Annotated in this window: 45 protein-coding genes (1 of these 45 running past the window's edge); 19 read left to right on the top strand and 26 right to left on the bottom strand. The window is 66.2% G+C overall.

The window, feature by feature from the left end:
* Positions 1-1,518: the 5' portion of a methyl-accepting chemotaxis protein gene (locus ACQR03_RS32340; protein ID WP_316172904.1), read on the bottom strand. Its footprint begins 519 nt before the window's first position; 1,518 of the gene's 2,037 nt are visible here — the first part of the coding sequence; it begins with the start codon at positions 1,516-1,518; the stop codon falls past the left edge of the window.
* 296 nt (positions 1,519-1,814) lie between these two features.
* On the opposite strand from ACQR03_RS32340, the gene ACQR03_RS32335 reads away from it, so the two are divergent.
* From ACQR03_RS32335 to ACQR03_RS32320, 4 genes are all read left to right on the top strand, one after another.
* Complete coding sequence (locus ACQR03_RS32335) at positions 1,815-2,300, top strand: (2Fe-2S)-binding protein (protein WP_315717018.1); 486 nt, start codon at positions 1,815-1,817, stop codon at positions 2,298-2,300.
* Between the two features lie 99 nt (positions 2,301-2,399).
* Positions 2,400-4,745, top strand: a complete 2,346-nt coding sequence (locus ACQR03_RS32330) for a xanthine dehydrogenase family protein molybdopterin-binding subunit (RefSeq protein WP_316165694.1) — start codon at positions 2,400-2,402, stop codon at positions 4,743-4,745.
* A gap of 18 nt (positions 4,746-4,763) precedes the next feature.
* On the top strand, positions 4,764-5,564 hold the full coding sequence (locus ACQR03_RS32325; RefSeq protein WP_315750781.1) for an FAD binding domain-containing protein: 801 nt from the start codon (positions 4,764-4,766) through the stop codon (positions 5,562-5,564).
* A gap of 285 nt (positions 5,565-5,849) precedes the next feature.
* Positions 5,850-6,962 (top strand): CaiB/BaiF CoA transferase family protein, encoded by a 1,113-nt coding sequence (locus ACQR03_RS32320; protein WP_316172906.1) that lies wholly within the window; start codon positions 5,850-5,852, stop codon positions 6,960-6,962.
* 367 nt (positions 6,963-7,329) lie between these two features.
* Here ACQR03_RS32320 and hppD read toward each other — a convergent pair whose 3' ends face one another.
* Entirely contained in the window at positions 7,330-8,448 is a 1,119-nt protein-coding gene (gene hppD / locus ACQR03_RS32315) for a 4-hydroxyphenylpyruvate dioxygenase (RefSeq protein WP_316172908.1), read from the bottom strand.
* Positions 8,449-8,570: 122 nt separating this feature from the next.
* On the opposite strand from hppD, the gene ACQR03_RS32310 reads away from it, so the two are divergent.
* Both ACQR03_RS32310 and ACQR03_RS32305 read left to right on the top strand, forming a co-directional pair.
* Complete coding sequence (locus tag ACQR03_RS32310) at positions 8,571-9,050, top strand: Lrp/AsnC family transcriptional regulator (RefSeq protein ID WP_316172909.1); 480 nt, start codon at positions 8,571-8,573, stop codon at positions 9,048-9,050.
* Positions 9,051-9,141: 91 nt separating this feature from the next.
* The gene (locus ACQR03_RS32305) at positions 9,142-9,453 is read left to right on the top strand and encodes a DUF1272 domain-containing protein (protein WP_315750772.1); all 312 of its coding nucleotides are present in this window, start codon (positions 9,142-9,144) and stop codon (positions 9,451-9,453) included.
* A gap of 82 nt (positions 9,454-9,535) precedes the next feature.
* Here ACQR03_RS32305 and fahA read toward each other — a convergent pair whose 3' ends face one another.
* From fahA to ACQR03_RS32280, 5 genes are all read right to left on the bottom strand, one after another.
* Positions 9,536-10,810, bottom strand: coding sequence for a fumarylacetoacetase (gene fahA, locus ACQR03_RS32300; protein WP_315750770.1), 1,275 nt, complete (start codon positions 10,808-10,810; stop codon positions 9,536-9,538).
* A 198-nt stretch (positions 10,811-11,008) separates the two neighbouring features.
* Positions 11,009-12,355, bottom strand: coding sequence for a homogentisate 1,2-dioxygenase (gene hmgA, locus ACQR03_RS32295; RefSeq protein ID WP_315750768.1), 1,347 nt, complete (start codon positions 12,353-12,355; stop codon positions 11,009-11,011).
* Positions 12,355-13,311 (bottom strand): MBL fold metallo-hydrolase, encoded by a 957-nt coding sequence (locus ACQR03_RS32290; RefSeq protein ID WP_315750766.1) that lies wholly within the window; start codon positions 13,309-13,311, stop codon positions 12,355-12,357. Before ACQR03_RS32290 ends, hmgA begins: the two co-directional genes overlap by 1 nt.
* A gap of 27 nt (positions 13,312-13,338) precedes the next feature.
* The gene (locus ACQR03_RS32285; RefSeq protein WP_315750764.1) at positions 13,339-13,566 is read right to left on the bottom strand and encodes a DUF2783 domain-containing protein; all 228 of its coding nucleotides are present in this window, start codon (positions 13,564-13,566) and stop codon (positions 13,339-13,341) included.
* A gap of 13 nt (positions 13,567-13,579) precedes the next feature.
* Positions 13,580-15,214 carry an FAD-dependent oxidoreductase gene (locus tag ACQR03_RS32280; protein WP_315750762.1) on the bottom strand — a complete coding sequence of 545 codons (1,635 nt, stop codon included), beginning with the start codon at positions 15,212-15,214 and terminating at the stop codon, positions 13,580-13,582.
* A 165-nt stretch (positions 15,215-15,379) separates the two neighbouring features.
* Between ACQR03_RS32280 and ACQR03_RS32275 the strand changes: the two genes are divergently transcribed.
* The gene (locus tag ACQR03_RS32275) at positions 15,380-15,937 is read left to right on the top strand and encodes a MarR family winged helix-turn-helix transcriptional regulator (protein WP_315750760.1); all 558 of its coding nucleotides are present in this window, start codon (positions 15,380-15,382) and stop codon (positions 15,935-15,937) included.
* A gap of 135 nt (positions 15,938-16,072) precedes the next feature.
* Here the strand turns inward: ACQR03_RS32275 and ACQR03_RS32270 are convergent, their stop codons facing one another.
* A complete protein-coding gene (locus ACQR03_RS32270) occupies positions 16,073-18,526 on the bottom strand; it encodes an adenylate/guanylate cyclase domain-containing protein (RefSeq protein ID WP_315750758.1) in 2,454 nt (817 codons plus the stop codon).
* A gap of 259 nt (positions 18,527-18,785) precedes the next feature.
* Positions 18,786-20,867: an AsmA family protein gene (locus ACQR03_RS32265; RefSeq protein ID WP_315828368.1), complete on the bottom strand. Its 2,082-nt coding sequence runs from the start codon at positions 20,865-20,867 to the stop codon at positions 18,786-18,788.
* 212 nt (positions 20,868-21,079) lie between these two features.
* Here ACQR03_RS32265 and ACQR03_RS32260 point away from each other — a divergent pair, with 212 nt between their 5' ends.
* Positions 21,080-21,754, top strand: coding sequence for a Crp/Fnr family transcriptional regulator (locus ACQR03_RS32260; protein ID WP_315717001.1), 675 nt, complete (start codon positions 21,080-21,082; stop codon positions 21,752-21,754).
* A gap of 267 nt (positions 21,755-22,021) precedes the next feature.
* Complete coding sequence (locus ACQR03_RS32255; protein WP_315828369.1) at positions 22,022-23,656, top strand: glycosyltransferase family 39 protein; 1,635 nt, start codon at positions 22,022-22,024, stop codon at positions 23,654-23,656.
* A 24-nt stretch (positions 23,657-23,680) separates the two neighbouring features.
* On the opposite strand, the gene ACQR03_RS32250 is transcribed toward ACQR03_RS32255, so the two are convergent.
* The 4 genes from ACQR03_RS32250 to ACQR03_RS32235 all read right to left on the bottom strand — a co-directional run bounded on the left by ACQR03_RS32250 (position 23,681) and on the right by ACQR03_RS32235 (position 30,272).
* The gene (locus ACQR03_RS32250) at positions 23,681-26,830 is read right to left on the bottom strand and encodes an efflux RND transporter permease subunit (RefSeq protein ID WP_315828370.1); all 3,150 of its coding nucleotides are present in this window, start codon (positions 26,828-26,830) and stop codon (positions 23,681-23,683) included.
* Complete coding sequence (locus tag ACQR03_RS32245; protein ID WP_315828371.1) at positions 26,830-27,756, bottom strand: efflux RND transporter periplasmic adaptor subunit; 927 nt, start codon at positions 27,754-27,756, stop codon at positions 26,830-26,832. The genes ACQR03_RS32250 and ACQR03_RS32245 overlap by 1 nt, the downstream gene beginning before the upstream one ends.
* Before the next feature lie 160 nt (positions 27,757-27,916).
* A complete protein-coding gene (locus tag ACQR03_RS32240) occupies positions 27,917-28,594 on the bottom strand; it encodes an OmpA family protein (RefSeq protein ID WP_315750748.1) in 678 nt (225 codons plus the stop codon).
* A gap of 130 nt (positions 28,595-28,724) precedes the next feature.
* A complete protein-coding gene (locus tag ACQR03_RS32235) occupies positions 28,725-30,272 on the bottom strand; it encodes a caspase family protein (protein ID WP_315750848.1) in 1,548 nt (515 codons plus the stop codon).
* A 351-nt stretch (positions 30,273-30,623) separates the two neighbouring features.
* On the opposite strand from ACQR03_RS32235, the gene ACQR03_RS32230 reads away from it, so the two are divergent.
* Positions 30,624-31,430: an N-acyl homoserine lactonase family protein gene (locus tag ACQR03_RS32230; RefSeq protein ID WP_315750746.1), complete on the top strand. Its 807-nt coding sequence runs from the start codon at positions 30,624-30,626 to the stop codon at positions 31,428-31,430.
* Positions 31,431-32,190: 760 nt separating this feature from the next.
* Here the strand turns inward: ACQR03_RS32230 and ACQR03_RS32225 are convergent.
* Positions 32,191-33,168 carry a L,D-transpeptidase family protein gene (locus tag ACQR03_RS32225; RefSeq protein WP_434842301.1) on the bottom strand — a complete coding sequence of 326 codons (978 nt, stop codon included), beginning with the start codon at positions 33,166-33,168 and terminating at the stop codon, positions 32,191-32,193.
* 200 nt (positions 33,169-33,368) lie between these two features.
* On the opposite strand from ACQR03_RS32225, the gene ACQR03_RS32220 reads away from it, so the two are divergent.
* Positions 33,369-34,247: an efflux RND transporter periplasmic adaptor subunit gene (locus ACQR03_RS32220; protein ID WP_315716991.1), complete on the top strand. Its 879-nt coding sequence runs from the start codon at positions 33,369-33,371 to the stop codon at positions 34,245-34,247.
* A gap of 249 nt (positions 34,248-34,496) precedes the next feature.
* On the opposite strand, the gene ACQR03_RS32215 is transcribed toward ACQR03_RS32220, so the two are convergent.
* Positions 34,497-35,357: a caspase family protein gene (locus tag ACQR03_RS32215; RefSeq protein WP_315750742.1), complete on the bottom strand. Its 861-nt coding sequence runs from the start codon at positions 35,355-35,357 to the stop codon at positions 34,497-34,499.
* Between the two features lie 430 nt (positions 35,358-35,787).
* Here ACQR03_RS32215 and ACQR03_RS32210 point away from each other — a divergent pair, with 430 nt between their 5' ends.
* From ACQR03_RS32210 to ACQR03_RS32190, 5 genes are all read left to right on the top strand, one after another.
* Positions 35,788-37,512: a hypothetical protein gene (locus ACQR03_RS32210; protein WP_316169903.1), complete on the top strand. Its 1,725-nt coding sequence runs from the start codon at positions 35,788-35,790 to the stop codon at positions 37,510-37,512.
* Between the two features lie 197 nt (positions 37,513-37,709).
* Complete coding sequence (locus tag ACQR03_RS32205; RefSeq protein ID WP_315716988.1) at positions 37,710-38,435, top strand: thermonuclease family protein; 726 nt, start codon at positions 37,710-37,712, stop codon at positions 38,433-38,435.
* Positions 38,436-38,590: 155 nt separating this feature from the next.
* The gene (locus ACQR03_RS32200) at positions 38,591-39,778 is read left to right on the top strand and encodes a pyridoxal-phosphate-dependent aminotransferase family protein (protein ID WP_315716987.1); all 1,188 of its coding nucleotides are present in this window, start codon (positions 38,591-38,593) and stop codon (positions 39,776-39,778) included.
* An 8-nt stretch (positions 39,779-39,786) separates the two neighbouring features.
* Positions 39,787-41,886, top strand: coding sequence for a S9 family peptidase (locus ACQR03_RS32195; RefSeq protein WP_434842300.1), 2,100 nt, complete (start codon positions 39,787-39,789; stop codon positions 41,884-41,886).
* Between the two features lie 287 nt (positions 41,887-42,173).
* Positions 42,174-43,115, top strand: a complete 942-nt coding sequence (locus ACQR03_RS32190; RefSeq protein ID WP_315751903.1) for a transposase — start codon at positions 42,174-42,176, stop codon at positions 43,113-43,115.
* A gap of 97 nt (positions 43,116-43,212) precedes the next feature.
* Here the strand turns inward: ACQR03_RS32190 and ACQR03_RS32185 are convergent, their stop codons facing one another.
* The 5 genes from ACQR03_RS32185 to ACQR03_RS32165 form a co-directional block, all read right to left on the bottom strand.
* A complete protein-coding gene (locus ACQR03_RS32185) occupies positions 43,213-43,932 on the bottom strand; it encodes a ribonuclease activity regulator RraA (protein WP_316201946.1) in 720 nt (239 codons plus the stop codon).
* Between the two features lie 121 nt (positions 43,933-44,053).
* Complete coding sequence (gene araD, locus ACQR03_RS32180; protein WP_316201945.1) at positions 44,054-45,790, bottom strand: L-arabinonate dehydratase; 1,737 nt, start codon at positions 45,788-45,790, stop codon at positions 44,054-44,056.
* Entirely contained in the window at positions 45,787-46,647 is an 861-nt protein-coding gene (locus ACQR03_RS32175; RefSeq protein WP_315750732.1) for an ABC transporter permease, read from the bottom strand. Before ACQR03_RS32175 ends, araD begins: the two co-directional genes overlap by 4 nt.
* Positions 46,648-46,658: 11 nt before the next feature.
* Positions 46,659-47,423, bottom strand: a complete 765-nt coding sequence (locus ACQR03_RS32170) for an ABC transporter ATP-binding protein (protein WP_315750730.1) — start codon at positions 47,421-47,423, stop codon at positions 46,659-46,661.
* A complete protein-coding gene (locus ACQR03_RS32165) occupies positions 47,423-48,454 on the bottom strand; it encodes an ABC transporter substrate-binding protein (RefSeq protein WP_434842299.1) in 1,032 nt (343 codons plus the stop codon). Before ACQR03_RS32165 ends, ACQR03_RS32170 begins: the two co-directional genes overlap by 1 nt.
* Positions 48,455-48,578: 124 nt before the next feature.
* Between ACQR03_RS32165 and ACQR03_RS32160 the strand changes: the two genes are divergently transcribed.
* The 3 genes from ACQR03_RS32160 (at position 48,579) to ACQR03_RS32150 (ending at position 53,698) form a co-directional block, all read left to right on the top strand.
* Complete coding sequence (locus tag ACQR03_RS32160; protein ID WP_315750726.1) at positions 48,579-49,289, top strand: GntR family transcriptional regulator; 711 nt, start codon at positions 48,579-48,581, stop codon at positions 49,287-49,289.
* Between the two features lie 382 nt (positions 49,290-49,671).
* The gene (locus ACQR03_RS32155; RefSeq protein WP_315750724.1) at positions 49,672-50,106 is read left to right on the top strand and encodes a response regulator; all 435 of its coding nucleotides are present in this window, start codon (positions 49,672-49,674) and stop codon (positions 50,104-50,106) included.
* Positions 50,087-53,698, top strand: a complete 3,612-nt coding sequence (locus tag ACQR03_RS32150) for a PAS domain S-box protein (protein WP_316201943.1) — start codon at positions 50,087-50,089, stop codon at positions 53,696-53,698. Before ACQR03_RS32155 ends, ACQR03_RS32150 begins: the two co-directional genes overlap by 20 nt.
* 114 nt (positions 53,699-53,812) lie before the next feature.
* Here ACQR03_RS32150 and ACQR03_RS32145 read toward each other — a convergent pair whose 3' ends face one another.
* The 6 genes from ACQR03_RS32145 to ACQR03_RS32120 all read right to left on the bottom strand — a co-directional run.
* On the bottom strand, positions 53,813-54,448 hold the full coding sequence (locus tag ACQR03_RS32145) for a response regulator transcription factor (RefSeq protein ID WP_315750719.1): 636 nt from the start codon (positions 54,446-54,448) through the stop codon (positions 53,813-53,815).
* 461 nt (positions 54,449-54,909) lie between these two features.
* Positions 54,910-55,419 carry a response regulator gene (locus ACQR03_RS32140; protein ID WP_315750717.1) on the bottom strand — a complete coding sequence of 170 codons (510 nt, stop codon included), beginning with the start codon at positions 55,417-55,419 and terminating at the stop codon, positions 54,910-54,912.
* A 197-nt stretch (positions 55,420-55,616) separates the two neighbouring features.
* On the bottom strand, positions 55,617-55,940 hold the full coding sequence (locus ACQR03_RS32135) for a PilZ domain-containing protein (RefSeq protein ID WP_315716973.1): 324 nt from the start codon (positions 55,938-55,940) through the stop codon (positions 55,617-55,619).
* A 34-nt stretch (positions 55,941-55,974) separates the two neighbouring features.
* Complete coding sequence (locus ACQR03_RS32130) at positions 55,975-56,844, bottom strand: CheR family methyltransferase (protein ID WP_315750716.1); 870 nt, start codon at positions 56,842-56,844, stop codon at positions 55,975-55,977.
* A gap of 29 nt (positions 56,845-56,873) precedes the next feature.
* Entirely contained in the window at positions 56,874-57,263 is a 390-nt protein-coding gene (locus ACQR03_RS32125; protein ID WP_315716971.1) for a response regulator, read from the bottom strand.
* 30 nt (positions 57,264-57,293) lie between these two features.
* On the bottom strand, positions 57,294-57,671 hold a 378-nt coding region (locus ACQR03_RS32120), incomplete at its 5' end, for a chemotaxis protein CheW (RefSeq protein ID WP_434848914.1).

Below are 57,671 nucleotides of genomic sequence, written 5' to 3'. Positions count from 1 at the left end.
CGCGCGCGACAGCTTGCCGATGCGCCCGTCGGTCTCCTCGGCCTGGGCCACGGCTGACTCCGCGATGCGGCTGGACTCGCGGACCTGGCGGCCGATCTCGTTGACCGAGGCCGACAGCTCGTCGGTCGCGCTCGCCACCGAGTGGATGCGGCCCGTGGCCTGGTCGGAGGTGCCGCTCACGCGGCTCGCCAGCGACTGCGTGGTCTCGGCGGTGCGCGTCAGGGTCGAAGCCGCCTGCTCGAGGTGCTCGGCCGAGCTCGAGACGTTGGACACGATCGAGCCGACGGCGGTCTCGAACTCGTCGGCGAAGCGGATGAGCTCGGCCCGGCGCGCGGCGCCCGCAGCCTTGTTCTGGGCGTCCTGCGTCGCGGCGTCGCGCTCGGCCTTGGCCACCGCCTGGACCTTGAACTCCTCGACGGCGGCCGCCATCTCGCCGATCTCATCGGCGCGCCCGAGGCCGGGCAGCCGGACGTCGAAATTGCCCGAGGCGAGCTCGCGCATCGCCTTGCACATCGTGATCATCGGCCTGGAAATGCCGTTGCCGAGCATCAGCGCCAGCACGGCGCCGAGCGTCAGCCCGCCGATCGCCAGCATCGCGATCAGCCGCTCGATGTCCGCGATGGTGGTGTTGGCGGCGGCCTCGATGCGCTGCTGGTCGGAGGCGACCTCGGATTTCAGCCCGTTCGACAGCGCGATGATCTCGGTCCCGACGACGCCCATCTCCTGTTCGAGCTTGCCGAGCGCTTTCATGTTCTCCGACAGCTTGATGAAGGCGGCGCGGTACTGCTTGATCAGGTCGCCGAGCTCGGCGACGCGCTGGGTGATCTTCTCGTCATTGGCATAGATCGTCACCAGCGAGGTTTCCAGGAAGCGCGTGCGCGCGATGGCGCCGTCGGCCGTCTTGGCATCGGGCTTGGCGATGTAGGTCCCGACCAGCGCGGACACGGTCAGGTACTGGCCGGTGAGGTCCTTGGCCGTCGTCTGCACGGACGGCAGGCCGGCGAGCGCGGCGGTGTCCGCCAGATCATCGAACTTGAAGCGGATCTTGTTGCCGATGATGCCGATCTGGTCGGTCGCCAGCTTCGCGTTCTCGCGGGTCAGGGCAACGATGCTCGAGAATGTCTTGGCGAAGGCCTGAAACTGCGCCTGCAGCTTGCCGACCTGGGCCCGCCGCTCGGCACCGGTCGCAGCCATCGATTTGTCGATCGCGGCCTGGAGCGCCTGCTGGGCAGCGGTGGCCGCCGCCTCGTCGTCGGCTTTGCCGGTCAGGGCATAGTATCGGGCGAGAGCCTGGTACGAGACCAGCTCGCGATCGATGGTGCGGGTGGTGTCGGCTTCCGCAACGCTGCTGCGATAGGCCGCCACCGCTGCGGCGACCCGCTCGAACCCCAGATAGGAGAAGCCGATGCTGACGGCGGAGATGGCCAGCACCACGGCAAAGCCCAGGAAGATCTTGCCGCGAAATCGCAGGGTCAGAAAATTGGCACGCCGCGACTGCGGCGCAAGCTGCGCAGACATTCCCACCCCCGACACGCCATTCTTTATATTGGCCAGAAACCAACTGCCCGGCAGCAACGCACCAGAGCGTGATCAAAACTACGTCACAATGGCTAAGGGGCGGTAAATGGGCGGCATCGGCCTGCGGCCTGCGCTCACCCGCGCCGGTGCCGCCTCGCATGGCGTGCCACATGCGACCGAATCGCCGGGGCCGCGCGCAAGACGTCGCAATGACATCAGAGACGAAAATTCGAGTTGCAAAGTCCTGAGGGCGCTGTTTCTAATCAGAATAAGAAAAATTCATCGGGAGGTTACTCGTGTCGACAGTCAAACTGACGGTGAACGGCAAGGCGGTCTCGGTCGAGGCCGAGGATCGCACCCTGCTCGTTCACCTCCTGCGGGATCATCTGAACCTCACCGGCACCCATGTCGGCTGTGACACCAGCCAATGCGGCGCCTGCGTCGTCCATATCGACGGCCGTGCCGTGAAATCCTGCACCGTGCTGGCCGGCCAGGCCGCGGGCGCCAACGTCACCACCATCGAAGGCATCGCCAAGGGTGACGAGCTGCACCCGATGCAGGCGGCCTTCCGCGACAATCACGGCCTGCAATGCGGTTATTGCACGCCGGGGATGATCATGTCGGCCATCGACATTGTGCACCGCCACGGAGGCGAGCTCGACGAGAGCACGGTGCGCGAGGAGCTGGAAGGCAACATCTGCCGCTGCACCGGCTATCACAACATCGTCAAGGCCGTGCTCGACGCTGCCGGACGGATGAAGGTCGCGCAAGCTGCCGAATGAGGCCGGCGAGAGCCGCCGTTTACCGCAATACCGAGACCACGACCGCTGCGCGCGATGGCCGCGGCGGGACAATAGAACTCCGGTAGGGGAGAGATTCGCATGGGTATGGAAGGCATTGGCGCCAGCGTCGTCCGCAAGGAGGACAAGCGTTTCATCACCGGCAAGGGCCGTTACGTCGACGACGTCAAGCTGTTGGGCATGACCTTTGCCCATTTCATCCGCAGCCCGCACGCGCACGCCAAGGTCAAGAGCATCGACTCCTCGGCCGCCGAGGCAATGCCCGGCGTGGTCGCGGTGCTCACGGGCAGGCAGATCGTCGACGACAAGGTCGGCAACCTGATCTGCGGCTGGGCCATCACCTCGAAGGACGGCTCGCCGATGAGGATGGGCGCATGGCCGGCGATGGCGCCGGAGACCGTGCGATTCGTCGGCCAGGCCGTGGCGGTCGTGATCGCCGAGAGCAAGAACCTCGCCCGCGACGCCGCCGAGGCCGTCGTGGTCGAATATGAGGAGCTGCCGGCGGTCGCCGACATGCCCTCCGCGCTGAAGCCCGGCGCGCCGCAGCTTCACCCGGAGGCCCCCGGCAACGTCGTCTATGACTGGCATATTGGCGACGAGGGGGCGGTCAACGCCGCCTTCGCCAAGGCCGCCAACGTCGTCACCCTGGAATTGACCAACAACCGGCTGGCGCCGAACGCGATGGAGCCGCGCGCGGCGATCGCCGAGTACGATGCGGCCGAGGAGCATTTCACGCTCTATACGACGTCGCAGAACCCGCACGTCGCTCGCCTGGTGCTGTCGGCGTTCTACAACATCGCACCAGAACACAAGCTGCGCGTCATCGCGCCCGACGTCGGCGGCGGCTTCGGCTCCAAGATCTTCATCTATCCCGAGGAGATGGTGGCGCTGTGGGCCTCCAAGAAGGTCGGCCGTCCGGTGAAGTGGACCGGCGATCGCACCGAGGCGTTCCTGACCGACGCGCACGGCCGCGACCACATCTCCAAGGCCGAGATGGCGCTCGATGCCGACAACAAGATCCTGGGGCTGCGGGTCAAGACCCACGCCAATTTCGGCGCCTACATGTCGCTGTTCTCGTCCTCGGTGCCGACCTATCTGTACGCGACCCTGCTGTCGGGCCAGTACAACATCCCGGCGATCTATGCCGAGGTGATGGGCGTCTACACCAACACCACGCCGGTCGACGCCTATCGTGGCGCCGGACGCCCTGAGGCGAGCTACCTGCTGGAGCGGCTGATGGAGACCGCAGCGCGTCAGCTCAAGGTCGATCCGGCCGAGCTGCGGCGCAAGAACTTCATCACCCAGTTCCCGCACCAGACCCCCGTGATCATGGCCTACGACACCGGCGACTTCAACGCCTCGCTCGACGCGGCGCTGAAGGCGATCGACTACGCCGGCTTCCCGGCGCGCAAGGCGGCCGCCAAGGCGCAGGGCAAGCTGCGCGGCCTCGGCTTCTCCTGCTACATCGAGGCCTGCGGCATCGCGCCGTCGAAGGCAGTCGGCAGCCTTGGCGCCGGCGTCGGTCTGTGGGAATCGGCCGAGATCCGCGTCAACCCGGTCGGCACCATCGAGGTGCTCACCGGATCACACAGCCACGGCCAGGGCCACGAGACCACCTTCTGCCAGCTGATCGCCGAGCGCCTGGGCGTGCCGATCAGCCAAGTCTCGATCGTTCATGGCGACACCGACAAGGTGCAGTTCGGCATGGGCACCTACGGCTCGCGCTCGGCCGCAGTCGGCCTCACCGCGATCCTCAAGGCGATGGAGAAGGTCGAGGCCAAGGCCAAGAAGATCGCAGCGCATGCGCTGGAGGCCTCGGAAGGCGACATCGTCATCGAGAACGGCGAGTTCAAGGTGACCGGCACCGACAAGTCGATCGCGCTGCCGATGGTCGCGCTCGCTGCCTACACCGCGCACAACCTGCCGGACGGCATGGAGCCCGGATTGAAGGAGACTGCGTTCTACGATCCGACCAACTTCACCTTCCCGGCCGGCACCTATATCTGCGAGCTCGAGGTCGACGAGGCCACCGGCAAGACGTCGTTCGTCAACTTCGTCGCGGCGGACGATTTCGGCCGGCTGATCAACCCGATGATCGTCGAGGGCCAGGTCCATGGCGGTCTGGTCCAGGGCATCGGCCAGGCGCTGCTCGAGCACGCGATCTATGACAGCAACGGCCAGCCGGTGACGGCATCGTTCATGGACTACGCGATGCCGCGTGCCGACGACGTGCCGTCCTTCAAGCTGAGCCACACCACGACCCTGTGCCCGGGTAATCCGCTCGGCGTGAAGGGCTGCGGCGAGGCCGGCGCGATCGGCGCATCCGCCGCCGTGATCAACGCGATCACGGATGCGATCGGCAACAACAAGCTGGAAATGCCGGCGACGCCGGACCGCGTCTGGCACGCGATCCACGGCAACGCCTGATCGAACGGAGGAGCAACCATGTATCAGACGACTTATCATCGTGCCTCCTCGGTCGACGAGGCGGCGGCGCTGTTCGCCAAGGGCAGCGAAGCCAAGTTCCTTGCCGGCGGTCACACCTTGATCCCGGTGATGAAGCAGCGCCTTGCTGCTCCGTCCGATGTCATCGACATCGGCAAGATCAAGGACCTGATCGGGGTGCAGTTGTCGGGCGACACGCTCGTCATCAAGGCCGCGACGACCTACTACGACATCATGACCAATGCCGATGTGAAGAAGGCGATCCCCGCGATCGCCCATCTCACCTCGGTGCTCGGCGATCCCGCGGTGCGCGCCCGCGGCACGATTGGCGGCTCGATCGCGAACAACGATCCGGCGGCGGATTTCCCGGCGGCGCTGATCTCGCTCGGCGCCACCGTGAAGACGAACAAGCGGTCGATCTCGGCGGATGATTTCTTCAAGGGCCTGTTCACGACGGCGCTGGAGGACGGCGAGATCATCACCGAGGTGTCGTTCCCGGTGCCGGAAAAGGCCGGCTACGCCAAGATGCGCCACCCGGCGTCGCGTTTCGCGCTCACTGGCGTGTTCGTCACAAAGACGAAGGGCGGCGACGTCCGCGTTGCGGCCACCGGCGCTTCGCAGAGCGGCGTGATGCGGGTGCCGGCGATCGAGGCGGCGCTGAAGTCGAACTGGTCGGCCTCGGCGATCGACGGGGTCACGGTGTCGGCGTCAGGCCTCTTGAGCGACATCCACGGCTCCGCCGATTACCGTGCCAATCTGGTGAAGGTGATGGCGCAGCGCGCGGTGCAAGCCGCGGGCTAAGTCCGCGGCGCGGATCATTCCGCGCAACGGCAGATCAAATTCCACACGGCGCGCAGCGATGCGCGCCGTTTTGCTTTGCGACATACGGCGCGCTTGCGTTGGCCTGATGCACGCGGGACAATCAAAGGATCAGGAAACGCATCGCGCGCGTGATGATGTTTGATTGATGCGGACAGCAGCCAAGCACACCCACCCTCCCCTAGAGGCGGAGGGTGAAGGTCACGGCGACCATCTTTGTCCGATCGACCTCATCACGCGCCGAAGCACCGCAGGGACAAGACAAACGTGCTCGACAAGACCGCACCACAGACCGAGACCCGCGCCACCGGACCGCTCGCGGGCTTCCGCATCGTCGAGTTCGCCGGCATTGGACCGGGTCCGTTCGCCTGTATGCTGCTGGCCGACATGGGCGCGGAGGTGGTGACGCTCGATCGCGTCGGTGCGCGCAAGACCATGAAGTCGGTCGCCGGCCGCGGCCGCAAGGTGATCGAGCTCGATCTCAAGGACAAGGGGGTCATCCCCCAGGTGCTCGATCTGCTCGCCGGTGCCGACGCGCTGATCGAGGGTTTCCGGCCCGGCGTGATGGAGCGGCTCGGCCTCGGCCCCGAGGTCGTGCTCGCGCGTAATCCGAGGCTCGTCTACGGCCGCATGACCGGCTGGGGCCAGGACGGACCGCTGGCGCATGCGGCCGGTCACGACATCAACTACATCTCGATTACCGGCGCGCTGGCCGCGATCGGACCCAGGGAGCGGCCGGTGCCGCCGCTCAACCTGGTCGGGGATTTCGGCGGCGGCGCGCTCTATCTGGTCGTCGGTGTGCTTGCCGCACTGCTCGAAGCCTCGAAGTCCGGTAAGGGGCAGGTGGTGGATACCGCGATGTGCGACGGCGCGGCCTCGCTGCTCGCGATGTTCTTCGACCTCACCGCGATGGGCCGCTGGACCGAGGGGCGCGAGCGCAACTTCCTCGACGGCGGCGCGCACTTCTACGGCGTCTACGAATGCGCCTGTGGCAACTTCATCTCCATCGGCTCGATCGAGCCACAGTTCTACGCGCTGCTGCGGCAGCATGCCGACCTCTCCGATCCCGCCTTCGACGCGCAGATGGACCCGCGCGCCTGGCCGGCGCTGAAGGAGAAGCTGGTCGCGGTGTTCAAGAGCAAGACGCGCGAGGAATGGTGCGCGATCATGGAGGGCACCGACATCTGCTTCGCGCCGGTGCTGACGATGTCGGAGGCGCCGAAGCATGCGCACATGGCCGCGCGTGGCGTGTTCGTCGAGCGGCACGGCGTGACGCAGCCCGCGCCGGCGCCAAGGTTCTCGCGGACGCCGTCGAATATCCGCGAGCCGGAGGTGACGGAGATCGGCGCTGTGGTAAGCGCTTGGCAGGCAGGGCGGTAAAGCTCGATCGCTGCAGCAGCGCCGATCGAGCGCTGCTCGACTGTTCCGATGTCAACGAGTTGGCTACGCCGTCGCCTCAATCTCAGTGTCGTCCCCGCGAACGCGGGGACCCATAACCACCGGCCGTCCTGAGACGACGATTATCTGTCGCCGTGCCTCATCGACGCACCCTGCGGTATGGGTCCCGAGTCGGTGCCCAACGCCGCTTACGCGCCGTCGGGCTTGCCCGGAACGACAGTTGAGAGTTTGGCGGCAAACTGCCTCCAATCACGCCGTCATTGCCAGCGAAGCCAAGCATTCCAGGGACAGACGGAAGTCTGGATTGCTCGTCGCTCCGCTTCCCGCAATGACGGCCTGCTTCCTTCGCCTACTCCGCCGCCTCCACCTTCAGCACGCCGCGGCGGATCTGGTCTTCCTCGATCGACTCGAACAGCGCCTTGAAGTTGCCTTCGCCAAAGCCGTCGTCGCCCTTGCGCTGGATGAACTCGAAGAAGATCGGCCCGACCGCATTGGCCGAGAAGATCTGCAGCAACACCTTGGTGTGACCACCGGCGACGACTCCTTCGCCATCGATCAGGATGCCGTTTCTCTGCAGCCGGGCGAGGTCCTCGCCATGTTTGGGCAGGCGAGACTCGATGCGCTCGAAATAGGTGTCGGGCGGCGACGGCATGAACGGCAGGCCTGATGCGCGCAGGCCCTCGACGGTGGCGTAGATGTCGCGGGCGCCGCAAGCAATGTGCTGGATGCCTTCACCGCGATAGATCTTGAGATACTCCTCGATCTGCCCGGAATCGCCGGCATCCTCGTTGATCGGAATCCGAATCTTGCCGTCGGGGCTGGTCAGCGCGCGCGAGAACAGGCCAGAGGCGCGGCCCTCGATGTCGAAGAAGCGGATCTGGCGGAAGTTGAACAGTTTTTCGTAGAAGCCGGCCCAGACGTCCATGCGGCCGCGATGTACATTGTGGGTCAGATGATCGATGTAGTACAGGCCGGAGCCTGCGGGGCGCGGGTCGCGCGCGCCGGTCCACTCGAATTCGAGATCATAGGCCGAGCCCTTGGCGCCGTAGCGATCGACCAGATACAGCAGGCTGCCGCCGATGCCCTTGAGCGCGGGCACGTCGAGCGTCTTCTGAGCCGGCGGCAGATCGGCCGGCTCAGCACCGAGCGCGATCGCCCGCGCATAGGCCTTCTTCGCATCGACGACGCGGAACGCCATCGACGGCGCACACGGCCCGTGCGCGGCGACGAAGTCGTGGCCGTGGCTGCCGGGCTCCTCGTTGACGAGATAGTTGATGTCGCCCTGGCGATACAGCGTGATCGCCTTGGTCTTGTGGCGCGCGACCGCGGCGAAGCCCATCAGCTTGAACAGCGCGTGCAGCTCGCTTGCTTCGGGGTGCGCATATTCGACGAACTCGAAGCCGTCCGTGCCCATCGGGTTGTCGGCGGAGATGGTGGCAGGAGGCGCATCGTGCGGAAATGGACCCATCGGGGGAAGCTCCTTCAGCTTGATGGACCGATCATCTCCCGAATTCCGCGCACAGGGCATGCAAACCATTGTCATTTTCGCCTGGATATGCACGATCCATGCACGACCAGAGGAAATGGCGCATGATTTCGGTCGACAGCTTCGATCTCCGTATCCTGGCCGCGCTGCAGGACGACGGCCGGCTCACAAACCAGGAGCTGGCCGACATCGCCGGCCTGTCGGCCTCGCAGTGCTCGCGGCGCCGGATGCGGCTGGAGCAGGACGGCGTGATCGCGGGGTATCGCGCGCAGCTCGCCAGCCAGGCGCTCGGCTTCGAGCTGATTGCCTTCATCCAGATCACCCTGGCGACGCATTCGCCCGACAACGCGCAGAAGTTTCGCACGCTGGTCAACCGCGTCGACGACATCCAGGAGGCCTACGCGCTGACCGGCGATTCCGACTATCTGCTCAAGGTGGTGCTGCGCGATCTCAAGAGCTTGTCCGACATCGTCAACAACGTGCTGATGCCGCACCAGAGCGTGGCGCATGTCCGCTCCTCGATCGTGCTCGACCGCCTCAAGGAGAGCGCGAAGCTGCCGCTGGCTTCGCTATCGACCGACTGAGCGTCTGCGGCGCAAATCGAGGGAAATGCGTCCTTCAACATCGCCAGCGCTTTTGCGACAGTGACCGTGTCCCCTGATCTGCGAGACGACCATGGCCCTGCAGCTTCGGCCCAATTGCGAATATTGCGACAAGGACCTGCCGCCCTCGGCAACAGATGCGCGCATCTGCTCCTACGAATGCACGTTCTGCGCCGACTGCGTCGAGACCAAGCTGTTCAATGTCTGCCCGAACTGCGGCGGCGGCTTTGCGCCCAGGCCGATCCGGCCCAGCCGCGAGTGGCGGTCGGGAGCTTGCGTGACGAAGCAACGGCCGTCCGACACGCGCGTGCATCTGAAATATGCGGCGGAGGACGTTGCGGCATTCGTGGCTGGTGTGAAGGACGTTATGCCAGAGGACCGCTAGATCTTCGTCATAGCGAGCGCAGCGAAGCAATCCAGGGCTGCGGACACGACTCTGGATTGCTTCGCTACGCTCGCAGTGACGCCTACTCCGCCGCCACGATCGTGCCTTCGACCTCGCCGAAGCCGACGCGATAGCCCTGCCCCTGGCACCAGCCGTGCATGATGAGGGAGTCACCGTCCTCCAAGAACGAGCGCTTCACGCCACCGGCGAGCTCGACCGGCTCGGTGCCGTTCCAACTGATCTCCAGCAGGCTGCCGCGCTGGTGCTTTTCCGGACCGGAGATGGTGCCGCTCCCCAGGAGATCGCCGACACTCATGGCACAGCCGGACGAGGCATGGTGCATCAGCTGCTGCACGCTCGACCAGTACATGTACTTGAAATTGGTCTGCGCGATGGTCTGCGCGGCGTTGCTGCCGGAGGCGCGCAAGGCCACGTCGAGGGAGAGATCGTAGTTCTGCGCCTCCTTCTGCTGCAGGTAGGGCAGCGGCGTTGGATCCTGCGTTGGCCCCGACACGCGGAACGGCTCCAGCGCCTCCCGCGTCACCACCCACGGGCTGATCGACGTCGCAAACGCCTTGGCCTGGAACGGGCCGAGGGGCACATATTCCCATTGCTGGATGTCGCGCGCGCTCCAGTCGTTGAGCAGCACGAAGCCGAAGATCATCGCCCCCGCCTGCGCCTCGGTCAGCATCTCGCCGAGCGGCGAGGACTGGCCGATGACGACGCCCATCTCCAGCTCGAAATCGAGCCGCTTGCATGGACCGAAGCTCGGCACGTCGGCGCCCGGCGGCTTCAGCTGTCCGCGCGGCCGACGCACTCGGGTGCCCGACACGACCACGGTCGACGCGCGGCCGTTATAGCCGATCGGCATGTGCAGCCAGTTCGGCTGCAGCGCATTGTCCTTGCCGCGGAACATGACGCCGACATTGGTGGCGTGCTCCTTCGACGAATAGAAATCCGTGTAGCCGGCGACATGGAACGGCAGATGCAGCGTAACGTCGGAGCGCGGCAGCAGCGCCCGGCTACGCAACGGCTTGTCGTCGCGCAGCCGCGGATTGTCCTGGCGCAAGAGGGCGCTGATCGCAGCCCGCGTCTTCGACCACACGGCGGGGCCGAGCGCCATGAAGGCATTCAGCGAGGATTGCGCGAACACCTCATAGGCCGGCGCCAGATCGAGCAGGCCTTCGTCCTCGAGCACCGCGAGGTCGAGGACGACGTCGCCGATCGCCACGCCGACGCGCGGCTTCGGCGAGTCGGCGGCGGAGAACACGCCGTAGGGCAGGTTCTGGATCGGGAAGTCGGAAGACGGATCGACCGGGATGAAGGAGCGGAGCGAGGGATCGTTGGGGTGGGGCACAGTTGTCTTCCTGAGTTCGGACCATGTCTCCGCTCGTCATTCCGGGGCGCGCGCAGCGCGAGCCCGGAATCCATAGCAACGGGCAGATGTGTGGGGCACAGTGGTTGTGGCCGAGCTTTGCATCCCCACGGCCGATCGTGGTTATGGATTCCGGGCTCGCCGCTGCGCGGCGCCCCGGAATGACGGCGGAGGTCGTGGCTACGGCCGGTTCGGATCGAAGCGCTTTTCGAGCCCGTTCCAGCAATCGGCATAGTCCGGCTGCAAGGTGCCGGACTCCGCCGCATGCTTCGTGATGCGCTGGGGAAAGCGAGTTTCGAACATGAAGGCCATGGTGCCTGTGAGCTTGACCGGCTTCAACTCGCCATTGCTGGCGTGATCGAACGCCTCGCGATCCGGCCCGTGCGGCAGCATGCAGTTGTGCAGGCTCATGCCACCCGGCACAAAGCCCTGCGGCTTGGCGTCGTAGACGCCGTAGATCAGCCCCATGAACTCCGACATGATGTTCATGTGATACCACGGCGGACGGAAGGTGTTGTCGGCCACCATCCAGCGCTCGGGGAAGATCACGAAGTCGATGTTGGCGGTGCCGGCCGTCTCCGACGGCGAGGTCAGCACGGTGAAGATGGACGGATCGGGATGGTCGAAGCCGATGGCGCCGACCGGCGAGAAGGTGCGCAGGTCGTATTTGTAGGGCGCGTAGTTGCCGTGCCAGGCGACGACGTCGATCGGAGAATGTTCGAGCTCGGTCTTGAACAGCGCGCCGCCCCACTTGACGTAGAGCTCGGTCGGGGTGTCCTTGTCCTCGTAGGAGGCGACCGGCGTCAGGAAGTCGCGGGCATTGGCGAGGCAGTTGGCGCCGATCGGTCCGCGCTCCGGCAGCGTGAAGGCGCCGCCATAGTTCTCGCAGAGATAGCCGCGCGCCGGCCCCGCCGGGATCTCGACCCGGAACTTGACGCCGCGCGGGATCACGACGATCTCGCCGGGCTCCGCATCGATGCGGCCGAACTCGGTGACGAGCTTGAGGCGCCCCTGCTGCAGGACGAACATCAGCTCGCCGTCGGCATTGTAGAAATGCTGGTCGACCATCGACTTGGTGATGACGTAGACATGCGCGGCCATGCCGGCCTGCGTCGCGGCGTCGCCGGCCGTCGTCATGGTCTGCACGCCCTGCAGGAACGTCACATCGCCCGATGGCAACGGTGTCGGATCCCAGCGCAGTTGCTGCACCGTGATCTCCTGCTCGTGGCAGGGCGCGGTGCGCCACAGCCCGGCATCGACCTTGGCGAAGCGGCCGGAATGCTTCACCGACGGACGGATGCGATACAGCCAGGAGCGCTCGTTGGACCCGCGCGGCGCGGTGAACGGCGAACCCGAGAGTTGCTCGGCATAGAGCCCGTAGGCGCAGCGCTGCGGCGAGTTGCGCCCGATCGGCAGCGCGCCGGGCAGCGCCTCGGTCTCGAACGAATTGCCGAAGCCGGACATGTAGCCCGGCGTCACCTGCCCGGTGGCGCGGTTGAGCTGGTCAGGCGATGTGTTGACGTTCATCATCCTTCTCCTTGCAGGCGGGCCCACATCTCGCGGTCGCGCTCGGCGGTCCAGATCACGGGATCGTCGATGCCGCTGGCCTCGTCATAGGCGCGCGACACGTTGAACGGCAGGCAGTGCTCGTAGATGGCGAAGCTCGAGAATTTCGGATCCATCACCTCGCGCGTCGCCGCCATCGACTCCTTCAGGCTGCGTCCCTTCGCGACCGACATCTCGGCCGCGCCATACAGCGACGTGACGAAGTCGCGCGTCATGGCGATCGCCTCGCGCACGGTGGCCTCGCCCTTCAGCGCATCGCCGCGACCGGGCGCGATCGCCTTGGGATTGAAGTCGCGGATCTCGTTCAAGGTCGACGGCCATTCGCGCAAATAGGCATCGCCGCAATAACAGGCCGAGTGATATTCGATGAGATCGCCGGAGAACATCACCTCGGCGTCCGGCACCCAGGCGACGATGTCGCCGGAGGTGTGGCCCGCGCCGAGTTGGATCAGCTGCACCTCGCGCTTGCCGAGATGGATCGTCATCTCGCCCTCGAAGGTCAGGGTCGGCCAGGTCAGGCCGGGAATGCTCTCGGCGTCCTGGAACAGGCGCGGGAAACGGCCGTATTCGGAGTCCCAATCCTGCTGGCCGCGCTCGACGATCAGCCGGTGCGTCTCCTGCGAGGCGACGATGCCCTGCGCATGATAGGCCGAGGCGCCGAGCACGCGCACGGCGTGGTAGTGCGACAGCACGACATATTTGATCGGCTTGTCGGTGACGGTCTTGACCCGCTCGATCACCTTGTTGGCCATCGCCGGCGTCGCCTGCGCGTCGAACACGATGCAGCCGTCGTCGCCGACGATCACCGCAGAGTTCGGATCGCCCTCCGCCGTGAAAGCATAGAGATCCGGGCCGATCTCCGAGAAGGTGACCTTCTTCTCGGCGAGATCCGTGGTCGATGCGAAACCCTTCGCCATCACTTCATTCCTTGTGTGCGCAGCAGCCTATTGCTGCTGCTGTTGTTGCTGTTGGCCGGCATCCGCCATGCTGCGTTTCGCCAGCGCGATCGCCTCGCCCAGCACACCGATGTCACCGATGTGATTGGCGAGGATCAGGACCAATGCCGCATCGAGATCGGCGCTTTCGAGGTCCGAGAGGCCCCGATGCGCTTCGACAATGGCGCGGAAGGCATCGTCGGGCTTGGCGAAATTGGAGGCGGTCGAGAGCGTCATCGTTGCGGCTTCCTCAGTTCAGGCCGGAGGCGCGGGCGACCGCCGCCGCGATCGCGGCGCGGCGCGGGTGGCGGAAGCGCGCCGCGACATAGCCATCCGGACGCAGCAGATAGGAGGTGCCGGGTTCGGCACCGTAACGCCTGCCCGCGAAGCCCTCGCTATCGGCAAGTCCATTCGGACCGCCGATGCTGACGACACCGACATCGTCGGGTACATCGATCGCCTCACCATTGGCAAAAGACAGCAGGGTGAAGCGCCGGCCCTGAGCATTGAATGCATCGGTAAGGTGAAGGTGCCGTCCGTCTGCCGTCTCGAGGGGCGCATCCGGCATCGATGTTCCCGGACGAGGGCCACTGTGCCAGGCCTCGTCGTCTTCGGTCGACAACGGCGTCTGGTAGACCGAGGGAACCGACAGCCGGCCGCCATTGACCATGCGCTTGCCGAATTCGGTGTCCCTGGCGAGCGCGAGCACCACCTTGCGCAGCCGCGCTTCCTGGTGCGAATTCGGCGCCATGAAATCCGTCGCCCGCGTGGATTCGCGAATGTTTTCGTCGGCGGCCGCGCTTCGCTCCAGATGGTAGGTTTCGAGCAGCGTCGCGGGCGAGGTTCCGCGCAGCACGCGATCGAGCTTCCAGGCCAGATTCTCGGCATCCTCGAGCCCCGAATTGGCACCGCGCGCGCCGAACGGCGAGACCTGATGGGCGGAATCGCCAGCGAAGACGACGCGACCATGAATGAAGCGCTCCATGCGCCGGCACTGGAATTTGTAGAGCGAGATCCATTCGAATTCGAACTGATCATGGCCGAGCATGCGCGCGATCCGGGGCCGCACATTCTCCGGCTGCTTCTCGACGTTGGGATCGGCATAGCGGCTGAGCTGCAGGTCGATGCGCCAGACATTGTCCGGCTGCCGGTGCAACAGCGCCGAGCGCCCGGCATGGAACGGCGGATCGAACCAGAACCAGCGCTCGGTGGGGAATTCGGCCGTCATCCTGACGTCGGCGATCAGGAACTGATCCTCGAACACCTTGCCGGAAAAACCCGCGCCGACCATCTGGCGCAGCGACGAGCGCGCGCCGTCGCAGGCGATCACATATTGCGCCGACAGCCGATAGGGGCCGTCCGGCGTCTCGATCGTCAGCACGACATGATCGTTGCGCTGTTCGAGCGCGGTGACCTTGTTGCGCCAGCGCAGCGAGATCGCCGGCAGCGCGTTGACGCGATCGACCAGATAGGCCTCGGCGTAGAACTGCTGCAGGTTGATGAAGGCCGGCCGCTTGTGCCCGGGCTCCGGCAGCAGGTTGAACTGATAGAGCTCGGACGGACCGTGAAAGATGCGGCCGACGTTCCACACCACGCCCTTGTCGACCATCCGGTCGCCAACGCCGAGGCGATCCCAATATTCCAGCGAGCGCTTGGAGAAGCAGATCGCGCGCGAGCCCTCGCCGATCCGGTCGGCATCATCGAGCACCACGACCGCATGGCCGCGCTGCGCAAGATCGATGGCAAACGACAGCCCGACGGGACCCGCACCCACGACGACGACCGGATGCGCGGCCGGCGTGGCCTGATCCTGGTCTTCGTGCCGATGATAGCCGAACTGAACCTTCGCCTGGCTCGCGCCCTGCCCCGGATTGGCCTGCACCATGGCTTGCTCGCCTTGTGGTTTTCTTGGACTTTCGAAGCGACGACTTTCGAAGCGACCGACATTTCCTCGGGCGAGGCATCTGGCCGTCTTGCCAGATAGTCTCACCTGCAACTATTCTAAAGCCGACGGCTTCGGCCGCGTCAACTCAAAAATCGGAGCGCGATCTTGGCGAAGCCATCTACCGCGGCGTCCAGGCGGCAGGCGAAGCCGGTCGAGGATGACCGAAATGCCGCAGTGCCGCAGGACGACGAGCGGCTCGACCTGTTCAAGTTCGCGCCATTCCGGCTCAACCGTCTGGCCGCCGAGGTCAGCGCGGCGCTCGCCGTCGAATATCGGGAGCGCTACGGGCTCGACATTCCGGAATGGCGCGTGCTGGCGACGCTCGGCTTCCGCCGCGAGGCCTGCAGCGCGCAATATGTCGCAGCGTGCACCCGCACGCACAAATCGACCATCAGCCGGGCCGTGACGTCGTTGCTGGAGCGGCGGCTGATCGAGCGCGTCGAGAACGCCGAGGATCGCCGCGAGTTCCGTCTGCGCCTGACACGTAAGGGCAAGACGCTGTACGAGGAGCTGATCCCGCGTTTGCAGCAGCGCGAGCGCGAAATCATGGCATGCCTGTCCGCCGACGAGCGCAAGACGTTCGACCGCCTGATCGGCAAGATCGAGGCAAGCCTCGATCTGATCCAGACCAGCGAGGAGGCCGATGCGAAGCAGGCCTATTGAGCCGAGCTTCGTCGGGTGGGTAAAGCGCCGAAGGCGACCGGTGCCCACCATCCTTCGTCAAATGACAGCGATGGGCACGGGGGCGCGCGAGACTGCCGTCGACGACGAGCAAGGCGCCACGCGCCTTTGCCGGCCCTACTTGTTAGTCGCCGACGATCGCCGCCGCTCCTCGACTTCGACCACGTCGGCGCCCTCCCCCCGCCAGCGCAAGATCTCCATCGCCAGCACCGGGTGATTGAAGCCCTTGAGATGCAGGTCATCGATCGGCCTGGCATCGACCGACTGTTCGACGACGCCGAACACCCGGCGCGACACGATCACTTGGCCTGCCTTGGCCTCGTCGCACAGCCGCGAGGCGAGATTGGTGACGCTGCCGATCGCGGCGTATTCGAGCCGGTGCTCGAAGCCGACCTGGCCGAGCGTCGCATATCCCAGTGCGATGCCGACGCCGAACCCCAGGCTGTGGCCGCGATTTTTCCAGCGCTCCGTCAATTGGCCGATCTCGTCGCGCATTTCGAGCGCCATCTTCACCGCGCGCGTCGTGTGGTCCTCGAACGGGATTGGCGCATTGAACAGGATCATCACGCCGTCGCCGGCATAGCGATCGAGCGTGCCCTCATATTTGAAGATGAGCTTGCCCAGCGCGGCGTGATATTCACGGAGCACGTTCATCGCCTCTTCGGGCTCGGTCGTCTCGGTAAACGCTGTGAAGCCGCGCAGATCGCAGAACACCACCGTGACCTCGCGGCGGTGGCTTTCCAGCAGCGCATCATGGCCGTCCGACGACGCGATGATCTGCGCCACCTGCGGCGCCAGGAAGCGCTCCAGCCGCCTGATCCGCTCGATCTCCGCCAGTTGCTTCTCGACGCGCTCCTCGAGCGACTTGTTCCATTCGCGCAGCTGCTCGGTCTGCTCGGTGAGCTTTTCGGCCTGCTGCTGCACCGTCGCGTGGGTCAGCGCCAGCTCGCGGCCCTTCTGATCGACCTCGGTGAACAGTCGTGCGTTGCGCATCGCCAGCACGGCCTGGTTGGCGAACGTTCGCATCAGTCCGATCAGGTTCGGCGGGAACGTACCGGCCGACCGGCGGAGCACCACGAGCGCGCCGAGCACGCCCTGCTGATCGACCAGCGGCGTGAACAGCACGGCGTGAAAGCCGGCGGCGACCGCGACGTCGCGCAGCGGGTGATCGGGCGCGTTTTCCAGCTCGGCGATCGCGATCGGCTCGCCGCTGCGCACGGAGTCGGAGAGCAGGCTCGTCCGCTCGTCCAGCACATTGTGCGGGCCGTCCCGGTCGACGCCCTTGGCCTCCACCAGCCTGAAGCGGCGTTCGGCGGCCTCATAGGAATAGATCAGCACGGCGTCGGTCTTGGTGATCTCCAGCGCCCGGGCCGCCACCGTCGGCAGCACCGCATTGAGATCGAGCGAGGAGGCCACCGCGCGGCCAACCTCCTCGAGCACCTTCAGCTCATTGATCGACTGGGCCAGATCCCGCGTGCGTTCCTCGACCTTGGCTTCCAGCACGGCATAGGACTGCGCGAGCTGGCCGGCCATGCTGTTGAACTGATCGGCGAGCTCCTCCAGTTCGTCATGCGTCCTCACCTCGATGCGCTGGGCGAAATCGCCGGCGCCGAGCTTGCGCGCGCCGGCGCGCAACGCGGTGATCGGGATGAGCATGCGTCGCGCCAGCACCGAGCCCGCGAGGATCGCAACCGCAAGGCCGAGCGCGATCAACAGCGCACCGCGCAACAGCTGATCGCGGATCGGCGCCAGCGCGTGAGCCGTGGACTGCTCGAAGAACACGGCCCAGCCGAGCTTGGGCAGCGTCGCGGCCGCCGAGAGCACCGCGTGCCCCTCGCCGTCGGTGCCGGAGGCCAGCGGCTCGCCATCCGGCGTGAGCACCGCCGCGACCTGCGGCAGCTTGGAGAGGTCCTGACCGACCGCCGGTCCCCTCGCCGAGCTCGCCAACACCTGGCCCCGCGGATCGACCACGTAGGCGGTGCCGACCTTGCCGATCTGCGCCTCGGTCATGAAGTCTTCGAGAAAGTCGAGGTCGATGTCGGCCACGGTCACACCGGCATTGAAGCCGGAATGCGCGACCGAGATCGACATCATCGGCTGCGCGCCCTTGAAGGTCACGGCGGAGAAATTGCTTCCGTGCGTGACGGTGTCGGTGAAGCGCAGATCGCGTGACAAGTCGTTGCCCGAGGCAAACGAGATCGAGGTGCGCGACACGCGGAGCTGTTCCCGGCCCTGGCCGTCGAGCTGATACAGCTGCCGCACAGCCGGCGCCTGACTCAGCAGTTGTACATAGTCGGCGCGGCGGAGCTCCAGCGTATTGGCGCTCGCCCGCGTCACCCAGCTGATCTGTCGCTGCAGATCCGAGAGCGCCTGATCGATCCGCCGGGCGCTGGCGTTGGCCTTTTCGGCCATGGCGGCGGTCAGGCTCGCCTTGGTGGACTGATAGCTGATCCAGGTTTCGGTCGCGCCATTCACGGCCAGGACGAACACGACGAGCCCGACCAGCGACACGACGTATTTGGCGAACAGGCCCTGCCGCAACGACCAGCCTCTGTTCTCGACCTCGTTCATCCGGACCCCTCACGCGCATCATCGCCGAGGTCAGCCCCGGACAAGCGCGTCCGCTGCCGTCCTCGCGGCAGCAACACTTTGGAGGCGGGACCGCTCGGGTGCGAGACGGTCCGTCGCCGGCACCCGTTTAGCACAGAATGGCATGCACAGCGGCGACCATGCCGGCGCCCCGCGCCAACTCGTTATTGCTCGGCTGGCCCTGAATCGCATGCACCGCTCGAGGAGATTCTCCGCAGGCTCGGTCGATCGCGGCTATATATTACCTATTGAAGATGCGCTTCAGAACGTCGTTCATCGGCTGGCTGTCCTGCACACCCTCCTGCAAGGGCTCGGCGGGAGCTGCCTCCGCCGCGCCCCGGCCGTCGTCGCCCGGAGGCCGAGAAACAGCACCGTCCTGAGGCGCAACCAGCGTACGGCCGCGGCTCTTGGCTGGCGGCTGCGCGGCCTGCAGTCCTTGCTGAATCAGATTGCCGATCGCCGATCCGAGATCGCCGCCGAGCAGGTCGGATTGGCCGGCCGCCGGGGCCTGCGCATTCGGGGCTGCCGTTGACGGCGCGCCGTTCGGACCAGCAGCACCGGTGGGCGCAGAATTTCCGATGAGGCCGCCGATGTCGTTGATCAAATTGTTCAGCCCGATCCCGTCCTTGCCGAACAGGCCCTGGCCCATCTGCTTGAGCCTGGCGTAGGCAGCATCCGGATTGTCGAGGATGCCGGCCATGTCGGGGTAAAAGCGCGGCTGACTCCAGGGGCCGTCGATGACGACGGGAATCCCGAGGCCTATCGGCTCCGAGGTGCGGCCCTGCCCCTCGGTCGTCATCACGAGCTTCGGCTCGACCCGCATCGCCAGCGCCCGATTCCCCAGATCGATCGTCCCCGTACCGGCGACCTTGACCAGCGGTCCGACCAGGTTGAGGTCACTGGTGGCGGCCTGTCCCCGCTCGACCTGAAACGAGGCCGAGAGCTGCGTGAGATCGGTCGTCAGTTCCTTCGAATCCTGCCATCCCGACAGCGGATTCGACGTCAGTGAGCGGATCATCTGCGCAACGTTGATGCCGCGGATCGCGCCGTCCTGGAACAGCAGGAACGCCGAGCCGCTCAGGTTGCTCATGAGAGCCTGCTGGCTGGCGCCGCTGGAGCGCAAGGCCAGCTTGCCCTGCATCCGCGCATCGAGCTTGTCGAATCCGGCGACGCTCGAGAGCAGCGGCAGCGCCCGGATGCCGACGAGATCACAGTGCATCGCATAGGCCGGATTGCCCGTGGAGGCGTCGATCACGACCTCGCCACTGGCCTGCCCCTCATAGGCGCCGAGATTGGCGACGGTCGCCTTCAGCAGGCCGCCGGCCAGCGAGGCTTCGAGATCGAGCGGCCCGAGGCGAGTCCCGGAGAGAACGACATCCGTCGCCGACAGCTTCACGCGCGCGTCGACGTAGTTCAGACCCCGCAAGTCGATTGCCGCCGTGCTCCATCCCGACGCGCCGGCAGAGCCCTGCGCGGCAGGCGCTCCCAAGTCGAGCCGGCGAACGTCGAGATCGACCTTCACCAGCGGCTTGCTCGCGAGATCGACCGAGGCCCAGCCGTTGAAATCGCCGTCGCCAAGCGTGCCGCTGAGGCCGTTGATCATCACCACCGGGCCATTCAGCCGAACGTCGGCGCGGCCGGAAAGACTCCCGCGGAATGCAGAAGCCATGTCGATTTTGAAATCGACCGGCAGCGTCTGGCGCTCAATAGGCAGCGCGGGCGCGGCCGCTGTGAGGTCGAAGGTCACCGGACGGTCGCCGGCCCGGGCCGTACCCGTGATCTTGACCTTGCCATCGGACAGAGACGCCGTCGCGCCGATGCCCTCGAGCCGATTCTCGACGCGGTCGCGCGGGTTGGAGAGGACGACGGCGCCGTCCCTGACGGTGACCCGTTCGATCCGGACCGCAGGCGCCGCTTCCGACTTCGCCGAGGCACGGCTGCGCGGCGCATTGTCCCGCAGCCGTTCGCGCAGCAGCGGCAGATAAAGTGTGGGCTTGTCGATGATGATCTCGCCGATGTCGGGCCGGCCGGACCACAGGCTCGACAGCGCCATGTCGGCCTGCAGCTTGCCGATCGTCAGCCGATTGTTGCCGTCCCGCTCCTTTGGATCCTGCAGGGTGATGTCCGTCAGGGTCGCATGCAGCGACGGCCACAGGCTGACGCTCGCCGAGCCGGCGATGCTCAGGCGATAGCCGGTGTCACGCTCGACGCGGTCCTGGATCGCGACCGTGAGGAAGCTCGCCGGAAGTCCAAAAGCCAGCGCTAGAGCGAGCACGACGATGACGGCGCCAATCAAACCGCCTGCGATCTTCAATGCCTTCATGTCGATGTCCCAAGCGCGAGGCGCGAGCGGTCTCCACGGGTTAGCGTGCGGCAATGCCGACCCGGTTCAATCCGAAATTTTCTCGGAACGAAGACCGCTCCCAGAGCGACCAAAATAGTCGGAAGCCCGTGCGTCATTATGTGACTTATGACACACTTCCGCCCGGGGGGTTTCTGTAACTGAGGCTTTGAACCGTTGCCGAAGGTATAGTGATGAGCAAGCAGGCCGAATTTGCGGTCATTCTGAAGATGAACCCGATGTTCGCCGACCTCGGCGCGGACGAGCTGCAGCGAATCTCGAGCCTCTGCCACACCCAGCATCTGTCGTCGGGCGAGGTGCTGTTCCAGAAGGGCGACCCCGGCAATGCCCTGTTTGGGGTGCGGCGCGGCCAGATTCGCATCGAGACCGGTGCCACCGACGGCAGCCGGCTGACGCTCAACTTCATGGGGCCCGGCGATCTGTTCGGCGAGGTCGCCGTGCTCGACGGGCAGGAGCGCACGGCCGACGCCACCGCCGGTGAAGCGACCGAACTGTTCGTGCTTCGCCGCGAGGATTTCCTCAGCTTCCTGGAACGCGAGCCCAAGGTGGCGATCAGGATCATTCAGCTGCTGTGCCAGCGCATCCGCTGGCAGAGCGAGCGAATGGAGGAATCGGTGCTGCAGCCGCTGCCGGTCCGGCTGGCACGCCGGCTGTGCGCCCTGGCGGAGGATTTCGGCTCCGAGGTTCATATCTCGCAGGAACAGCTTGGCGTCTTCGTTGGCGCGGCGCGTGAAAGCGTGAACCGCCAGTTGCAGGCCTGGCGCAAGGACAAGATCCTGGATCTGCAACGCGGCCGCATCCTTCTGCATGACCTGACCAAGCTGAACACGATCGCACGCAACGACTAATTGGCCGAGCGCGCAGCGTCGCTCACCGCAAATTTGTCGATTGCGGGTCCGGTCCATGGCGGGAACCGCCCGCCGTGCATCGTTTGGTATCAGCATCGGCCAAACATGATCGCAATTGGGCCACCACGCCTCACAATTTGCGACATGAACTCTTTTTAACAATTCTAACAGGGTTCAATCCGGCAGCGGAGAGTTCCATTTGCTCGCGCGCGGCGGCGCGCGGGGTGGAGCTTTGCGCGCCAGGCAAGCGTGGTTGGAAGTGACGTCATGAGTCTTGCGTTGCCGGCAATCGCCATCGAGGCCAGTGGTTCTGTTGGCCGTTGGCGCAGAGCTCTCGCGGTCTGGATCGACGCCGTGGAGGACGGCTGGGCCGTTCCGGCCTTGATCGTCGGGTTCGTCGCGGTCTGGATGGTGTATTTCTCGATCGCCTATCTCGGGGGCGATCTCCACCAGGACGTGATCGAGACCTGGTCGCTTGGACGCAGCTTCGACTGGGGTTCGACCAAGCATCCGCCGCTGATGGGCTGGGCGGCGTGGGCCTGGACCACCGTGTTTCCGCTGACCAACTGGTCGTTCAACCTGCTGGCGCTGACCAACGCAGCCGTCGGCCTCTTCGCCGTCGACCTCATCACCCGGCGTTTCGCGCGCGGTGACAAGCGGCTGGTCGTGCTGCTGTTGCTCATGCTGCTGCCGGTCTATCAACTGCATGCGCAGCGCTTCAACGCCAACGCCGTGCTGCTGTCGAGCTGGCCGCTGGCGACCTGGTGTTTCCTGCGCTCGTTCGAGACGCGTCACGTCGGCTGGGCCATCGCGGTCGGCCTGACCGGGGCGCTCGCGATGCTCGGCAAGTACTACTCGGTCTTCCTGATCGCGAGCTTTGCGGTCGCAGCGTTGTGCCACGGCGAGCGTCGGGCCTATTTCACCTCGCCCGCGCCGTGGATCGCGGCGCTGTCCGGCCTGGTCGCGCTGGCGCCTCATATCTATTGGCTGGCCACGACCGGCGCCCAGCCGTTCTCGCATGCAATCGAGCATCACGTCGGCAAGACCGCCGTGGCCGCCCTGGTCGAGGGCAGCGGCTTCCTGTTGGCGATGGCCGGCATCGCCGGTATCCCCGGCCTCATATGGCTCGCCATGACGCGGCCTCGCCCCACCCGCGTGCTGAACGATGCGCTCAGCCTCGACTCCGGACTCCGGCTGCTGGCGATGATCAGCATCGGGACCGTGGTGTTCCCCGCACTGGTCTCGATCGTGTTCGGCACCGACATGCCGCCGCTGTGGGGCCTGCAGGGCATCTTCCTGTTCGTCATCGTGATCGTGTGTGGCGCGAGCTATCACGCCCCCCGCGACATCACGATCAATCTCGCCGCTGCGACGATCGCAATCGCCGCATTCGCGGCCACCGTCGTAGCGCCCTTCCATGCAGTGTACCGGAACTACGTTCCGTTGAACGAGGGTCGCAACTTCTATGAGCCGGCCGTGACCGAGCTGGACCGCCTGTGGCAGACGGCATCGAACGGCGTCCTTCCCGCCGTCGGCGGCGATGACGGCCTCGCCTTTGCCGCAGCGTTCTACAGTCCCGACCATCCGCACTATGAGTTGGCGCTGGTGCACCCGCATGAGCTGCAACCTCTGTCCGAAGCGCTGACTGCGCAGGGCTGGGCGGCGCTGTGCTACGACACCGACATCTCCTGCATCTCCGGCATGCAAGCCGCGGCGGCGCTGGCGCGACGTTCGGTGCGGGCCGATTTCACGCTCCGGACCAAGCTGTTCGGCCTGGAGGGCGCCAGCCAGGGCTTCGTTGCCCTGATCGTGCCGCCTGAGACCGCCGCGCCAGTCGACGGCGCCCCGAGCGGGGGCCAGGATCTCAGCGCGCGCCGCCGCATGCCCTCGACCGCGAACTGAAACAGCTCGTTCCGGCACGTCATCTCATTCCGCAGCCGGCGACATCGCCGACGGCGGCTTTGACTGATGCGCCGCCTCCGGCCCATGGCCGGACTGCGCCTCGTCGGCGGCATCGCCGGAAGAGACGATCAGCTTGCGGCCAAGGCGGGCGAACAATGCGCCGACATCGTCCATCACCAGGAACATCGCCGGCACAAACAACAGCGACAGCACGGTCGAGAACACCAGCCCGCCGATCACCGCCAGCGCCATCGGCGAGCGGAATTCGCCGCCGGCACCGACCGCGAGCGCGCTCGGCATCATGCCGGCGACCATCGCGATCGTGGTCATCACGATCGGACGGGCCCGCTTCATGCCGGCATCGATGATCGCCTCGTCACGCCTGACGCCGGCATGGATCGCCTCGACCGCGAATTCCACCAGCATGATCGCGTTCTTGGTGACGATGCCCATCAGCATCATCATGCCGATATAGACCGGTATGGTGAGCTGCTTGCCCGTCAGCATCAGCGCGGCGATCGCGCCGCCGATCGACAGCGGCAGCGAGAACAGGATCGTGATCGGCTGCAGGAACGTGCCGAACAGCAGCACCAGCACGGCGTAGACGATCATCAAGCCCGCCGTGATCGCCGTGATGAAGCCCGACGCCAGCTCGTTCAGGCTCTCGGCATCATCGGACGGGATCAGCTTGACGCTGGCCGGCATGCTCTTTCTGACCGGCAGCTCGTCGATCTGCTTGGTTGCGTCGCCGAGCGCCGCAAGTCCGACGAGGTCGGCGGCGACGGTGGCCTGCCGCCCGCGATCGTAGCGGCTGATGCTGGTCGGGCCCTGGTCGAGCTTGATGTCGGCGACGACGGCCAGCGGCACGCCGCCCTTTTCGCCGTACTGGCCGAGCGGCACCCGCAACTGTTCGAGGATCTTCACGTCGCTGCGCGCCGCGTCCTCGAGTTGCACCCGGATCGGGACCAGCCGGCCGCCGGCGTCATACTTCGCCAGCGCAGGTCCAACATCTCCGATCGTGGCGACGCGGATCGTCTGCGACAGGCTTTCGGTCGACACGCCCAGACGTGCCGCCAGATCCGCGCGCGGCTGCACCCGCAACTCCGGCCGGTCGAGCGAAGTGTCCGACACCACGTTGGAGATGATCGGAATCCGCCTCATCTGCGAGGCGAGCTCGCTCGCAACGTTGTCGACCAGCTTGGGATCCGAGCCCGTCAGCACCAGCTTGATCGGGCGCAGACCATTTTCGTCGGTGAACCAGAAACGGATGTCCGGAATGGTTTCGAGATCCTTGGTGATCTCGAGCTCGAGCTCTTTCTGGGTGATCTTGCGCTCGGTCTTCGGCGTGTAGTTGACGATCATTCCGGCGCGACGAACCTCCATCGCGCCCTGAAGCCGGCCGCCGTCGACGAACACGCTGCGGACTTCGGGCCGCTTGCGCAGGCGCGCGACGATGTCCTCGGTGACCTTCTCGGTGTAGGCGAGCTGCGCGCCTGGCGGCAGCTCGATCGCGAGCAGCGATCGCGCCGCGTCCTGCGCCGGCAAGAACCCTTGCGACAGCAGCGTCGTGCTCCAGATCGAGGCAGCGAAGATCCCGATGCCGAGCAGCACCGTGACAAAGTAGTGCTTTACCGACCACGTCACGATGCGCTGATAGGCACGCAGGATGAACCCCGGCGGCGGATCGTCGTGCTTGTGATCCTTGAGGAAGTAGGCCGCCAGCATCGGCGTGACGAAGCGCGCCGCCAGCAGCGAGAAGAACACCTGCACCGAGACGGTGATGCCGAACTGCTTGAAGAACTGTCCGGCGATGCCGGACATGAAGCTCGCCGGCGCAAAGATCGCGATGATGGTGAGGCTGATCGCGATGACCGCGAGCCCGATCTCGTCGGCGGCATCGAGCGCCGCGCGATAGGGCGACTTCCCCATCCGCATGTGGCGCACGATGTTCTCGATCTCGACGATGGCGTCGTCGACGAGAATGCCGGTCGACAACGTGATCGCCAGGAACGACACCATGTTCAGCGAGAAGCCGAGAATATCCATCGCCCAGAAGGCCGGAAAGATCGACAGCGGCAGCGAGATCGCCGCGATCACCGTGGCCCTGAAGTCGCGCAGGAACAAGAGCACGATGATGACGGCCAGGATCGCGCCCTCGAACAGGGTCGAGATCGCCGCTTCGTAATTGCCCTTGGTGAAATCGACCGACGTATCGATCAGCTTCAGCTCGACATCGGGATGGGCGGCCCGGACCTGGTCGATGCGCTTCTGAACCGCGGCGGCGACGACCACATCGCTGGCGCCCTTGGCGCGCTTGATGCCGAGCGCGACCACCGGCTCGCCGTTGAAGCGCGCAAAGGTGCGGCGATCGGCGATCGTGTCGGTGACCGTCCCGAGATCGGCGAGCCGGACCTCGCCGCCGCCGAACAAGGGAATCATCGTGTTGGACAGCTCGTTCAGCGTCTTGGCGCCGGCAAGCGTGCGGATCGCCTGGTCGTTCTTGCCGATCTCGGCGCGGCCGCCGGCGACGTCCACATTGGTGCCGCGCAGACTCTGGCTGACATTGACGGCGGTGAGACCCATGGCCTGCAGCCGGTCGGGATCGAGCGAGACCAGAATCTCGCGCTCGACGCCGCCGATGCGCTCGACCTGGCTGACGCCGCGCACGCCCTGCAGCTCGCGCTTGACCACGTCGTCGACGAAGAACGACAGCTGCTCCGGGGTCTTGCCCGGTGAGATCGCCGCATAGGTGACGATCGGCAGGCCGATCTTGTCGACGCGCGAGATCAGCGGCTCGGTGACGTTCTGCGGCAAGTCGGAACGAACGCGGGTGACGGCGTCCTTGACGTCGTTGATGGCGCGATCGGTGTTGGTCTCGAGCGCGAACGTAATCGTCGTCACCGACAGGCCGTCGGTGATCAGCGACTGGATGTGGCGCGCGCCCTCGACGCCGGAGACGCCGTCCTCGATGATCTTTGTGACCTGGGATTCAAGCTCCGACGGCGCCGCGCCGAACTGCGCCACCGCGACCGAGATCACCGGAATGTCGGCGTTCGGCAGCCGGGTGACCGCGAGCTTGGTGAAGCTCATCCAGCCCAGGATCAGCAGGATGATGGAGAAGAGGATCGACGGCAGCGGGTTCCTGATCGACCATGCCGAAATGTTCAGTGCCATCAGCGTACCCGCGTGCGATCGATGTCTTCGGCAAACATGGTCTTGATCTGGTCGCCATCGTGCAGCGAGCTGCCAGCGTCGGCCACCACGATTTCTCCCTCTGTCAGCCCGTCGAGGATCTCGCTCGCCGTATCCGACACCAGGCCGACCCGCACCCGGCGGGTCTCGATCGTGTTGCCCTTCACGACCTGGATGGTGAGATGATCGATCGCCGTATTGGGCACGGCGACGCCGCAGCTCCGCCGGGCATCGATATTGGCGCGCGCAAACATGCCGGGCTTGAGCGACGGATTGCTGGTCAGCGCGATGCGCACATGGCCCAGCTGCGTGGTCCGGTCGACCTGCGGCGCCACCACGCGCAGGCGGCCGACAATGTCGGGTAGGTTGTCGCGAGTGATGCGCACCGGCGCGCCCGTGCCGAGCTTCAGGAGATGAACGCTCGGAACTTCGGCGTCGAGCTCCAGCTCGTTGTTCACGGCGATGCGGAACATCGGACCGGCCTGCGGCGAGGCCGGCGCACCGGCGATCGTGCGGACCTCGGTGACGAGTCCTGCGGCCGGCGCACGCAGCGACGCCGGCCGGTTCGCGGCCGCCGCCGGCGCTCCCGGCTGCGGCGGTGACGGCGTCAGGCGCGCCAGCTCCTGGTTCTCGGTAACGGTGTCGCCCTCCTTGACCAGGACGTCGATGACCCGCGAGCCTTCCTGATCGGCGCCGACCACCGCTTCGCGGCGGGCCACGACGAAGCCGGTGACGCGCACGAGATCTGAGAAGCAGGCCTTCACCGCCTTGGTCACCAGCACCTGGGCCTGCATCGGCGGCTCCTCGGCGGTGTGATGGGGACGATGCTCATACCAGTAATAGCCGGCGAACAGGGCCACGAAGACGACCGCACTGGCCGCGGACTTGAGGGATTTTGGCAGCTTCATCGGCAGGGTGATCCGGTCGGCGCGAGATGCGGGTTATGGATGCTGCGAATTTGGCACGGGGCGCTCCGACAAGGCGATGCGCCCCGCAATCCTGCGGGACGCATCCGGCCACCTCGATCTCCGGCCACGCGACCTCCGACGGCGCTTGATGGACGCGGCGCTACTTGGCCGCCGCCGTCTTGCTCTGCATGTTGACGACCTGAACGCGGCGATTCACCTCGGCGAGCGGCTGGCTCGGATCCTTCAGCTTGCTCTTGCCATAGCCCACCGTCACCAGGTCGGCGCCGGCGATGCCGAACTTCTCGACCAGATAGCGCTTGATCGAATCGGCGCGGCGCTCGGAGAGATCCTGATTGTAGGCCTCGCCACCGGCGGCATCGGTATGACCGGCGACGACGAAGGTCGACCCTTTCAGCTCGGCGTTGGTCAGCGCCCGGCCGAGCGCCTGCACCGACGGCAGCGACTTCTGGCTGATGTTGGCGGAGTTGTAGTCGAAGGTGATCTCGAGGTCGATGTTCGGCTTGGTCTTGGCGACCGCCGCGATCTCCTCGCGCTCGGCAGTGGACAGCGACCGCGTCGAGCGGCCGCGAATGCTCTGCAGGAACTTGTCCTGCTCCGGCGCGACCGCGGGTGTGGCCTCCGACGGCGGCGACATCGACAGTCCCCGGGTCAGCGGCCTCTTCGGCCCGGCCAGGGCGCGGACGATCTGATCCTCACTGACATCATCGGCGGCGAAGGCCGGCATCGCGCTCAGCGACGCGGCCGCGCTCAGGACCGTCGCGGCCAGGAGAGCCGTCAGGCCGGCGGTCATCGTCGAATTCGTTTTCGGTGCGGTCATTGCCAATCCCTCCTCACGCGAACTGATCGTCCCGGTCTCCGCCGCGCCCGGCGCGACACCCGGCTGTTCGCTGTTATGTCGGTCCGGCCTGCCGCATGGTTCGAGCCGGCCGGCCGACGCGCGCAACAAATCAGCGCACGCCGTAGGCTTCGAACTCGCGGACGATGTTGGGGTCCATCGCCTTGGCGTTGGCGATGTCGAGCGCCCCCTCCTGCGCGGCGCCGTTACGCTGTTTGGCGAGACCGCGGCCGTACAATGACGACGTCAGCCGCGGGTTGATCTTCAGCGCCGCATCGAAATCGGCGATGGCGTTCTTGACCGCGCCGCTCTTGAGGTTGACCAGCCCGCGGCTATCGAGCGCGTCGACGAAATTCGGCCGCAGCCGCAGCGCCTCGTTGCAGTCGCGCAGCGCAGGTTGCAGCTCGCCGACGACGGTGCGCGCCCAGCAGCGGTTGTTGAGCGCCTCGACGTCCTTTGGATTGATTCGGATGGTGTCGTCGAAATCGCGGATCGCCTGCGCGTAGGCGCCCTTGCTCGCATACACCTGGCCGCGTCGGTACAGCGCGCCGGCATCCTCCGGATTGGCCGCGATCTTGGCGCTCAGGCTCTTGATCGTCGGATCGTCGGCGAACGGATCCTGCGCGGGCGCTGCTGGGGCCGCGGGCGCAGCAGGCGCGGCGGGCGCGACGTTCGCGATCACGGGAGATGGCGCGGGCGCCGGCGGCGCCGGAGCAACCGGCGCGGGCGACGGGGTGTCCACCTTCTGCACCGGCGTCGGCTGCGGCGCGGGCGGAGCCGGCGGCAGCGGCGACGGCACCGGCGGCGCCACCACGACCTGCGTCGGGGTCGGCGCAGGTACAGGTGCAGGCGCCGGCGCGGCATTGCTCTCGGCCGGCGGCGGCCTGACGCCGCCATTGCCCGGCACGAAGGAGAAGTCCTCCGCCAACGACGACGAGATCCACGGCACCTGCTCGCTGCGCGAGGCGCGGGTGACGCCGACGCGGGTGCGGTTCAGCGTCTCCTCGGCGGTGAGGTCCGGAACGCGGATCTCCTTCAGGAGCTCCTGCACGAACAGGCTGCGATCGCGCCCGCCATCCGTCACGACAGCGGACAGCGCCGCCGAGTACATCACCAAAGTACCGCTCGGTGCGATGACCGGCGCGAGGCCGGCCGAGGCGGTGCGGAACCTGCGCTCATAGGGATTGCGCCGGGAGGCATCGAGCAGCGCGATCTTCACGCCGGCGCCGCGGCTGTTGATCTCCTGCAGCACCTGCTCGAGGCCGATGCCGTCGCGCCGCACGTCGGCCTCCTGCCAGATCTGCGCATCGACCGGGATCATGTAGCTCTGTCGGCTCGACTGGATGCCGTAGCCGGAGAAGAACAGCAGCGCCACCGAGCCCGGCTTGATCTTGCCATAGAGCCGATCGAGGCCGCGGCGCATCGCGTCGCCGCCGGCATTTTCCAGCGTCTCGACGCTGAAACCGTCACGCTTCAACTCGTCGGTGAGATCGCGGGCATCGTTGACCGGTTCCTTGAGCGGCGCCTCGGCATCCGGATATTTCGCATTGCCAATCACCAGGGCGAAGCGGTCGCCGGCCGCGTGCGCGGGCCCGGAGACAACGGCCGAAAACGCGACGGAGAACATCAGGCCGAGCGGCAACAGCAGGCGGAAAGTCATCACGATGGCGGTCCAGCGGTCAGCAATCAGGCGCCGTCCAGCTTGCGCCGCGGCGACCATATCCCACGCGTCAGGCATTATCAAATCGCCGTGACGGCACGTCAACCGCTTGCAGAGGTTGACGAATCGTCTGAGGCGGCGACCGCCCGCAGGAGCCTCTTGCGAGCTGCGGGCCATGACACGAGCGGACCATGCAACGATCCCAATGGCTTGAAATGTGAGATGCCTCACGCTGTGTCGCGGCAGCGCAGCGTCCGGTTCGACGAGCACCGCGATTGACCTCGATGCGATTGACCTCGATCCGTGCCGATGGCTCGATGGTTGCCGCGCCCAACCAACGAGAAGGCCATCATGGGGAACGCCGCCGAGATCTACGCGCTGCGCTACGCGACGATGTCGCCGCGCACGCCGCACATGAACTTCCTGCAGCCCGATCCGCACGACAGCACGGCGCAGGACCTCGACTATTTCGTGTGGCTGATCCGCCGTGACGGGCGCGACATCCTGGTCGACACCGGCTTCAACGCCGCGGAGGCCGAGATCCGCCATCGCACCCTGACGCGCGATCCGATCGATGCGCTCGCTTCCTTCGGCGTCGCGGCGGCCGACATCCGCGACATCATCGTGACCCATCTGCACTACGATCACGCCGGCAATCTCGACCGCTTCCCGAACGCGCGCTTTCACCTGCAGGAGCGCGAGATGGCGTATGCGACCGGACGCTGCATGTGCAACGGCATGCTGCGCTACCCGTTCACGGTCGAGCACGTCACCACGATGGTGCGCCACGTCTATGGCGAGCGCGTCACCTTCCACAACGGCGACGGTGAGGTCGCGCCGGGCGTCACCGTGCACCGGGTCGGCGGCCATTCCGACGGGCTGCAGGTGGTGCGCGTCGACACCGCGCGCGGCCCGGTCGTGCTCGCCTCCGACGCCGCGCATTACTACGCCAACCTGCAGCGCCGCAGCCCGTTTCCGATCGTGCTCAACATCGGCGACATGATCCAGGGCTGGGAGATCATCGAGCGCCTCGCCGGGCATCCGGATCGATTCATTCCGGGCCACGATCCGCTGGTGACCGAACTCTATCCGCGCGTGAGCGAGGCGGCCGATGCCTACGCACTGCATGTGGCGCCGTCTCGGTCGTTTGCGAGATAGCGGCGCGGCAGGACCAAGTGACGTGACAGGAATGAGCATCGTTTCCGCCATCCCGAGGCGGTGCTGATTTTCTTCGCCGTCATCGCCCGGCTCGATGTTTAGCCCGAAGCGGGTGATGACACCTGAATCGACGAAGCGCCGCGCGAACATGACACTTCGGTCTCGCGGCGCGTTTCGCGTCCGAGCTTTACTCATCGAGACACCCTCTTCTGAACAGAGGGCGCAGGGAGAGCCAGGCCTCGGCTGAGGCCTGCGGTCCGCCTGCGAGAAAAAATGCAGGCGGCAGAACCACAGGTACAGCCGGAATGACCCGGCCCTCCCTGCGCGATGGCTTTACGATTTATACGCAGTCTCCTCGGTGACCGGCTTGTTTGTCACCGTGGCGACGACGCGCGCATCACGCGCGCCGCGCGGACCTCAGCGTCGGGAGGCCAGGACCCTGCGACTTCACCGTCCGCAGCATGGCGTACGTCCGCGTGCTCTCACGCTGCGCCCCGCCGCGGCCATCGCATCCCACCTCAACGCGTCGTGACGTTCGCGAAAGCGCCCCTCTTCAATGAGGCGGGACGGGCGGAAGTCTCCACCTGATTTGCCCGACGGCACAAGCGATTTCTTTTTTACCGAACATCTGGACGGCCCAGATCAAGTTGAGATGACTGAATAAATTGGCCGCTACGCGCAGATGCAGATTGACGTGCTCCGTCATTGCGAGGAGCGAAGCGACGAAGCAATCCAACCGCCCCGGAATGATTGTGAACATTCAATGCAGCTCCACCTTCGCCTTCTTCGCCAGGTGGTCGCCGAGGAATCGCACGTCCCAATTGGTCAGCCGCACGCAGCCATGCGACTCCGACTTGCCGACCTTGGACGGCTCGGCCGTGCCGTGGATGCCGTAGCCGTTGCCGACCGACAGGCCGATCCAATAGGCGCCGACCGGGTTGTTCGGGCCGGGCTTGATGGTGAACGGCTTGCGCGACTTGACGCCCTTGAACTCGTAGTCCGGATTGTAGCGGTAGTTGGGATCGGCATCCCGCGAGGTGACCTTGAAGGTGCCGTCGGGCGTCGGCTTTTCGTCGCTGCCGACCGTAGCGGGAAACACCGCCACCAGCTTGCCGTCCCGGTCGAACGCCTGCACCGTGCCGGCGTCCTTGCTGATGTCGAGCCGCATGATGTCCGGCGCCTTCTCGTCCGGCCTGATCACATTGGCGACGGCGATCTGCTCGCCCTCCTTGTCGAAGCTGGCCTTCGGATTGAGCGCCGACAGCAGCGCCTCGCTCATGTGGAATTTCTCGGCCAGCGCCTCGCGCGGCGAGGTGTAGCCGAGCGCCGGCAGGTCCTTCATGTCCTCCATGTGCTGTGGCAGCTTCTTCAGGAACGGCCCCTTCACATCGTCACGGGTGATCGTGTAGGAGACGATCGCCGGCGCCTGGTCGCCGCGCAGCAGCGCCTCCCACAGCTCGGGCGTCAGCTTCGCATCACCGGCAAGCGCCTTGGTGCGCGCGAACGCGGCGAGCGCCTTGCGCGCATTGTCGCCGAAGCGGCCGTCGATCTCGCCGGGAGAGACATGCGCGCGATCGAGCAGCACCTGGGCGCGGATCGCCACCGGATACATCTTCTCCTCGGCCGGCGGCCGCTTGCGCAGCTCGGCGCTGTTGACGGCGTCGGCGGTGAGCTCGGCGGAGAGCGCAGGCGTGACGCCGAGGGCGCAGAGCAGAAGCGGTATCCAGAGCCGAAGCATGGTCGTGAGTCCCAGGTGAAAGACGGCTGACATTCGGCAGCGTCAACGTGGACCCGGCCGAGAAGTTCGGCACCATCGGCTGAACGTCGCGGCATCCTGGCGCGACTACCAGGGACGCGGGTCGGCTGGCCCGGCGGCGGTGCGTCTGCTATCCCGGCGACAGCCGTGCAATGAATTGGGTTCGCGAGGATCGGTTTCGGATGGGACATGCCGCAATTGCCGCCACGATGCGCCGGATGCCGATGCTCGCCGCCGCCGGCCTGCTGGCGATGATCCAGGCTGCGGCAGCCGATGACGGCGCGCCGAAGGGCGCCGCGGTCAGCGTGCTCAAGGCGACCAAGGCCTGCTTCGACAACACGGTCGAGGTGTCCGGCATGGTGCTGGCGCGCGACGAGACGGCCGTCAGGCCCGATCGTCCCGGCCTGAAGGTCGCGGAGGTGCTGGTCGATGCCGGCGACACCGTCACGGCCGGACAGAACCTGGCGCGGCTGACGCCGCCGGAGGGCGGCACGATCATGATCCAGGCGCCGGTCGCGGGCACCATCCTGTCGTCGAGCGCCACCATCGGGGCGTTCGCCTCCGGTCGCGGCGAGGCGCTGTTCTCGATTCTCGCCCGCAACGAATATGATCTCGTCGGCCTGGTGCCATCAGCCCAGCTCGGCAAGCTCGCGGTCAACCAGACGGCGCGGATCCGCATCGTCGGGGCCGGCGAGGTCGAGGGCAAGATCCGAAGGGTGGCGCCGACCGTCGAGCCGAACAGCCAGCTCGGCCAGGCCTTCATCGGCATCACCGGCACGGCGCGGTTGCTGGTCAATTCGTTCGGCCGCGCCGTGATCAAGATCGGCCAGAGCTGCGGCGTTGCGGTGCCGCTGACCGCCGTGCTGTACGATCCCGACGGCACGGTGGTGCAGGTGGTCCGGGCTCAGCGGATCGAGACCAAGCGGGTCGAGATCGGCCTGATGGCCGGCGGCCAGGTCGAGATCCGCGACGGCCTCGCCGAGGGCGACGTCGTCGTCACCCGCGCCGGCGCGCTGCTGCGCGAGGGCGACCCGGTCCGGCCGGTGATGGCGAGCAATTGAAAGACGCGACGCCGCAGGGGTCTGAGGGGCACGCGGCCCCACCCTCCCCTGGAGGGGGAGGGTCGTCGCGCGGCGCGCCAGCGTCGTGCGGCGGGGTGGGGTGGAGCCAGGGATGACGGTGCAAGTGGAGAGATCACCCCACCCCGCCCCACGGTTCGCTTCGCTCGCCGTGAGGCGACCCTCCCCCTCCAGGGGAGGGTGGGAGGCCGCCGAGAGGGCGGAGCATCTCAGGCGCGGGACAGGCTAAGCTCAGCTGCCGGCGTTGGCGACGTCGGCACTGAAGCGGATGTCCTCGACCAGCGAGGACGACACGGTCGGCACCTGCTCGCCGTCGGAGCTGCGGGCGATGGCGTTGCGAGTCTTGTTGAACACGGTCTCGGCGCTCGGGCTCTTGCCGAGCTGGTTCAGCAACTCGGTGACCAGCACGCTGTTCTGGCCCTTCGGATCGTCCAGCACCTTGCCCGGCGTCGCCGACGACAGGATCAGGGCGTTGGCCGGCGCATTGATCGGCGCCAGGCCGTGCGAATAGGCGCGGAAGCGGCGCTCATAGGGATTGCGGCGGGCGGCGTCGATCACCACCAGCTTGGCGCGCGCGCCCTGCTCGCGGACGGTATCGAGCAGGCGCTCGATGCTGGTGCCGTCGCGGCGTACGTCGGCTTCCCGCCAGATCTTGGCGTCGACCGGGATCATGTAGCTCTCGCGTCCGGCCTGGATGGCGTAGCCGCCGAAGAACAGCATCACGACCGAGTCGGGCTTGATCCTGGCCTTGAGGCGCTCGACCGCGCGGGCCATGTCGTCCTTGTTGGCATCCTCGACGACATCGACGTCGAAGCCGTCGCGGCGCAGCGCGCCGGTCAGTGCACGGGCATCGTTGATCGGCTGGACGAGCGGCGCGTTGGCGTCGGGATAGTGACCATTGCCGATCACGAGCGCGAGGCGCGCGCCGTTGCCGGTCGCCACGCTGCTCTGCTCGGAGGCCGCGGCCTTGGGCGCCTCGAGCGAACGCTTGTTCAGGGCAGCATGCGCGCCGATCGCGAGCGACACCGTGCAGAGAAGCGCGGCGGCGATCACGGCCGATCGGCGGGAAAGAGAAGGCTGCCTTGCGGTCATCACGTCAATCCTGGTCCGAGCCTGCCCGTCGATACCAAAGGGGTGCACCCTTTGGTCGCGCCGGCGCCTCTGAGGTTTGAGGGGTTGCGAGACGATGTGTCGTCTCAATGCGCGCAAATTGCGGCGCCGCAACGAAGAAAGGCTTAACCCGAACCCGCGTCCCAAGCAACATCGGAACACCATTGACTTTTCAAGCGCTTGAAGAGAAACGCAAATTTAACCATGACGGCGATCTCCAAACGGCCCCGGACGGACCGCCGGGAGACCACATTGCCGCCAAATCCGCCTCCCGCGCCGCGACCGCCGTCACGTTGTCTTTGGCCGTCCAGCGTGTCAGTTTGCCCAATGCATGCGCGTGACGCGCCGTTTGCCGGGCGTCTCGAGCAACGCATGCCGCTCGTCCCGCCTTCGACAACCCGCGAGTCCTCGCTTGAGTTTCCAGTATTTCGCCGGCGCGGCCTGTCGCGCACTGACGGCCCGGAAGGATGGGCCCTCGCTGTACGAGGTCTGCGATCCCATCCTGCGCCGGCCCGGCAGCGGCGACCCGCATCTGTCGAAATTCTACCGGACCGCGCTCGGGAACCCGGCGCTGCGCGCATTGCTGCGCCGTGCCGGCCTGCCCGAGTTGAACGATCCCGCTGTTCTCAATGCGCTGCGCGACGCGCTGGTTCTTGCCCGCGACAATCCGACGCCGGATTGGGAGCAGGTCGGCCGCCCCGTCGCCGATCTGGTCGACAGCGTCGCCTTGCACCACCCTGCCCCGCCGCGCCGGACTGCGGCGGCGGCCATGCCGCCGGCCGGCGAGGTCGATCGCGTGATCCGGGCCTGTGGCGCCGACCTGCTCGGCTCGTTCAGCCGCAATGGCTTCATCCCGACCTATGCCGCCTTCAACCTGATCGGCGATCCCGACATGAAGGGCCGCGAGGTCAAGATGGCGCTGCAGGGGCTCGACGCCCGCGGCTACAAGAACTCGACCTTGCTGTTCAACCTCGCCCGCGTCTTCATCGCGCGATCGCCGGCGGCCGCGGTGATCAATCCGCCGTGGCGCGGCATCGCCGAGCCGATGTGGGAGCCGGTGCAGATCCGCCACCGCTCGGCCTATTACGACGCGTTCTTCACCGAGGCGCTGCTGAGCTATCTGGAGACGGGCCTCGCGTCATCGGAGCAGACAAGCGCGGCGCGCAGCGCCATCGCCGCCATGGTCGAGTTCTGCCTGACCATCAGCCGCGAGGAGGTGCGCGGCGCCGACGGCAAGAGCTACAATGTCGTCACCGCGCTGGCGCCGCCGCCGCATCCGCGCTTCTCGCGCTTCTTCACCCAGATCAAGCAGGACCTCGGCTTCGGCATCTACGTGCCGGATTGCGACACCACGGCGTGCTCGTTCTCGGCGGCGACGCAGGCCGGCTCGGACGATCCGATGTTGAGCCAACCGCTGCTGGATTTCTATGCGGGCTACCAGGTGCGCGCCGGCGGCAACGAGCCGCGCGTGACGGTGCCGATCAACGACAACATCGACTATGAAGGCGGTGTCGCGACCTGGATCGACAGCCTGGCCGGCGAGCGGCCCTACGGCAATGATCTCGATCCGACGTTGAACCTCGACGTGCTCGAGGTATCGTTCCGCAATCTCGGGCGCTGGCAGATCCTGGAGACGCAAGCCCGGCTCGACGTCGTCAGGCGGATCGTCGGCTTCCAGCAGCGGCTGGTGCTGAGCGGCGCCTTCGCCGACCCCCGCTCGCACATCTATTATCTGCCGGAGCTGTACTGCGCCTATTTCGGCCGCTGCTACCACGCCTTCATGGCGCTGCCGCCGGCGGCGCGGCAGGCGATCGATCCCGACGGCGCGTTCGAGCTCATTCGCCTGCGCGTGCTGGCCTATGTCGAGGACGAGTTGGTCGGCCGCGAGATGAACCCGTTCGACGCCGCGCTGGCGCTGATCGCGCTCGGCCATCTCGGCGGCGCTGCGGCGAGCTTCGCGCCCGCGGTGCATTGCATCGTGACGTCGTTCGGCGAGGGTGGCCGGCGGCATCCGTACCGCGCCTATGAATGGAACAAGATGAAGACCCCGACCCGCATCCTGGTCGGCGGCCCCGAGGTCACCTCGGCCTTCGTGCTGATGGGCCTGGCGCTGGCGCGGCGGGTCGTCGTGCGGTGAGGGAGTGATGGCGGTCGGCTCCCCCCTTGCGGGAGGGGAGCGCACTGCCGTCGAGGTGATAGCTCGAGTCGCCCTTCTCTCAGCGCGCCATCGCGCGAAGTTGAGCGGCTCAGCCAATCACGGCGCTGGAACCGCGGGCCGATCCGCCGCACAATTGCTCCAGCCTTCCCATCCCCAAGGACGACCCGCGCCCGTTGATGTCGATGAAACCAGCTTTGCTTGCGCTCCTCCTGCTGCTGCCCTCCGTCGCGTCCGCGGCCGACATCACCGGGATTCCCAAGATCCGTGAGGCCGATGGGATCACGATCGGGACCACCCGCATCCGGCTCGGCGGCATCGACGCGCCCTCCGTGGATCAGCTCTGCCTCAACAAGAACGGCGAGCGCTGGACCTGCGGCGTGGCGGCGCGTGACGAGCTGATCAAGTACGTCGACGGCAAGAGCTGGACCTGCCATCCGCGCTCGATCGACCGCCGCGGCCGCCAGGTCGCGCGCTGCGACGTCGATGGCGAGGACATCCAGAAATGGCTGGTGCGCAGCGGCTGGGCGCTGGCCTATCGCACCCTCTCGCATGACTACGAGCCCGACGAGGCGGAGGCGCGCGCAGCCAAGGCCGGCATGTGGCAGGGCGCGTTCATCGCGCCATGGGACTGGCGCGTGCGCAACAAGAAGACTGCGATCCTCGGGGCCACCAACCCGCCGGAGGGCGCGCGCAAAATCCTGCTCGCCTCGGCCTCGGGCCCGGTCGCGCCCTCGCCGGACTGCACCATCAAGGGCAATGTCAACGGCGCCGGCGAGTGCATCTATCACACGCCGCAGAGCCGCTGGTACGCGCAGATCAAGATGCACGTCGCCAAGGGCACCCGCTGGTTCTGCTCGGTCGAGGAGGCCGAGGCCGCCGGCTGCCGCGAAACGAGGCGCTGACGGCCCGACCCGCCGGCCTGCCGGGGCATGCCAGCCCCCCGGCTTCTCCGGCTTTTCTTAATGCGCCGCGCCACGTAAAACGACCATGGGCCGGCCGTGTGCGAGAGCCCGTCACCACCCTCAACCGCCAAACCACATCGCCGAGGACACTGACAATGACCGTTCGCGCGGGCCGGGAGTTTCTGGCCATCCCGGGACCCACCACGATGCCCGACGAGGTGCTGCAGGCGATGCACCGCCCCGCGCTCGACATCTACTCCAAGCAGATGGTCGAGCTGACCGACGGCATCATGTCCGATCTCGGCCGGCTGTTCGCCACCAAGGGCAAGACCTACATCTACATCGCCAACGGTCACGGCGCCTGGGAGGCGGTGCTCTCCAACGTGCTGGCGCGCGGCGACAAGGTGCTGGTGCTGGAGAGCGGCCGCTTCGCGATCGGCTGGGGCAATGCGGCGCGCGCGATGGGCGCCGAGGTCGAAGTGCTCCGCGGCGACTGGCGCCGCGCGGTGCGGCCGGCCGAGGTCGAGGCGCGGCTGCGCGCCGACAAGGAGCACAGCATCAAGGCGATCGTGGTGGCGCAGATCGATACGGCGTCCGGCGTCGTCAACGACGTCGAGGCGATCGGCCGCGCCATCAAGGCCGCGGGCCATCCGGCACTCTACATGGTCGACACCGTGGCCTCGCTCGGCTGCATGCCGTTCGAGATGGATGCCTGGGGCATCGACGTCGCGATGTCCGGCTCGCAGAAAGGCCTGATGACGCCGCCGGGTCTCGGCTTCGTCGCCGCCAATGACCGCGCGCTCGAGGCGCACAAGCGCGCCAACATGCGCACGCCCTATTGGGACTGGAGCGAGCGCGAGGGCACCGAGCACTATCGCAAATATGGCGGCACCGCGCCGGTGCATCTGCTGTTCGCACTGCGCCAGGCCATGGACATGCTGTTCGCCGAAGGGCTGCCGCACGCCTTCCGCCGCCATGAGCTGTTGGCCGAGGCCGTGCGCCGCGCGGTGGCGAAGTGGAGCGAGGGCCAGGTGATCGGCTTCAACATCGCAGACGCCGCCGAGCGCTCCAACACCGTGACCACTGTGCTGGTCGGCGAAGGTTATGATCCGGCCGTGTTGCAGACCTACTGCAAGGAGCAGTGCGGCGTCGTGCTCGGCACCGGGATCGGCGATCTCCAGGGCCAGGCGTTCCGCATCGCCCATATGGGCCATGTCAACGCGCCGATGGTGCTGGGCACGCTCGGCGTGATCGAAATGGCGCTGGTGGCGTTGAAGATTCCGCACGGCCGCGGCGGCCTCGACGCCGCGATCCAATGGCTCGGCGAGAGCGTGACCCCGTAAAGGACGACATGACCGACTTGAGCACCAAGGCGCCGGTGGCGCCGCGCCATCCGCACAGCTTCACCCGTCACGGCATCACCGTAAGCGACGACTATGCGTGGCTGAAAGACGCGCGGTGGCAGGAGGTGCTGCACGATCCGTCGCTGCTGGATGCTGATATCCGCGCCTATCTCGAGGCCGAGAACGCCTATGCGGAATCCGTGCTCGGCCACACCTCACCGCTGCAGAAGAAGCTCGTCGCGGAGATGCGCGGCCGCATCAAGGAGGACGATTCCTCGGTGCCGTCGCCGGACGGGCCCTACGCCTATTTCCGCAAGTATCGCGAGGGCGGCCAGCACGAGTTGTTCTGCCGGACGCCGCGCAACGGCGGGGCGGAGACGATCGGGCTCGATGGCGATGCGCTGGCGCGAGGCCACGACTATTTCAAGTTCGGCGGCAGCAGGCATTCGCACGACCACAAGCGCGTCGCCTGGAGCGCCGACACCAAGGGCTCCGAATATTTCACCATCCGCGTCCGCGACTGGGATAGCGGCAACGATCTCGACGACGTGGTCGAGGAGACCGACGGCGGTGTGGTGTGGTCACGCGATTGCAAGAGCTTCTTCTACGTCAAGCTCGACGACAATCACCGCCCGATGCAGGTGTGGCGGCATAAGCTCGGCACCAGGCAGGCCGAAGACGCGCTGGTGTACGAGGAGAAGGACACGGGCTGGTTCACCCATGTGCACGAGTCGACGTCGGGCCGGTTCTGCGTCATCGCCGGCGGCGACCACGAGACGTCCGAACAACGGTTGATCGATCTCGACGCTCCCGAGGCGCCGCCACGCCTCGTGGCCGCGCGCGAGAACGGCGTGCAATATTCGATCGCCGATCGCGGCGATGAGCTGTTCATCCTGACCAATGCCGACGGCGCCATCGACTTCAAGATCGTCACCGCGCCGCTGTCTGCGCCCGAGCGCGCCAACTGGCGCGACCTCATTCCGCACCGCGCCGGCATCTACGTGCTCGACCACGATCTGTATGCCGGGCACCTGGTGCGGCTGGAGCGAGCCAATGCGCTGCCGTCGATCGTCATCCGCGATCTCGCATCCGGCGAGGAGCACGCGATCGCCTTCGACGAAGGCGCCTATTCGCTCGACGCGATGGGCTCCTACGAGTTCGACACCACCAATCTGCGCTTTGCCTATTCGTCGATGACGACGCCGTCGGAGGTGTGGGACTACGACATGGTGACGCGCGCGAAGACCTTGCGCAAGCGCCAGGAGATTCCGTCCGGGCACAATCCGGCCGACTACGTCACCACGCGCATCATGGCCAAGGCGGAGGACGGCGCCGAGGTGCCGGTGTCGCTGCTGCACCGGCGCGACCTCAACGCCGATGGCTCGGCGCCGCTGCTGCTCTATGGCTACGGCTCCTATGGCCATGCGATGCCGGCCTCGTTCTCGGCCAACCGGCTGTCGCTGGTCGACCGCGGCTTCGTCTACGCCATCGCCCATATCCGCGGCGGCACCGACAAGGGCTGGGGCTGGTATCTCGACGGCAAGCGCGAGAAGAAGACCAACAGTTTCGACGACTTCGCTGCCTGTGCACGGGCGCTGATCGCGGCGAACTACACCAGCGCCAGGCGCATCGTCGGCCATGGCGGCAGCGCCGGTGGCATGCTGATGGGCGCGGTCGCCAACCGCGCGGGCGAGCTGTTCGCCGGCATCGTCGCCGAGGTGCCGTTCGTCGACGTGCTGAACACGATGCTCGACGATACCCTGCCGCTGACGCCGCCGGAATGGCCCGAATGGGGCAACCCGATCGAGAGCGAGAAGGATTTCCGCACCATCCTGTCCTACTCGCCCTACGACAACGTCGCCGCCAAGGAGTATCCCGCGATCCTCGCGATGGCCGGACTGACCGACCCGCGCGTCACCTATTGGGAGCCTGCAAAGTGGATCGCGCGGCTGCGCGCGACGATGACCGGCGGCGGGCCGGTCCTCCTGCGCACCAACATGGGCGCCGGCCACGGCGGCGCCTCCGGCCGCTTCAACCGGCTGGACGAGGTCGCGATCGTCTACGCGTTCGCGCTATGGGCGGTGGGTCTGGCAGATCGGAGCGTTTGAGCCATGATCGCGCCTGAACACCAATGTCGTCCCTGCGAACGCAGGGACCCATAACCACCGGCGGCAATTGTTGAGCGCGCTGGAGCTACGTCCCTCGTCATCACAACCGCCTGTGGTTATGGGTCCCTGTGTCTGGAAAGTCTGCCATGATGATGGTGGGCGGGAAGCCGTTGGGTCCTTGGCGCTAGACGCCGTGAGCCGGCTCGGTCTCCCGCCCGTTCCATTTATCAACCTGAACAGTTGCACGAGGCTGCGCCAACAGACCTCGCATCACAGGGACAGGCACCGTGATCGTACCTTTTCGTTGCGTCGGAATCGACGTTTGCAAACCCTATCTCGATATTTTTGATGAAGCCGTGGGGGCGCCGGAGCGCATCGCCAACGGGCCACAGGCCATCACACAGCTGGTGGCGCGTTGGGGATGCGATGTTCTGGTGGTCTTTGAGGCCACGGGTGTCTACGACCTCGAACTGCGCGAGGCCCTGCGTCGGGCGGGCATCCGCTTTGCGCGGATCAACCCGGCTCGAGCTCGCGATTTCGCCCGCGCCAGCGGCCAACTCGCCAAGACCGATCCGATCGACGCGCGAACGCTGGCAGCCTTTGGGCGCGCCATGCAGCCAGCCACCGAGCAGGCCATGACGCCTGCCCAAAGCGCCCTCGCCAGGCTTGCAAAACGGCGGGATCAACTGGTTGCCATGCGCGCCCAGGAAAAGAACCGCCGCAGCGAGGCCGAGGACCGCGCCATGGCCGAACGCATCAGCCGCCTGATCGAGGTCCTCAATGACGAGATCGTCGAGATCGAGGCCGAGATCAACGCGCTCATCAAAGCCGAGCCGGTGCTTGCGGAGCAGGCACAGCTGATGCGCTCCGTGCCCGGTGTGGGACCCGTCGCCTGCATGCAACTCATCACCCAGATGCCGGAACTCGGCCATCTCGGGCCAAAGGAGGTAGCCGCTCTTGCGGGCCTGGCTCCCTTCAATCGCGATAGCGGGGCGTATCGTGGCAAGCGCAAGATCGGCGGCGGCCGGAAGCGTGTCCGCGACGCCCTCTACATGGCCGCCCTCAACGCCGTCCGCCGCGCCGATCGCTTCAAGATCTTTTACAACCGTCTGCGCCAAGCCGGTAAACCCGCCAAGCTCGCCCTCATCGCCGTCGCCAGGAAGCTTCTAACCATCCTGAATGCCATGATGCGCGACCGAAAACCTTATGCGATCACTCCATCAACATAACAGTTGCCGGCTCAAGGCCGGGACGACAGCGGAGTATGGGGCCAATCTCGCCTCGCAATCGGCGTCGCATCCGCAACGACAGCCGAGGACGTAGCGGCTACCTGTTGTTCTTCGCGCGCCACGCCGCGAAGTCGGCGGGCGTCTGCGGATCCGTCGCCGGATAGAGGCCGAGGATCGAGCGGCCCTTGGCAACTTCCTCGGTAACGAAATCCTCGAACGCGGTCATCTCGAACGTCTCGTCCGCGATCTCGTCGGCGAGATGGGCGGGGATCACGATGACGCCGTCGGAATCGCCGAGGATGACGTCACCGGGAAACACCGGCGCGTCGCCGCAGGCGATCGGGCCGTTGATCTCGATCGCATGATGCAGGGTGAGATTGGTCGGCGCGCTCGGACGCTGGTGGAAGGCGGGGATGCCGAGCTTGGCAATGTCGGCGGCGTCACGGAAGCCGCCGTCGGTGACGACGCCGGCGACGCCGCGCTGCTGCAGGCGGCTCACGAGAATTGCGCCGGCCGAAGCGGCGCGCGCGTCCTTGCGGCTGTCCATCACCAGCACGGCGCCGGGCGGGCAATCCTCGACGGCCTTGCGCTGCGGATGGCCGCGGTCGCGAAACACCTCGATGGTGTTGAGATCCTCGCGCGCTGGGATGTAGCGCAAGGTGAAGGCCTCGCCGACCATGGTCGGCTGCGCCGGGCTGAGCGGATGGACGTTCTGGATGCACTGGATGCGCAGGCCGCGCTTGAACAGCGCGGTAGCGACCGTGGCCGTCGAGACGGTCTTGAGCTTGTTGCGGGTGGCGGTGCTGAGTTTGGTCATGTCCTGCTCTCTCCGGTCGTCATTCCGGGGCGCGCGGAGCGCGAGCCCGGAATCCATACTCCCGATCGTGGTTATGGATTCCGGGCTCGCCGCTCCGCGGCGCCCCGGAATGACGGGTGAACTAATAAATCGCTGGCTCGCCGACTGCGGCGCCGAAGCCGGTCTCGAGGAAGTCGAAATCGCAGCCGTCATTGGCCTGCTTGATGTGGCGGGCGAACATCCAGCCATAGCCGCGCTCGAAGCGCGGGGCCGGCGGAGTCCAGGCGGCGCGGCGGCGCGCCAGTTCATCCTCGGGCACGTCGAGATTGATGGTGCGCGCGGCGACGTCCAGCGTGATCAGGTCGCCATTCTTCACCAGCGCCAACGGGCCGCCGACGTAGGACTCGGGCGCGACATGCAGGATGCAGGCGCCATAGCTCGTGCCGCTCATGCGCGCATCCGACAGCCGCACCATGTCGCGGACGCCCTGCTTCACCAGCTTGGTCGGGATCGGCAGCATGCCCCATTCCGGCATGCCCGGCCCGCCCTGCGGGCCGGCATTGCGCAGGATCAGGACGTGATCGGCCGTGACGTCGAGATCTGGATCGTCGATCGCCTTCTTCATCGAGGGATAGTCGTCGAACACCAGCGCCGGGCCGGTGTGCCTGAGGAAGCGCGGATCGCAGGCAGAAGGCTTGATGACGCAGCCGTCCGGCGCAAGGTTGCCCTTGAGCACGGCGAGCGCACCTTCGCGATAGATCGGGTTCGACTGCGGACGGATGACGTCGTCATTGTAGACGCCGGCGCCTGTGATGTTGTCGCCCAGCGTGCGGCCGTTGACGGTCATGCAATCCAGATGGAGATGCTCTTTCATCCTGCTCATCAGGCCGGGCAGCCCGCCCGCGTAGTAGAAATCCTCCATCAGATAGGCGTCGCCGCTCGGCCGGACATTGGCGAGCACCGGCACCTTGCGGCTGGCGGCCTCGAAATCATCAAGGCCGATATCGGCGCCGGCGCGGCGCGCCTGCGCGATCACATGGATGATGGCGTTGGTCGAGCAGCCCATCGCCATGGCGACCGCGATCGCATTCTCGAACGCCTGATGGGTCTGGATCTTCGATGGCGTCAGGTCCTCCCACACCATCTCGACGACGCGGCGGCCGCATTCCGAGCTCATGCGGATGTGCTCGGCATCGGCAGCCGGAATCGACGAGGCGCCGGGCAAGGTCATGCCGATCGCTTCCGCGATCGCGGTCATGGTCGAGGCCGTCCCCATGGTCATGCAGGTGCCGTGGCTGCGGGCGATGCCGGCTTCCATCGCGTTCCAATCAGCGTCCGACAGCTTGCCCGCGCGGCGCTCGTCCCAGTACTTCCAGGCGTCGGAGCCGGAGCCGAGCGTCTTGCCCTTCCAGTTGCCGCGCAGCATCGGCCCGGCCGGGAGATAGATCGCCGGCAGGTTCATGCTGGTGGCGCCGAGCAGCAGCGCCGGCGTGGTCTTGTCGCAGCCGCCCATCAGCACGACGCCATCGACGGGGTGGCCGCGCAAGAGCTCCTCGACATCCATCGCCAGCATGTTGCGATAGAGCATCGTGGTCGGCTTCAACAGCGACTCCGACAGCGACAGCGCAGGCAGCTCGATCGGGAAACCGCCGGCCATCAGCACGCCGCGCTTGACGTCGTCGACGCGCTGCTTGAAGTGCATGTGGCAGGGCTGCGCGTCGGACCAGGTGTTGACGATGGCGATGACCGGACGGCCCTTCCACTCCTCCTGGGCATAGCCCATCTGCATCACCCGCGAGCGGTGGCCGAAGGAACGGAGATCGTCGGGCGCGAACCAGCGCGCGCTGCGCAGCTGATCGGGGCTCTTCTTGTGGCTCATGATTGCGTTCCCCAGGTCAGCACGGTCTTGCGCTCGATGGTGCGGAAGATCAGGTTCTCGACCACGAGACCGATCAGGATCACGGTCAGCAGGCCAGCGAACACCGCGGGGATCTCGAGCAGATTGCGGTTCTCGAAGATGAACCAGCCGAGGCCGCCCTGCCCCGAGGAGACACCGAACACCAGCTCGGCCGCGATCAGGGTGCGCCAGGCGAAGGCCCAGCCGATCTTCAAACCCGTGAGGATGGCGCCGAACGCCGCCGGAATCAGGATTCGGATCACATAGGAGAAGCCGCTGAGACCGTAGTTGCGCCCGACCATGCGCAGCGTGTTCGAGACGCTTTTGAAGCCGGAATGGGTGTTGAGCGCGACGGGCCACAGCACCGAATGGATCAGCACGAAGACGAGACTGCCGCTGCCGAGCCCGAACCAGATCAGCGCCAGCGGCAGCAGCGCGATCGCCGGCAAGGGATTGAACATCGCCGTGATCGTCTCGAGGAAATCGGTGCCGATGCGGGTCGAGATCGCGAGCACAGTCAGGATCGCCGCGAGAACGATGCCTGCGGCATAGCCCATGAACAGCACCTTCAGCGAGGTCCAGACGCGCATCGGGATGGTGCCGTCGCGGACCTTCTCCCACAGCGCCGCGATGGTGTCGGAGAAGGTCGGGAACAGCAGGGGATTGTCGAGATAGCTGCCATAGGCCTGCCAGATCGCGGCGAGCAAGACAATGATCAGGCTCTTGCGCACGAAGCCGTCGTTCCACAGCAGCTCGAGCACGCCGAGCTTGCGCGCGACATCTGCAGGCGCGGCGCTCGCGGCCGACGTATCGCGCAGGATGATCTTGGCTTCAGCCATGGGCGCCGTCCTCAATGCGTCGTTGCAGGTTCGGAGAACAAGAGATCATGGATCTGCTTCTCCAGGCGCGCCGCGCTGCCGTCCTCGGCCGAGACCTTGTCGACGTCGACCACCTCGGCCTTGACGCGGCCGGGATGCGGCGACAGCAGCAGAATGCGGTTGCCGATCTTGATGGCTTCGGCGATCGAATGCGTCACGAACAAGACGGTGAATTTCGTCTCGTTCCACAACTGCAGCAGCTCGTCCTGGCAGGTGCGCCGCGTCAGCGCATCGAGCGCGGCGAACGGCTCGTCCATCAGCAGGATGTCCGGCTCCATCGCCATGCCCCGGGCGATCGCGACGCGCTGCTTCATGCCGCCCGACAGCGTGTGCGGATAGGCATCGACGACGCGCGTCAGCCCGACTTTCTCGATATAGGTGCGGGCGCGGCTCTCGGCCTCCTTGCGCGGCATGCGCCGCGCCGTCAGCAGCGGGAACATCACGTTGGCGAGCACGGTCTTCCACGGCAGCAGCTGGTCGAACTCCTGGAAGATCATCATGCGGTCAGCACCAGGACCGGTGATCTCGCGGCCGTTGATGCGCATCCGGCCCTCGCTCGGCTTGATGTAGCCACCGACCGCCTTCAGCAAGGTCGACTTGCCGCAACCGGACGGTCCCAGCAGCACGAAGCGATCGGAGCGGTCGACGGAGAAGCCGACCCGCTCCGTCGCGGTGATCACCGCGCTGGAGGTCTTGTAGCGCAGGGTGACGCCATCGACGTCGAGCAGCGCGGACATCAGTTGCCCTTCAGATCATGCGCGACGGGGAGATAATAATCGGTCCAGGCCTTGGGCTGGGTCTTGATGGTGCCGATCTTGGCGAGATGGGCCGCGAACTTCATGGTGCCCTGCGGCTCCAGATTCCATTCCATCATTCCGGGCTCCTTGAGCCAGGCGAGCAGGTCATCGACCGAGGTCTTGTCGCCGGTGATCTCCTTGTAGATCTCGACCGCCGTCCTGGTATCGCTGCGGATCAGGTCCTGCGCTTCCTTGGTCGCATCGCGCACCGCCTGGATGATCTTCGGATTGGCGTCGGCGAACTTCGTGGTGGTGAAGAACTGCGCCTGGCTCAGCGGTCCGCCCATGACGTCGGGCGAATTCATCACGACATGCGCGCCGGGCACGTTCTTCAATTCGAGGAACGTGTAGGGCGGGATCGAGAAATGATTGTGCACCTCGTGCTGCGGGTTCGACAGCGCCGTATAGGCGTCGGGGTGACCGAGCTGCACGGTGTTCGCGTCGAGCTTGTTCCACTGATCGGCGCCAAACGCCTCGGCGGCCGCGATCTGCAGCACGATGGACTGGGTCGAGACCTTGACGGTCGGCACGGCGATCTTGTCACTGGGACCGAAGTCCTTGATCGACTTGATGTTGGGATCGCGGCTGATCAGGGTCATCGGCTGCGCCGAGGTGGCGACGATGCCCTTCACGCCGCCGCGGGTACGATCCCACAACAGCAGCAGATTGCCGGTGCCGGTGTTGAGGATGTCGACGCTGCCCGACAACAGCGCATCGGTCTGCGCGCCGCCGCCGGAGAAGGTCAGCCATTTGGTGGTGACGCCGGGCACGCCGAGCGCGGCCGCATGCTTCTCGATCAGCTTGTTCTTCTCGATGATGTGGCTCGGCATGTAGAAGATGCCAGGCTGGCGCGACAGCGAGATTTCGGTCTTCTGCTGGGCCTGCGCGGCGTCATTCCAGGCCGCCGCGACCAGCAGCGTGGCCAGCAGGCCGGCGGCTCGTGCGGCCGAGCGCGCGAACTTCTCGAACATGGGACATCCCTCCTCGCGTGCCGGCTCCTTCTTGACGGCCGGCGGAGAGATGCACTAATGCATTAGTGCATCTCTGACAAGGGCTGTTCTCCCCCTGCGACATTCGAGCCGGACGTCCCACCAAATGGCATTGCCCGCGACGCCTGCTGCGGTTCTCCCGCCCGAACGGCTCGATCCGAGCCGGCGCGCGGCACCGCAGGTCTTCGAGCGGTTGCGCGACCAGATCATCGCCCTCGCGCTCCCACCGGGAGCGCCATTGTCGCGGCCGGCGCTGCAGGCCGAGTTCGGCCTCAGCTCGACGCCGATCCGCGACGCGCTGATGCGCCTCGCCGAGGAAGGCCTCGTCGACGTGTTCCCGCAGCATGCGACCCTGGTCAGCCGCATCGATGTTGGTCGGGCGCAGCAGGCGCAATTCCTGCGCCAGGCGCTGGAGCTCGAGATCGTGCGCCTGCTCGCGCTGCGGCCTGCGGCGGCGCCGATCGACGAACTCCATGCTCTGATCGCCCAGCAGCGGCGATTCGCCAAGGACGGCGACTTCGCGTCATTCACGGTGGTCGACAACGCATTTCACGAGCGGCTCTACACCGCCGCGGACAAGCACGAGCTATGGACCCTGGTGCGCAGCCGCAGCGGTCACATCGACCGGTTGCGCCGGCTGCATCTGCCCTCGCCCGGCAAGGCGCAGACGATCCTGCGCCATCACAAGCAGATCGTCGATGCGATCGCCGCCGGCCGGCCGGACGACGCGCAGACGCATCTGCGCGAGCACCTGACCGGGACGCTGAGCGACCTCGCGACCATTCGCGGCCGCTGGCCAGACTATCTCAGTGGCTAGCGGCCCCGCCCAATCGGAGGACGTGAGCGGTGTCACGCCGCACGCCGGCATGTCGTCTGTGGCCACTTCGTCCCGTGCTGGTCCGCACCGTCTGTCGCGCCACCTGGGATCGCAAACCCTCACACATGTGCTCAAATATTGTGCATTCGGCGCGAGGACGAGGCGATTGTGAAGCGCTCCGTGCCATGCAACTACGGCGCGAGCGCCTCGAATGCAGGCCCGGCGCCCGGATAGTCCACCCTTGTCCCGTACAGGACATCGATCACCGCGCCCCATCCTGCATGTGACTTGCCCGGCGAAACGCTTGCGGCGCGCCGCGAATTGGGCAAAACCTTACAACTGACCGTTGGTCTTGCTGCCAGCCAATCGGGAGATGCGGAGCGTGGCGAAGATTCTGGTCGTGGACGACGATCCGCTCATGCAGCTGACAATTCAGCGCGTGCTCGAACGGGCCGGTCACGTCGTCGGCATCGCCGGCGACGGCCAGAAGGCACTCGTCCGCTTCAAGAGCGAGAGCTTTGACTTGGTGATCCTGGACATCTTCATGCCGGGCATGGACGGGCTGGAGGCGATGCGCTTGATCCTCAAGCACACGCCGGGCGTTCCGATCATCATGACCTCGGGACGTGCCCACACCCCGACCTCGGTGACCGAGCCCGACTATCTTACCATGGCCACCAGGCTGGGAGCGGTGTCCGCATTGCCCAAGCCATTCAAACCGGCAGCCCTCCTGACGATGGTTTCCGAATGCCTGGCATCGGCAGGCGATCGGGCTGCTCGACCCCGGCCAGGCCAAGATGCTGTTCCGAAATCCTGACGGCCGAACCGAAGGGCTCCTGCTCAGCGGCGCGCAGCGCGCGAGCGAGGCGCCGCGGTTCGGCGGCCGCCTCACGCTGACGACGCGGCTGGCGATCGCGATGATCCTGCTGGTCGCGATCGCGGTGTTCGCCGTCGGCTGGCTCGGCTATCGCAGCCTCGAGCGGGCGCTGTTGCCGCGCGCGCTCGATCGAATCGAGTCGCATTCGCGGCTGATGGCGACCGAGCTCGAAAACTATGTCGGCAGCGCCCGGAATGACATCAACGGCTATCGCGCCTCGCCGAATCTGGCGACGTTGATGCGCACGCTGAAGACGGGGGCTCCCGATCCCCGCGAAGGGCTGCCGGCGCAGTCGTGGCGCGAGCGGGTCGCAACGCGCTACTTCGCCGAGCTGCAGGCCAAGCCGACCTACGCGATGATCCGCCTGGTCGGGATCGAGAACGATTATCGCGAGCTGATCCGGGTCGACCGGCTCGGGCCGGGCAACACGGTGCGGATCGTTCCGGAGAACGAGCTGATCACGCGCGGCGAGCGCAACTACATCAAGGAGACGCTGAGCCTGCCGCCCGGCGGCATCCGGCTCTCGCCGATCATTCTCGACGGCAACACGACGGACCCCAAGACAGGCGTGCCGATGCTGTGCGTCGGCACGCCGGTGTTCGCGCCGGACGGCAAGCCGTACGCGATCCTGATGGTCGATCTCGACATGCGCCCGATCTTCGCGCATCTGCGCACGGCGGCCCGCCCGGGCGCGCAGCTCTATGTCGTGAACGCCCGCGGCGACTATCTCTTCCATCCCGAATCAGACCGGGAATTCGCCTCGAAACGCGGCCGATCGACGCGATGGCAGGACGATTTTCCGACGCTCGCCGGCGCGACCGGCAGCGCCGAGGGTTTCGCGCAGATCCTGCACGACGAAGCCGATCGTCCCGGCGGTGTCGCCTTCGCGCCGGCGCTGCTCGCGGGACAGGAATGGGTGGCGGTGATCGAGACGATCCCGAACACCGCCTTCATGGCGCCCGCCCTCGCCATCCGCAAGACGGCGATCGAGGTCGGCCTGATCGCGATGCTGTGCGCGGCCGCGCTCGCCTTCGTGGTCGCGCGCTCGCTGACGCGGCCGATCAACCAACTGACCCAGGCCGTCGAGGGCGTGGGGCGCGGCGAGGCGGTGAATATCCCGCTCGAGGCGGTCGGCGAGACCGGCGTGCTGGCGCGCGCCTTCGCCCGCGTGCTGGACGAGGTTCGCACCAAGACCGCCGAGCTCGAGCGCGAGGTCCAGGAGCATTACCTGACCGAAGCAGCGCGCGACCATTTCGCCGCCCGCGAACGGCTCTACAGTGCCGCGGTGGAATCGTCGAACGACGCGATCGTGACGCTGTCGCTGGACGGCACCATCACCGCCTGGAATCCGGCAGCCGAGGCCATGCTGGGCTACTCCGCCGAGGAGGCCGTGGGCCGCCTTGCGGATTTCCTCGTGCCGCCCGAGCGCATGGCCGAGGCCCAGGACCTTCTGGCGCGCATGGCCCGCGGCGAGCGGATCCAGCATTTCGAGACGGTGCGGATCCGCAAGGACGGTGAGCTGGTCCAGGTCTCGCTCAGCGTCTCGCCGATCAAATCACCGACGGGCCAGATCATCGGCGCCTCCAAGATCGCACGCGACGTCACCGAGAGCCGCCGGACCGAACTGGCGCTGCGCCAGCAGACCGAGGAACGGCGGCGCATCTTCGAGACGTCGCAGGACCTGATCCTCATCACCGACCGCAATGGCATCCTGGTTCAGGTCTCACCGAGTGTGGAGGCGATTCTCGGCTATACGCCGGCGGAGATGATCGGCCGCAGCGGCGCGGATTTCATCCACCCGGACGATCTACCCAAAGCACGCGAGGAGCTTCGCGCCTCGCGCCTCGGCCTTCGGGCGCGCACCTCCGACTGCCGCTACGTCCACAAGGACGGCCGCGTGGTGACGCTGTCCTGGACCTCGAACTGGTCGGAGCCGGTGCAGCGCCACTTCTTCATCGGCCGCGACATGACCGAGAGCCGGCTGGCGCAGGAGACGCTCCGGGAGAGCGAACAGCTCGCCCGCAACATCGTCGAGACCGCGCTCGATGCCTTCGTCCAGGTCGACGACAACGGGGCCATTCTCAACTGGAACTCCCAGGCCGAGAAGATCTTCGGCTGGTCGCGCGCCGAGATCATCGGCAAGGACGTCTTCGACGTGATCACGGTCGGGGACGTCGGCGAGGAGCTGCGCGCCGCGCTCGGCCGCATCCTGATGACCGGACAAGCGAGCGCACTCGGCGTCGGCCGCCGACGCGAGGTCATGGTGAAGCGGCGCGATGGCCGCGAGTTCAAGGCCGAGCTCAGCGTGACCGCGCTGAAGACCCGCAACGGGTTCGTGCTGAACGGCTTCTTCCGCGACCTCACCGACAAGATCGCGACCGAGGAGCGGATCCGCCAGTCCGAGAAGATGGAAGCGATCGGCCAGCTCACCGGCGGCATCGCGCACGACTTCAACAACATCCTCACCGTGATCACCGGCACGATCGAGATTCTCGCCGCGGCCGTGGCCAAGGAGCCGCAGCTCGCCGCGATCACCAGGATGATCGACGAGGCCGCCGCGCGCGGGGCCGATCTCACCCAGCATCTGCTCGCCTTTGCGCGCCGGCAGCCGCTGCAGCCGCGCGAGGTCGACGTCAACACGCTGATGATCGACACGGCCAAGCTGCTGCGGCCGACGCTCGGAGAGCAGATCGAGATCGAGTCCGTCTTCCAGGACGAGACCTGCGTGGCGCATGTCGATCCGAACCAGCTCGCCACGGCGGTCATCAACCTCGCGCTCAATGCCCGCGACGCGATGCCGAATGGCGGCAAGCTCATCCTGGAGACCGGCTGGGCCGACCTCGACGAGAACTACGCAAGTCTCTACGACGACGTGCGGCCCGGTCGCTATGCGATGATCGCGGTGAGCGACAGTGGCAGCGGCATTCCCGCCGCCATCATCGACAAGGTGTTCAATCCGTTCTTCACCTCGAAGGGGCCGGGCAAGGGGACGGGGCTCGGATTGTCGATGGTGTACGGCTTCGTGAAGCAATCGGCCGGCCACATCAGGATCTACAGCGAAGAGGGCCACGGCACCACGATCCGGATGTACCTGCCGCCGGGCAGCGAAGAAGCGATCACGCAGCCCTCGGGCGACGCGCCGGCGATCCAGGGCGGCCAGGAGACGATCCTGGTGGTGGAGGACGACCGGCTGGTGCGCGGCTACGTTCTCGCCCAGCTCCATGCACTGGGCTATGCGACGCTGGAGGCGGCCAATGCCGCCGAAGCGCTGGCGATCACCAATGCCGGAGAGCCGTTCGATCTGCTCTTCACCGACATCATCATGCCGGGGACGATGAACGGCCGCCAGCTCGCATCCGAGATCCAGCGGATTCGTCCGACGCAGCGGGTCCTGTTCACCTCCGGCTACACCGAGAATGCCGTGGTGCATCACGGCCGGCTCGACGAAGGAATTCTTCTGCTGCCGAAGCCGTACCGCAAATCCGAGCTCGCCAAGATGATCCGCAAGGCGCTCGCCGCGACCGAGGCTTGAAAAACCAGGCTTGAAAAACGAGGCTTGGCCAATGCGGCCCGACCAACGCGGCCTGGCGCTTGCGGTTGCCGCTACTCCAGCTTGAGGCCCCGTGCGGGCGGCCCGGCCATCGGCTCAATTGGCGCGCGACGCCGTCATCACGATGCGGATCAGATCGGCCGCGTTGCGCGCGCCGAGCTTCTTCATGATGTTGGCGCGGTGATCCTCGATCGTGCGCGGGCTGATGCCCAGCGTGCGCCCCGCCTCCTTGTTCGAGGCCCCCGCCGTGAATTGTTCCAGGACCTCGCGCTCGCGCCGCGTCAGCGGCTCGCGGCCGGGGAAATGCAGCGAGCCGATCTTCGGCGAGGCATTTTCCTTCTGCCGCCGCGCGAACGCGCCGATCGCCTCGTTCAGACGGGCCACGATCTCACTGCCGCGGAACGGCTTCTCGATGAAGTCGAGCGCCCCGTTCTTGATCGCATTGACGGCCATCGGGATGTCGCCCTGGCCCGAGATCATGAAGATCGGAGCCGGATAGTCCTCGCCGTGCAGTTCCCTGAGAATGTCGAGACCGGACTTTCCGGGGATGTGCACGTCGAGCAGGATACAGGCCGGTGTCCTGCTCCGCGCCACCGCCAGGAGCGCGGCGCCGTCCGCAAAACAGATCACTTCATACCCACCTGCCGACAAGACCATCGAGAGGGTGTCGCGCACGGCTGGGTCGTCATCGACGACAAAAATCTCACCGCGGGAAGCTGTTTGTTCGGCCATGGGCGATTGCTCTTGCAAAGGAGAAGAAACAATGAAAGCGCGTCTTATGATACCATACTCGTCGGGTGCTTTGGGCACCCGTATTTGTACGGTTTATGATCCTAACCCACAAGTAGTAGCTGCAGATCGGTGATCGCCTTCACGAGACCATGATCTGGACACGATCTCAAGGCAGTCGTCTCGGGCAGCATGCTGCCTTGCAAAAACACATCAACGCCGACAGCGTCATGATCGACATCAAACTCTGATCGCATCGGCGTTGCCCACGTGCACCACGCCCACAGACATGCTCGGCGGCGGACGCGTGCACGGCCCTCAGCCCACGAAAATCTGCACGGCATTTGACACAAGACGTACAGCCGTCAGCCGGCCTTGCCCTCGTTTTGATCAGAGATCGGCGGGATTCGGACGTTGCATAGGATTTTGCGCCCTGGACCGCGGCTTGCGCCGATGCAGCTCTGTCAGGACCGATGCTTCGCGGCAACACTTTCGGCGGCGACGCCGCCCCAGGTGTGAACCACGGGCAGGCCGAGCACAGTCTTGCCGAGATTCGCCAGGCAGATGCGCAACGCTGCCAGATCGACTGGCTTCGGCAGGCTCTGCAGGTCGATCCCGAGCGAGCGCGCGAACAGCCGGGCCTCAATTCGCTTTGCCGCATCCATGCCGCTGATCACGATCACGGAACCGGCGAAGCGGGTATCTGCGATGACCTTGAGGACCTCGGTCCCCTCGCCATCCTCGAGCATGAGATCGAGCGTCACGCAGTCAAAGCGGTTGTTGCGCACCTCGCGGATCGCATCGCTGCACGTGGCCGCGACCGTCACGGCGTGGCCGGCCTGCTTGGCCGCCAGCGCGATCAGCGTCCGCTGCGCGGCGTCGTCGTCGACGACCAAGAGCTGCAGCGCGCGCCGTTCGCCATCATCGGCGCGCTCCGACCGGCTGGATGCAAGTTCCGAACTCATGACCGGCATTGGCCGTCCCTGGAAAATTTGACCGACGTCGTTGTCATACACGTCCGACCCTGCGGCGACGTAAAGCGGCTCTCGGAAAAAAGGCCACGCGTCTTAGGACTTGCGCAGGACCCGGGCCGGCGCGTCTCCTCGTCGCTCCGCGCGCGGAAGTTTCCCGAGCGGCGGGCGAGCAATGCGCCGTGCTGCCGCAAGGCGAACTAGTTGACGGTCGTTTCCTGGCCGGCGGAAGCGTTGCCACGTTTCTTCTTGTTCTTTCCCTTGATGAACTGGATGTCCATCTCGGAGCCGTTGACCCGGACCAGCTCGCAGCGGCGGTAGGCGAGCCCCGTCGAGGACAGCAGCAGAAAGAACTCTTTCAGATTCAATCCCTGGATCGATCCCTCGACCGTCAGCACCGCGTCGGTGTCCGAGATGGCGTTGAGCTGGCAGTCCCTGCGCCAGGTCCCGTCGATGCCCATGATGCAGACATCGTAACCACGGCTGAAGGTGACGCGCTCCGTACCTTTGTTGTCGTCAGACATCTTCGCGTCCTGCTCTATTGGGCTGCGGGAACATCTAGTTGCCCGCGGCCGCGATCCTGGGCATTCCCGGAGCGGACGCCTTCGCCGCGGAAGCGATCCCGCTCGGGCGATACAGGCCACGCCGGTCCGCGAGCGGCTTGAACACGTCGGTGAGGCCGACGACGGTCTCCGCCGCACCGAGTACGAGGAAGCCGTCCGGCTCCATCTGCTTGGCGAGCCGGCCGAAGATGTTGATCTTGGTGTCCTGATCGAAATAGATCAGCACGTTGCGGCAGAACACGACGTCGAACGTGCCGAGCTGTGAGAAGTCGTGCAGCAGATTGAGCTGGCGATGCTGGACCATGCCGCGCACGTCGGAATTGATCTGCCAGAGTTCGCCTGCCTGCTTGAAATATTTGACCAGAAGCTGGATCGGCAGCCCGCGCTGCACCTCGAACTGGCTGTAGAGGCCGGCCTTCGATTTCTCCAGCACCTCCTGCGACAGATCGGTGGCGATGATCTCGATGCGCCATCCACTGAGCGCAGATCCCATCTCCTTGAGCGACATCGCCAGCGAATACGGCTCCTGGCCGGTCGAGCAAGCAGCGCACCAGATCCGGATCGACTTGCGGTTGGCGCGCGCCTTGAGGAGCTCCGGCATGATCACGTCGCGAAAATGATCGAACGGGACCTTGTCGCGGAAGAAGAACGTCTCGTTGGTCGTCATCGCTTCGACGACCTGGCTGATCAAGGCGCTCGACCCGTCCTTCAGCTTCTGGACGAGATCGCTGATGCTGGCCAGGCCGGCCTTGCGCGCGAGCGGAAGCAGGCGGCTCTCGATCAGATATTGCTTGTCGGCAGACAGATCGAGACCGGACTTGTCTCGAAGCAGCTTGCGCAGGAACTCATAATCAGGCTGGTTCACGGGCGGCCTCTTCTGGGCAGACGAAGGGATCAGGCGGATTCGGCTGACAGCGCCTGGATGAGACCAACTTCCTGGAATTTGGCGGCCACAATCTCTTTGTCGAACGGCTTCATGATGTATTCGTTGGCGCCGGCGTTCAGCGCGCGCGAAATGTGATCGATGTCGTTTTCGGTGGTGCAGAACACCACCTTGGGGCCTTCGCCGCCCGGCAGCCGGCGCAGGCGCCCGAGGAAATCATAACCGTCCATGACGGGCATGTTCCAGTCGAGCAGAATGGCGTCCGGCAGGCTCTTGGTGCAGATCTCGAGCGCCCGCTCGCCATCCTCCGCCTCGACGACGGAGAAGCCCAACTCCTCCAGGATACGGCGTGCGATCTTGCGCACGACGCTGGAGTCATCCACGACCAGACAGCTCTTCATTGTTGTTTCCCCTATGCGACGGTTGACGGGCTAAGCGGCGATTGCCGCCTTCGGCAGGAGCTCGAGCACGCGATCGACGTCGAGAATGACCATCAGCTGGCCGTCGAGGCGGTGCACGCCGCCGGCGAATTTCGCCATGCGCGGGTCGAGATTGACGGGGTTCTCCTCCCGGCCCTCCTCGGACAGCCGCAGCACCTCGCCGATCTGGTCGATCAGGAGACCATAGGACTCGCCGCGCAGATCGACGCCGACCGCCATAGGCGGCTTGCCGTCCTCGGCGCGGGCAAGGCCGAGCCGCGCCCGCATGTCGACGACGGTCACGATGCGGCCGCGCAGGTTCAGGACCCCGGCGATCTCCGCCGATGACAGCGGCACCCGCGTCACCCGCTCCGGCATGAACACGTCCTG

The sequence above is a fragment of the Bradyrhizobium sp. HKCCYLS3070 genome (genome assembly GCF_051167575.1).
Lineage (GTDB): Bacteria > Pseudomonadota > Alphaproteobacteria > Rhizobiales > Xanthobacteraceae > Bradyrhizobium.
This window is presented reverse-complemented; position numbering and strand designations above follow the sequence as displayed.

Coding starts and splice junctions, on each gene's coding strand:
- ACQR03_RS32150 (WP_316201943.1), top strand. CDS start 50,087: ATGCTGTTCCGAAATCCTGACGGCCGAACCGAAGGGCTCCTGCTCAGC.
- ACQR03_RS32160 (WP_315750726.1), top strand. CDS start 48,579: ATGGCATTGCCCGCGACGCCTGCTGCGGTTCTCCCGCCCGAACGGCTC.
- ACQR03_RS32195 (WP_434842300.1), top strand. CDS start 39,787: ATGACCGACTTGAGCACCAAGGCGCCGGTGGCGCCGCGCCATCCGCAC.
- ACQR03_RS32225 (WP_434842301.1), bottom strand. CDS start 33,168: ATGCTTCGGCTCTGGATACCGCTTCTGCTCTGCGCCCTCGGCGTCACG.
- ACQR03_RS32135 (WP_315716973.1), bottom strand. CDS start 55,940: ATGTCTGACGACAACAAAGGTACGGAGCGCGTCACCTTCAGCCGTGGT.
- ACQR03_RS32310 (WP_316172909.1), top strand. CDS start 8,571: ATGATTTCGGTCGACAGCTTCGATCTCCGTATCCTGGCCGCGCTGCAG.
- ACQR03_RS32200 (WP_315716987.1), top strand. CDS start 38,591: ATGACCGTTCGCGCGGGCCGGGAGTTTCTGGCCATCCCGGGACCCACC.
- ACQR03_RS32270 (WP_315750758.1), bottom strand. CDS start 18,526: ATGAACGAGGTCGAGAACAGAGGCTGGTCGTTGCGGCAGGGCCTGTTC.
- ACQR03_RS32170 (WP_315750730.1), bottom strand. CDS start 47,423: ATGTCCGCGCTGCTCGACGTCGATGGCGTCACCCTGCGCTACAAGACC.
- ACQR03_RS32235 (WP_315750848.1), bottom strand. CDS start 30,272: ATGACTTTCCGCCTGCTGTTGCCGCTCGGCCTGATGTTCTCCGTCGCG.
- ACQR03_RS32290 (WP_315750766.1), bottom strand. CDS start 13,311: ATGGCGAAGGGTTTCGCATCGACCACGGATCTCGCCGAGAAGAAGGTC.
- ACQR03_RS32255 (WP_315828369.1), top strand. CDS start 22,022: ATGAGTCTTGCGTTGCCGGCAATCGCCATCGAGGCCAGTGGTTCTGTT.
- ACQR03_RS32220 (WP_315716991.1), top strand. CDS start 33,369: ATGGGACATGCCGCAATTGCCGCCACGATGCGCCGGATGCCGATGCTC.
- ACQR03_RS32185 (WP_316201946.1), bottom strand. CDS start 43,932: ATGACCAAACTCAGCACCGCCACCCGCAACAAGCTCAAGACCGTCTCG.
- ACQR03_RS32215 (WP_315750742.1), bottom strand. CDS start 35,357: ATGACCGCAAGGCAGCCTTCTCTTTCCCGCCGATCGGCCGTGATCGCC.
- hppD (WP_316172908.1), bottom strand. CDS start 8,448: ATGGGTCCATTTCCGCACGATGCGCCTCCTGCCACCATCTCCGCCGAC.
- ACQR03_RS32245 (WP_315828371.1), bottom strand. CDS start 27,756: ATGAAGCTGCCAAAATCCCTCAAGTCCGCGGCCAGTGCGGTCGTCTTC.
- ACQR03_RS32250 (WP_315828370.1), bottom strand. CDS start 26,830: ATGGCACTGAACATTTCGGCATGGTCGATCAGGAACCCGCTGCCGTCG.
- ACQR03_RS32285 (WP_315750764.1), bottom strand. CDS start 13,566: ATGACGCTCTCGACCGCCTCCAATTTCGCCAAGCCCGACGATGCCTTC.
- ACQR03_RS32330 (WP_316165694.1), top strand. CDS start 2,400: ATGGGTATGGAAGGCATTGGCGCCAGCGTCGTCCGCAAGGAGGACAAG.
- ACQR03_RS32240 (WP_315750748.1), bottom strand. CDS start 28,594: ATGACCGCACCGAAAACGAATTCGACGATGACCGCCGGCCTGACGGCT.
- ACQR03_RS32265 (WP_315828368.1), bottom strand. CDS start 20,867: ATGAAGGCATTGAAGATCGCAGGCGGTTTGATTGGCGCCGTCATCGTC.
- araD (WP_316201945.1), bottom strand. CDS start 45,790: ATGAGCCACAAGAAGAGCCCCGATCAGCTGCGCAGCGCGCGCTGGTTC.
- ACQR03_RS32145 (WP_315750719.1), bottom strand. CDS start 54,448: ATGGCCGAACAAACAGCTTCCCGCGGTGAGATTTTTGTCGTCGATGAC.
- ACQR03_RS32125 (WP_315716971.1), bottom strand. CDS start 57,263: ATGAAGAGCTGTCTGGTCGTGGATGACTCCAGCGTCGTGCGCAAGATC.
- ACQR03_RS32230 (WP_315750746.1), top strand. CDS start 30,624: ATGGGGAACGCCGCCGAGATCTACGCGCTGCGCTACGCGACGATGTCG.
- ACQR03_RS32205 (WP_315716988.1), top strand. CDS start 37,710: ATGTCGATGAAACCAGCTTTGCTTGCGCTCCTCCTGCTGCTGCCCTCC.
- ACQR03_RS32305 (WP_315750772.1), top strand. CDS start 9,142: ATGGCCCTGCAGCTTCGGCCCAATTGCGAATATTGCGACAAGGACCTG.
- hmgA (WP_315750768.1), bottom strand. CDS start 12,355: ATGAACGTCAACACATCGCCTGACCAGCTCAACCGCGCCACCGGGCAG.
- ACQR03_RS32260 (WP_315717001.1), top strand. CDS start 21,080: ATGAGCAAGCAGGCCGAATTTGCGGTCATTCTGAAGATGAACCCGATG.
- ACQR03_RS32140 (WP_315750717.1), bottom strand. CDS start 55,419: ATGCCGGTCATGAGTTCGGAACTTGCATCCAGCCGGTCGGAGCGCGCC.
- ACQR03_RS32165 (WP_434842299.1), bottom strand. CDS start 48,454: ATGTTCGAGAAGTTCGCGCGCTCGGCCGCACGAGCCGCCGGCCTGCTG.
- ACQR03_RS32175 (WP_315750732.1), bottom strand. CDS start 46,647: ATGGCTGAAGCCAAGATCATCCTGCGCGATACGTCGGCCGCGAGCGCC.
- ACQR03_RS32280 (WP_315750762.1), bottom strand. CDS start 15,214: ATGGTGCAGGCCAATCCGGGGCAGGGCGCGAGCCAGGCGAAGGTTCAG.
- ACQR03_RS32325 (WP_315750781.1), top strand. CDS start 4,764: ATGTATCAGACGACTTATCATCGTGCCTCCTCGGTCGACGAGGCGGCG.